The 57,671-nt window shown below is 71.1% G+C and carries 38 protein-coding genes (2 of these 38 cut by a window edge); 28 read left to right on the top strand and 10 right to left on the bottom strand.

What is annotated here, in order from left to right:
* From J2847_RS10915 to J2847_RS10905, 3 genes are all read left to right on the top strand, one after another.
* Positions 1–841 carry the final stretch of a tetratricopeptide repeat protein gene (locus J2847_RS10915; RefSeq protein WP_209779011.1) on the top strand. Its footprint begins 950 nt before the window's first position, so only the last 841 of its 1,791 coding nucleotides appear in the window; its start codon lies beyond the left edge, outside the window; its stop codon occupies positions 839–841.
* Positions 841–2,715, top strand: a complete 1,875-nt coding sequence (locus J2847_RS10910) for an O-linked N-acetylglucosamine transferase, SPINDLY family protein (RefSeq protein ID WP_209779010.1) — start codon at positions 841–843, stop codon at positions 2,713–2,715. Before J2847_RS10915 ends, J2847_RS10910 begins: the two co-directional genes overlap by 1 nt.
* A gap of 499 nt (positions 2,716–3,214) precedes the next feature.
* On the top strand, positions 3,215–17,995 hold the full coding sequence (locus J2847_RS10905; RefSeq protein WP_209779009.1) for an Ig-like domain-containing protein: 14,781 nt from the start codon (positions 3,215–3,217) through the stop codon (positions 17,993–17,995).
* A gap of 101 nt (positions 17,996–18,096) precedes the next feature.
* Here the strand turns inward: J2847_RS10905 and J2847_RS10900 are convergent, their stop codons facing one another.
* Both J2847_RS10900 and J2847_RS10895 read right to left on the bottom strand, forming a co-directional pair.
* Positions 18,097–19,857, bottom strand: a complete 1,761-nt coding sequence (locus tag J2847_RS10900; protein WP_209779008.1) for a tetratricopeptide repeat protein — start codon at positions 19,855–19,857, stop codon at positions 18,097–18,099.
* A 719-nt stretch (positions 19,858–20,576) separates the two neighbouring features.
* Positions 20,577–21,047 carry an Lrp/AsnC family transcriptional regulator gene (locus J2847_RS10895; protein WP_137143125.1) on the bottom strand — a complete coding sequence of 157 codons (471 nt, stop codon included), beginning with the start codon at positions 21,045–21,047 and terminating at the stop codon, positions 20,577–20,579.
* 179 nt (positions 21,048–21,226) lie between these two features.
* Here J2847_RS10895 and J2847_RS10890 point away from each other — a divergent pair, with 179 nt between their 5' ends.
* From J2847_RS10890 to J2847_RS10835, 12 genes are all read left to right on the top strand, one after another.
* Complete coding sequence (locus J2847_RS10890) at positions 21,227–21,607, top strand: Rid family detoxifying hydrolase (protein ID WP_325169371.1); 381 nt, start codon at positions 21,227–21,229, stop codon at positions 21,605–21,607.
* A 7-nt stretch (positions 21,608–21,614) separates the two neighbouring features.
* Entirely contained in the window at positions 21,615–22,766 is a 1,152-nt protein-coding gene (locus J2847_RS10885; protein ID WP_209779007.1) for a PLP-dependent cysteine synthase family protein, read from the top strand.
* Between the two features lie 72 nt (positions 22,767–22,838).
* Positions 22,839–23,336, top strand: coding sequence for an L-2-amino-thiazoline-4-carboxylic acid hydrolase (locus tag J2847_RS10880; protein WP_085557625.1), 498 nt, complete (start codon positions 22,839–22,841; stop codon positions 23,334–23,336).
* 32 nt (positions 23,337–23,368) lie between these two features.
* Positions 23,369–24,493 (top strand): ABC transporter substrate-binding protein, encoded by a 1,125-nt coding sequence (locus J2847_RS10875; RefSeq protein WP_209779006.1) that lies wholly within the window; start codon positions 23,369–23,371, stop codon positions 24,491–24,493.
* A 164-nt stretch (positions 24,494–24,657) separates the two neighbouring features.
* A complete protein-coding gene (locus J2847_RS10870; RefSeq protein ID WP_209779005.1) occupies positions 24,658–25,575 on the top strand; it encodes a branched-chain amino acid ABC transporter permease in 918 nt (305 codons plus the stop codon).
* Positions 25,556–26,623 (top strand): branched-chain amino acid ABC transporter permease, encoded by a 1,068-nt coding sequence (locus J2847_RS10865; protein WP_085557622.1) that lies wholly within the window; start codon positions 25,556–25,558, stop codon positions 26,621–26,623. Before J2847_RS10870 ends, J2847_RS10865 begins: the two co-directional genes overlap by 20 nt.
* A gap of 8 nt (positions 26,624–26,631) precedes the next feature.
* Complete coding sequence (locus J2847_RS10860; protein ID WP_209779004.1) at positions 26,632–27,399, top strand: ABC transporter ATP-binding protein; 768 nt, start codon at positions 26,632–26,634, stop codon at positions 27,397–27,399.
* A complete protein-coding gene (locus J2847_RS10855) occupies positions 27,389–28,138 on the top strand; it encodes an ABC transporter ATP-binding protein (protein ID WP_209779003.1) in 750 nt (249 codons plus the stop codon). Before J2847_RS10860 ends, J2847_RS10855 begins: the two co-directional genes overlap by 11 nt.
* A gap of 19 nt (positions 28,139–28,157) precedes the next feature.
* Complete coding sequence (locus J2847_RS10850; RefSeq protein WP_209779002.1) at positions 28,158–28,727, top strand: L-2-amino-thiazoline-4-carboxylic acid hydrolase; 570 nt, start codon at positions 28,158–28,160, stop codon at positions 28,725–28,727.
* Complete coding sequence (locus tag J2847_RS10845) at positions 28,724–29,923, top strand: M20 aminoacylase family protein (protein WP_209779001.1); 1,200 nt, start codon at positions 28,724–28,726, stop codon at positions 29,921–29,923. Before J2847_RS10850 ends, J2847_RS10845 begins: the two co-directional genes overlap by 4 nt.
* The gene (locus tag J2847_RS10840; protein ID WP_209779000.1) at positions 29,920–31,224 is read left to right on the top strand and encodes an NAD(P)/FAD-dependent oxidoreductase; all 1,305 of its coding nucleotides are present in this window, start codon (positions 29,920–29,922) and stop codon (positions 31,222–31,224) included. Before J2847_RS10845 ends, J2847_RS10840 begins: the two co-directional genes overlap by 4 nt.
* Before the next feature lie 67 nt (positions 31,225–31,291).
* Positions 31,292–31,603, top strand: a complete 312-nt coding sequence (locus J2847_RS10835) for an AAA-associated domain-containing protein (protein WP_325169385.1) — start codon at positions 31,292–31,294, stop codon at positions 31,601–31,603.
* Between the two features lie 37 nt (positions 31,604–31,640).
* On the opposite strand, the gene J2847_RS10830 is transcribed toward J2847_RS10835, so the two are convergent.
* From J2847_RS10830 to J2847_RS10820, 3 genes are all read right to left on the bottom strand, one after another.
* The gene (locus tag J2847_RS10830; protein ID WP_325169370.1) at positions 31,641–32,876 is read right to left on the bottom strand and encodes a benzoate/H(+) symporter BenE family transporter; all 1,236 of its coding nucleotides are present in this window, start codon (positions 32,874–32,876) and stop codon (positions 31,641–31,643) included.
* Positions 32,877–33,176: 300 nt separating this feature from the next.
* A complete protein-coding gene (locus J2847_RS10825; RefSeq protein ID WP_325169369.1) occupies positions 33,177–33,944 on the bottom strand; it encodes a response regulator transcription factor in 768 nt (255 codons plus the stop codon).
* Positions 33,941–36,187, bottom strand: a complete 2,247-nt coding sequence (locus J2847_RS10820; RefSeq protein ID WP_209778998.1) for a sensor histidine kinase — start codon at positions 36,185–36,187, stop codon at positions 33,941–33,943. The genes J2847_RS10825 and J2847_RS10820 overlap by 4 nt, the downstream gene beginning before the upstream one ends.
* Positions 36,188–36,413: 226 nt before the next feature.
* Between J2847_RS10820 and J2847_RS10815 the strand changes: the two genes are divergently transcribed.
* Entirely contained in the window at positions 36,414–38,078 is a 1,665-nt protein-coding gene (locus J2847_RS10815) for an autotransporter outer membrane beta-barrel domain-containing protein (RefSeq protein ID WP_209778997.1), read from the top strand.
* A gap of 110 nt (positions 38,079–38,188) precedes the next feature.
* Positions 38,189–39,034, top strand: coding sequence for an alpha/beta hydrolase family protein (locus J2847_RS10810; RefSeq protein ID WP_209778996.1), 846 nt, complete (start codon positions 38,189–38,191; stop codon positions 39,032–39,034).
* 68 nt (positions 39,035–39,102) lie between these two features.
* On the opposite strand, the gene gntR is transcribed toward J2847_RS10810, so the two are convergent.
* A complete protein-coding gene (gene gntR, locus J2847_RS10805; protein ID WP_325169368.1) occupies positions 39,103–40,191 on the bottom strand; it encodes an HTH-type transcriptional regulator GntR in 1,089 nt (362 codons plus the stop codon).
* Between the two features lie 389 nt (positions 40,192–40,580).
* Between gntR and J2847_RS10800 the strand changes: the two genes are divergently transcribed.
* The 4 genes from J2847_RS10800 to J2847_RS10785 are packed head-to-tail and all read left to right on the top strand — an operon-like array spanning position 40,581 to position 44,052.
* Positions 40,581–41,138 (top strand): gluconokinase, encoded by a 558-nt coding sequence (locus J2847_RS10800; protein ID WP_209778995.1) that lies wholly within the window; start codon positions 40,581–40,583, stop codon positions 41,136–41,138.
* Positions 41,135–41,662 carry a TRAP transporter small permease gene (locus J2847_RS10795; protein WP_209778994.1) on the top strand — a complete coding sequence of 176 codons (528 nt, stop codon included), beginning with the start codon at positions 41,135–41,137 and terminating at the stop codon, positions 41,660–41,662. Before J2847_RS10800 ends, J2847_RS10795 begins: the two co-directional genes overlap by 4 nt.
* A 36-nt stretch (positions 41,663–41,698) precedes the next feature.
* Positions 41,699–42,976, top strand: a complete 1,278-nt coding sequence (locus J2847_RS10790) for a TRAP transporter large permease (RefSeq protein WP_209778993.1) — start codon at positions 41,699–41,701, stop codon at positions 42,974–42,976.
* A 50-nt stretch (positions 42,977–43,026) separates the two neighbouring features.
* A complete protein-coding gene (locus tag J2847_RS10785) occupies positions 43,027–44,052 on the top strand; it encodes a TRAP transporter substrate-binding protein (protein WP_233474436.1) in 1,026 nt (341 codons plus the stop codon).
* A 346-nt stretch (positions 44,053–44,398) separates the two neighbouring features.
* On the opposite strand, the gene J2847_RS10780 is transcribed toward J2847_RS10785, so the two are convergent.
* The 4 genes from J2847_RS10780 to J2847_RS10765 all read right to left on the bottom strand — a co-directional run bounded on the left by J2847_RS10780 (position 44,399) and on the right by J2847_RS10765 (position 52,152).
* Positions 44,399–46,225 carry a putative bifunctional diguanylate cyclase/phosphodiesterase gene (locus tag J2847_RS10780; RefSeq protein WP_209778992.1) on the bottom strand — a complete coding sequence of 609 codons (1,827 nt, stop codon included), beginning with the start codon at positions 46,223–46,225 and terminating at the stop codon, positions 44,399–44,401.
* 89 nt (positions 46,226–46,314) lie between these two features.
* Positions 46,315–47,556 (bottom strand): CynX/NimT family MFS transporter, encoded by a 1,242-nt coding sequence (locus J2847_RS10775; protein ID WP_209778991.1) that lies wholly within the window; start codon positions 47,554–47,556, stop codon positions 46,315–46,317.
* A 212-nt stretch (positions 47,557–47,768) separates the two neighbouring features.
* On the bottom strand, positions 47,769–51,266 hold the full coding sequence (locus tag J2847_RS10770; protein ID WP_209778990.1) for a DEAD/DEAH box helicase: 3,498 nt from the start codon (positions 51,264–51,266) through the stop codon (positions 47,769–47,771).
* A gap of 115 nt (positions 51,267–51,381) precedes the next feature.
* Complete coding sequence (locus J2847_RS10765; protein ID WP_233474435.1) at positions 51,382–52,152, bottom strand: TetR/AcrR family transcriptional regulator; 771 nt, start codon at positions 52,150–52,152, stop codon at positions 51,382–51,384.
* 167 nt (positions 52,153–52,319) lie between these two features.
* Here J2847_RS10765 and J2847_RS10760 point away from each other — a divergent pair, with 167 nt between their 5' ends.
* From J2847_RS10760 to J2847_RS10730, 7 genes are all read left to right on the top strand, one after another.
* On the top strand, positions 52,320–53,087 hold the full coding sequence (locus J2847_RS10760; protein WP_209778989.1) for an SDR family NAD(P)-dependent oxidoreductase: 768 nt from the start codon (positions 52,320–52,322) through the stop codon (positions 53,085–53,087).
* 15 nt (positions 53,088–53,102) lie between these two features.
* The gene (locus J2847_RS10755) at positions 53,103–54,299 is read left to right on the top strand and encodes an acyl-CoA dehydrogenase family protein (protein WP_209778988.1); all 1,197 of its coding nucleotides are present in this window, start codon (positions 53,103–53,105) and stop codon (positions 54,297–54,299) included.
* On the top strand, positions 54,296–55,348 hold the full coding sequence (locus tag J2847_RS10750; protein WP_325169367.1) for a phosphotransferase family protein: 1,053 nt from the start codon (positions 54,296–54,298) through the stop codon (positions 55,346–55,348). The genes J2847_RS10755 and J2847_RS10750 overlap by 4 nt, the downstream gene beginning before the upstream one ends.
* Positions 55,345–55,725 (top strand): DUF6285 domain-containing protein, encoded by a 381-nt coding sequence (locus tag J2847_RS10745; protein WP_209778986.1) that lies wholly within the window; start codon positions 55,345–55,347, stop codon positions 55,723–55,725. The genes J2847_RS10750 and J2847_RS10745 overlap by 4 nt, the downstream gene beginning before the upstream one ends.
* A complete protein-coding gene (locus J2847_RS10740; RefSeq protein ID WP_209778985.1) occupies positions 55,722–56,453 on the top strand; it encodes a histidine phosphatase family protein in 732 nt (243 codons plus the stop codon). Before J2847_RS10745 ends, J2847_RS10740 begins: the two co-directional genes overlap by 4 nt.
* Before the next feature lie 288 nt (positions 56,454–56,741).
* Positions 56,742–57,536: an enoyl-CoA hydratase/isomerase family protein gene (locus J2847_RS10735; protein ID WP_209778984.1), complete on the top strand. Its 795-nt coding sequence runs from the start codon at positions 56,742–56,744 to the stop codon at positions 57,534–57,536.
* 57 nt (positions 57,537–57,593) lie between these two features.
* Positions 57,594–57,671: the 5' portion of an acetyl-CoA C-acyltransferase family protein gene (locus tag J2847_RS10730; RefSeq protein ID WP_209778983.1), read on the top strand. The gene runs 1,104 nt beyond the window's last position; the window shows 78 of its 1,182 coding nt (coding positions 1–78); it begins with the start codon at positions 57,594–57,596; the stop codon falls past the right edge of the window.

The raw sequence follows: 57,671 nt of genomic DNA, 5'->3' as shown, positions 1-57,671 counted from the left end.
GCGCATCCCGCCGGCCTGGCGGCGGATGAGCGAGTCCAGCGACCTGATCGTCGTGCCGACCGAATCCTCGCGCCGCGCCTGGGCGGAGCAGGGCTTCCCCGAGGAGCGCCTGCGCGTCTGTCCGCTCGGCGTCGATCCGGTGCAGCCGGGAGCCGTGCCGGTCCTGGTCGCTCCCGGCGGGCGGCTGGTGTCGAGCTACCGGCATCGCTTCCTCAACGTCTCGGACTTCAACGCCCGCAAGAACATCGACGGGCTGCTGCGGGTCTGGCTGCGCGCCACCGCGCCCACGGACCAGGCCGTGCTCATCCTGAAGCTCGGCCGCAGCCTCGGTCCGGCCGCGCGGGCGCGGCTCGGCGCGCTGGTGCGGGGGGCGGAGCAGGCCGTAGGCCGGCGGCTGGCGGAGGCCGCGCCGGTGGTCCTGGTCGACCGGCTGCTCACCGACGAGGAGATGACGGGGCTCCACCGCGCCGCGACCCATTACTGGAGCCTGTCGCATGGGGAGGGCTGGGACCTGCCGATGGCCAGGGCCGGGGCCATGGGGCTGGGGCTGATCGCGCCCGCCCACTCCGCCTATCTCGACTATCTCGACGAGGGAAGCGCGCGGCTGATCCCCTCCTCCGTCGGTCCGGCCCGCGTGCCGGGGGAAAGCGGCTTCTACCCGCCCTTCCATGGGCTGGACTGGTGGGTGCCGGACGAGGAAGCCGCCACCGCCATCCTGACGGGAATCATCCGGGGCGGGGACCGCCTGCCGTCCGCCCGCGATCGTCTGCTGGAGCGCTTCACCTGGGAGCGCTCGGCCGACCGGCTGCTGGCCATCCTCGACGAGGCGGGTCTGCGCTGATGGGAACGGAGGGGCTCTTCGCCGCCGCGCTGGCTGAGCACGAGGGCGGCCGGCTCGCGGCGGCGGAGGCCGGCTACCGCGCCGTGCTCGCCCAGGAGCCCGCCCATCCGCAGGCCAACAACAACCTGGCCGTCATGCTGCGCCAGTCGCGGCGCTGGGGGGAGGCCGCCGCCTGCCTGCGCACGGCGGTGGCGGGCTGGCCGGAGGACGCGGGCGTACGGAGCAATCTCGCCTGCACGCTTGGCGAGCAGGGGCGCCTCGCCGAGGCGACGGCCGCCCTGCAAGTCGCGCTCGCGCTCAAACCGGACGCTCCCGGTTCCTGGTTCAACCTCGGAAATCTTCTCAAGTCGGCGCGGAGCCCCGAGGGCGCCAGGGCGGCCTACCGGCGCGCGATCCTCCTCGATCCGGAGATGGGCGGGGCGCTGAGCAATCTCGGCGACCTGCTGCGCGAGGAAGGGGCGCTGACGCAAGCGGTGGAGAGCTATCTGGCGGCGATCCGGGCGCAGCCGGATCTGCCGCAGCCCTTCGTCAATCTGGGGGAGGCGCTGAAGGACCAGGGGCGCATCACGGAGGCGATCGGCATTCTCCAGAAGGGGCTGGAGCGTCACCCGGACATGGCGCTGATGCGCTCCAACCTGCTGCTGGCTCTCCATTACTCGCCCTGGATTCCGCCCGAGGTCATCGCGCGCGCGCACGCGCACTGGAACGAGCGCCACGCCCGGCCGCTTCTCGACGGCGCGAGGCGATTCGCCAACGACCGCGATCCGGACCGGCGGCTGCGGGTCGGCTATGTGTCTCCGGATTTCTGCCATCATGCCTGCGCCCATTTCATCGAGCCGCTGCTGCGCGAGCACGATCGCGGCGCGGTGGAGGTCCTCTGCTACGCCACCGGGCGGCGGCGGGACGACATGACCTTGCGGCTGGAGGCCCTGGCCGACGGCTGGCGCTCGCTGGCCGATCTCGACGACGCGGCGGCGGCGGCGCTGGTGGAGCGGGACCGCGTCGACCTGCTGATCGATCTGGCCGGCCACACGGCGGGCGGGCGGCCCCTGCTGTTCGCGCGGCGGCCGGCGCCGGTGCAGGTGACGTGGCTCGGCTATCCCGACACGACCGGCATGCCGGCGGTGGACTGCCGGCTGACCGACGCCATCGCGGACCCGCCGGGCGAAACCGACGGGTGGCACGCCGAGCGGCTGGTGCGGTTGCCGCGCGGCTTCCTCGCCTTTCAGCCGCCCGCCGGCGCCGGCCCGGTCGGAGAAACGCCGGCGGCCGCCAACGGCTTCGTCACCTTCGGCTCCTTCAACAGCCTGGCCAAGCTGACCCCGGAGGTGGTGCGGGTGTGGTCCGCCCTTCTGGCGCGGATGCCGTCGGCCCGGCTGCTGCTGAAGTGCCATGGCCTGGAGGACGCAGCGGTGCGGGACTCCGTCCGCCGGGACTTCGCCCGCCGGGGCGTGCGACCCGAGCGGGTCGAGCTTCTGACGCCGGTGGAGTCCGCCGCCGGGCATCTGCGGGCCTACGACCGGCTGGACGTGGCGCTCGATCCCTTTCCCTACAACGGCACGACCACGACGTGCGAGGCGCTGTGGATGGGGGTTCCGGTCGTCACGCTCGCCGGCCGCCATCATGTGGCGCGGGTGGGCGCCAGCCTGCTGACCCGTTGCGGGCTGGATGAGTTGATCGGACGGGACGAGGCCGGCTATGTCGAGGCGGCGGCGGCGCTGGCCGGCGACCTCGCGCGGCTCTCCGGGCTGCGCCGGGGCATGCGCGCGCGGCTGGAGGGCTCGTCGCTTCTCGACCACCGCGGCTTCGCGCGGTCGGTGGAGGAGGCTTGCCGGGCCATGTGGCGCGGCTGGACGTCGGGCGGTCGCGCCTGAGCGCAGCGTGTCCGGCGCCGGGGCGGCCAGCCCGCCCCAATGCACGGCGGCATCGGACGGCCTGGCGGCGCTTGCGCCACGCGAGCCGGAACGCGTCCTTCCTGCCCGCCTTCCCGCGGCCGAGCGCCGCCGACCGGCCTGTTCTGGCCGCCACCGCCAGCCGCGCACTCAATATTCAGATTCAATGATAAAATTAAAATCCCTTGATGATTTCACCAGAATCCACAATTACCCACGCTTTCTCGCCCTTCCTTTTAATGATCACTTTTTTGTTCTTGATTTGTCATAATTAAAAAAACATTAACAAAGCGCCGTCACAAATCGACCGATTTTATTTTTGGACTTCCTTGAAGGTACCCTCTTAAGTAGCCATGGGCCGCTTTCTTCGAAGCAATCGCTTTCTGGTTGTTTCGATAGGAAGATCTTCGGCATGCGGTGCATGCCCTTGGGCCATGGTCGGCAAGCTTCCTGCTGGGAAGCCTCTTGAGTGGGGATTGGTATGGCTGCCGGTGCGACTCTGACCCTGACCGCAGGTACGGACTACGTTTTCTCCTCGACGGAGACATGGTCCGGCATCAAGGGGTTCGGCACGAGCGGAGTGCGGCTGCCGACGCAGGGACAAACCCTGACGGTCACCAACCTCGAACGCATCACCGGCGGCACATCTGCCACCAGGAAGGACGTCGTCACGCTGGCCGGCGCGGGCGGCAACACCATCACCGTCCAGGCGCTCGAGACGCTGATCGGCAGCAGCGGCACGGACCGGGTCCAAGGGACCTCGACCGGCTCGACCATGGTGGTGGAGTCGGTCGAAACCTTCGTCGGCGCCAGCACCGGCACCACCCTGATCTATCTGACGAGCAGCGCCGGCAACACGATGTCGGTGGCCTATCTGAAATCGCTCGTCGGCAGCGCCGGCAAGGACGTCATCAGCTTCGGTGCCAGCGGCTATGTGGGAACCACCACCGCCATAATGGCCATCGAGACGGTGATCGGCACCTCGGGCCTGGATATGCTCGCGACCATCGGGGGCGGCAGCAACACCGTCCAGGTCAGCAACGTCGAGGTGTTTCTCGGCAACGGCAACGCTGCCTTCAGTGACGTCCTCATGCTCGGCGGCATGGGCAGCACCATTGGCGTGGCCTTCCTCGAGACGGTGATCGGCAGCAGCGCCCGCGACGTCGTCACGATGGCCTTTCAGACCGGCACGGCCAACCTGAAATCGGGCGGCGGCACCACCGCCGTGTCGATGGTCGACGTCATCGTCGGTGGAACCGGCTCCAGAACCACCGCCATCCTGCTCGATGTCGGCACCACCGTCACGGTCGCCAGCCTCAACACGCTGATCGGCGGCAGCGGCAAGGACGTCGTCACCATGACGCTCCTGGATGGGACGCCGATCGTCGGCGAGACTCCCATCGCCTGGGATACGACCGGCTACACCATGCAGGTGCATGCGCTGGAGACGGTGATCGGGACCACCGGCGAAGACGCCCTCGTGTCGCTCTACAACGCCGACAGCACGATGAGCGTCTCGGGGATCGAGACGATCGTCGGAAAGGCCGGCATCGAAACGGTGCTGCTGGGCTCCCGCGGCAGCACGGTCAGGGTCGAGGCGCTGGAAACGCTGATCGGCGGCGCCGGCGTGGACGTCGTGTCCGCGAACAGCGCCAGGGGCATGACCACGATGGTGTCGTCGGTCGAGACGCTGATCGGCGGCGCCGGCAACGACGTGGTGCTGTTCACCGAGTCCGCGGGCACCGTCTACGTGTCCGGGATCGACACCGTCTTCGTGGGCGGCCAGGCCGTCGAGATCGGCGGCACCGATCGGCTGTTCGTCTTCCCGATGGCGCTGTCCGCGCCCTCGGCCCCCACCCTCAGCCCCGGTTCGGACACCGGTATCCTGGGCGATTCCAAGACGAACGCGACCCTGCCGACCCTGACCGGCACGGCCGCGGCGGGCAGCGTCGTCACCCTGTACGGCAACGGCGTCGCGCTGGGCAGCGGGACCGCCGACGGGTCCGGCCAGTGGGCCGTCACGGCGACCACGGCGCTCTCCGACGGCACCTGGACGATGACGGCGAAGACGGTCTCCGCCGGCATGGAGAGCGCGGCGTCGGGCACGCTGCTGCTGACCATCGACACGACCGCGCCGACCGCGCCGACCCTCTCCTACACGCCGGGGTCGGACAGCGGCCGCTCCTCCTCCGACGGCGTCACCAACGTCACGACGCCGACCGTGACGGGCACCGCCGAGGCGGGAAGCACCGTCACCCTGTATCTCGACGGGACGAGCGTCGGAACGACGACCGCCAGCGGCTCCGGCGCCTGGTCGATCACCGCGCCGGCGATCTCCGAGGGGGGGCACACCCTGACCGCCCGCGCGGTGGACACGGCCGGCAACACAAGCGCGGCGGCGGCCGGCCTCGCGCTCACGGTGGACACCACGGTGGCGGCCCCGACGGGCGTGGCGCTGGCGACGGCGAGCGACACCGGAACCCTCGGCGACAACCTCACCGCCGTCACCACCCCGGTCATCGACGGCACGGCGGAAGCCAACGCCGTCGTCAGCCTGTACAAGGATTCCAGCACCCTTCTCGGCAGCGCGACCGCCGACGGGAACGGCGTCTGGCGGATCACGCTGGGCGCGCTGGCCGAAGGCGCGCACACGCTGACCGCGCGCGCGGTCGATCTGGCGGGGAACAGCAGCACCGCCTCGGCCCCGCTCATCCTCACCGTCGACACCACGCCGCCGGTCGCCCCCTCCGCCCCGTCGCTGACGGCGGCGTCGGACAGCGGCAGCTCCTCCTCGGACCGGCTGACGAACGTCAAGACGCCGACCTTCACCGGCACGGCCGAGGCGAACAGCGTCATCGACCTCCTGGTTTCCGGCAGCGTGGTGGGAACGGGCACCGCCGACGGGTCCGGCGCCTGGACCGTGACCGCCGGCAGCCCCCTGGCGGACGGGAGCTGGACCTTCTCCACCCGCTCGCGCGACGCGGCCGGCAACACGCGGGACGGCGTGGGCAGCCTGATCGTCACCATCGACAGCACGGCGGACGCGCCGGGCGGCCTGAAGCTGACCGCCGCCACCGACAGCGGCCGCAGTTCGACCGACGGCCTCACCAACAACCTCTCGCCCACCGTCGCCGGCACGGCGGCGGCCGGCAGCGTGGTGACGCTCTACGACGGCGCCGTGGCGCTCGGCACGGCGACGGCCAACGGCCAGGGCAACTGGGAAATCGCCACCAGCGGCCTCTCCGTCGGCGCGCACACGCTGACGGCCAAGGCCATCGATGCGGCGGGCAACACCAGCCTTCCCTCCGCCGCCTTCACGGTCACGGTGGACACGAGCGCTTCCGCCCCGACCGGGCTGGCCCTGGCGGCGGCGTCGGACAGCGGCGTCACGGGGGATTCGCGGACGAACCTCGCCACCCCCTCGGTCACGGGAACGGCCGAAGCCTCCAGCATCGTCCTTCTCTACGAAGGCTCGACGCTGCTCGGCCAGACCACGGCGGGGAGCGACGGCAACTGGACGGTCACCTCCAGCGCGCTGACCGGCGCCGCCCACTCGCTGACGGCCAAGGCCGTCGATCTGGCCGGCAACACCTCCGTGGCGAGCGGCGGCCTCGTCGTCACCATCGACCTGACGGCGCCGGACGCGCCGGGCGCGCTCGTGCTGGCTTCGGACAGCGGCACGCCGAACGACAACCGGACCCGCGTGGGAACCCCGGTGATCACGGGCACGGCCGAGGCCGGCAGCACCGTGCGGCTGTACGAGGGCGCCACCCTGCTGGGGACGGGCACGGCCGACGCCTCCACGGGCGTCTGGACGATCCCCTCCTCCAGCCTGGGGGAAGGCGCCCACACGCTGACCGTGCGGGCGGTGGACACCGCCGGCAACACGGGCGCCGCCTCCGCCGGCCTTGTCATCACGATCGACCAGACCTCGGCGACTCCGGGCGCCCTGGCGCTGAGCAGCGCCACGAACAGCGGCAGCACGGCCGACCTCCTGACCAACGCGCTGGCCCCGACGATCACGGGCACGGCCGAGGCCGGCGCCACGATCACCCTGTACGGCGGCGGCTCGACCGCCACCGCGACGGCCGACGGTTCGGGCCACTGGTCCGCCACGATCACCGGGCTCGGGGAAGGCAACCACACCCTGACCGCCTCCGCCGTGGACATCGCCGGCAACACCAGCCAGATGTCCGCCGGGCTGGTCATCAGCATCGACCGGACCGGTCCGGGACTGTCGGCGCCGACGGCGGACACGGCCGGGCCTTCGGGCCAGTTCACCCCGATCCTTTCGGGGACCGCCGAGGCCAACAGCGTCGTGACGCTGTACGACGGCTCCTCCGTCGGGGCGACGGTGCTCGGGGTCGCGACCGTCGACAACACCGGCCTGTGGTCGATCACCACGACCGAACTCGGCGGCGGCACCTACACGATGACCGCGCGCGCGCTGGACGCGGCCGGCAACGAAACCGTCACGTCCACGTCGCTCACCGTGACCGGGCGCATCGGCGTGCCCGGCGGCCTGCAACTCGTCTCCGATTCCGGCGTGGCCGGCGACGGGATCACCAACGTGGTCTCGCCGACCCTGACGGGAACCGCGCTCGCGGGTGCCACGGTCTCCCTCTACAGCGGGCTGACGCTGATGGGCACCGGCACGGCCGATGGCGGCGGCCTCTGGACCATCGTCTCGACCGGCACGCTGGCGACCGACGGCATCCACACGCTCCAGGCCAAGATCGACGCCTACGGGACGGTCCTCACCTCCTCGGGGCTGACGGTCACCATCGACACGACGGCTCCCGACCAGCCGGGGGCGCTGGCGCTGCAAGCCGGATCGGACAGCGGCTCGGTCGGCAACGACCGCATCACCAACCTTGAGGCGGTCACCGTCACCGGCACCGCCGAGGCGCGGAGCGTCGTCACGCTGTATGGCGACAACGGGGCCACGGCGCTGGGCACCGTGACCGCCTCCGACAGCGGGACATGGGCGCTCGGCACCGGTTCGCTGGCGGCCGGCGTCCACACGCTTGTCGCCCGGACCGTCGACGTCGCCGGCAACACCAGCGCCGCGTCCGGCGGCCTCGTCGTCACCATCGACCGCACGGCCGACGCGCCGACCGGCCTCGCCCTGGCCAGCGGCTCCGACACGGGGCTGGCGGGCGACGCGATCACCAGCGTCCTCGCCCCGACCATCACGGGAACGGCGGAGGCCGGCGGCGTCGTCTCGCTGTACAACGGCTCCAACCTCGTCGGCACCGCCACCGTGGCCGGCGACGGAAGCTGGTCGGTGACCACCTCCGCGCTGGGCAGCGGCACGCACAGCCTGACCGCGCGCCTCGTGGACATCGTCGGCAACACCAGCAACGCCTCCTCGGTCTTCGCGCTCACCATCGACGCCGCCGCGCCCGACGCGCCGGGCGGCCTGTCGATCGACCCGGCCGACGACAGCGGCGTCCGCGACAACGTCACCAACGTCGTGGCGCAGACCGTCACCGGAACGGCGGAAGCCGGCGCCACCGTCGTCCTGTACGACGGCTCCACCGCCCTGGGCACGCAGGTGGCGACCGGCGGGTTCTGGACGATCGCAACGGGACCGCTGGCCGAGGGCGGGCACACGCTGACGGCCCGGGCCATCGACGTGGCCGGCAACACCGGCGCCGCGTCCGGCGGGCTCGTCGTCACCATCGACCTGTCCACGCCGGCGCCGAGCGCCATGGCCCTGACCACGGCGTCGGACACCGGCTACAGCGCCACGGACCGCCTCACCAATTCCACGACGCTGTCGCTGACCGGCTCCGCCGAGGCGAACAGCTCCGTCACCCTCTACGACAACAACGGCGGCAGCCTGACGCCGCTGGCGACCCTGGTCGCGGACGGCGCCGGCCTGTGGTCCTACACCGGAAGCGGCTTCGCCGAGGGCGTGCACACCCTCACCGCCACCGCGGTGGATCCGAGCGGCAACACGTCGAGCGGTGCCGGCACGCTGGTGGTGACGGTCGATCTGACCGTGGAGGCGCCCGGCGCGCCGGTCCTGGCCACCGCGTCGGACACCGGCGTGCAGGGCGACGGGCTGACCCGGCTGCTCGCGCCCACCTTCACCGGCACGGTGGAGAGCGGCGCCGTGGTGTCGCTCTACGACGGCGGCAATTTCGTCGGGATGGGCACGGCCGACGGCGCGGGCGTCTACAGCATCGAGACACCGCTGAGCAACGGGCTGCACACGCTGACGGCGCGCGTCGTCGACGCCGCCGGCAACGCCACGGCCGCCGCCTCGGCCCCGCTCATCATCACCATCGACGCCGTGGCGCCCGACGCGCCGTCCACCCCGGTGCTGGATCCGGGCTCCGACAGCGGCGCGGCGGGCGACAACCTCACCTCCAACGCCACGCCGACCGTGACGGGCACGGCCGAGGCGCTCAGCACCGTCCACCTCTACAAGGGCGGCGTCAGCGTCGGAACCGCGACCGCCGACGGGGCGGGCGCCTGGACCATCACCTCCGGCAGCCTGTCCGACGGCGTGAACACGCTGACCGTCCGGGCCGTGGACGCCGCGGGCAACACCAGCAGCGCCTCGGGCCAGCTTCTGCTGACCATCGACACCACGCCCCCGATTCCGGGCGGCTTCGCCCTGACGGCGGCGACGGACAGCGGCCGAATCAGCAACGACGCCGTCACGGCGGTGACGGCGCCGGTCATCACCGGCACCGCCCAGGCCGGCAGCGTCGTCACGCTCTACTACCCCGACGGGACCACCGTCCTGGGCGACGCGACGGCGGACAGCCTCGGCAAGTGGTCGGTCGCCAGCCCGACGCTGGGCGAGGGGCTGTACACGCTGTCGGCCCATGCCGTGGATCCGGCCGGCAACACGGCGGTCGTGGCGGCGGCCCTCATCCTCAACATCGACCTCACCGTGCTGCCCTCGTCGGCGCCCAGCCTGACCGCCGGCTCCGACAGCGGCCTGGCCGGCGACCAGCTCACCAGAATCACCACGCCCACGGTGAGCGGAAGCGCCGAGGCCCACAGCGTCATCACGCTCTACGCCGGCGCCACGCTCGTCGGCACGGGAACCGCCGACGGTTCGGGGAACTGGTCGGTCACCACCGGCACGCTGATCAACGGCACCCACACGCTGGTCGCCCACGTCACCGATCTGGCCGGCAACAACACCGCCGCGGCCTCCGCCCCGCTGATCGTCACCATCGACACCGAGAACCTCATCCTGTCGGATCTGGCCCTCGCAGCCGGGGACGACACCGGGGTGTCCGCCAGCGACAGGCTGACCAAGCTCGCCACGCCGACGATCGTCGGCACGGCGGAGAGCTTCAGCGTCGTCACCCTGTATGAGGGAAACACCAGCGTCGGCACGGCGACGGCCGGCGCGAACGGCGCCTTCTCGCTGACCACGAACGCCCTGTCGCAGGGCGAGCATTCCCTGACAGCGCTCAGCGTCGACCGGGCCGGCAACACCTCCACGGTGTCGAGCAGCATCGTCCTGTCGATCGACCTGACCACCCCGCAGCCCAGCCTGCTGATGGCCGTCGCGTCCGACAGCGGCGTCTCGAACAGCGATCGCCTCACCAACCACCAGATCCTGCCGCTGAGCGGCACGGCCGAGGCGGGCAGCACCGTGGTCCTCTACGACGGTGCGACCGCGTTCGGCACCGTCATGGCGGACAGCCTGGGCGGCTGGTCGCTGCTGTCCCCCTCGCTGGCGCCGGGCAGCCACAGCCTGACCGCCGAGGCGACCGACCGCGCCGGGAACCGCTCGACCTCCGCCGCCCTCGTCGTCACGATCGACATCGTCGCCGACGTGCCCTCGCTGGAGCTGTCGGCCGCGAGCGACACCGGGGTCACCGGCGACCGCATGACGAACGTCTCCACGCCCGACATCGTGGGCACGACGGAGGCCGGCGGGTTCGTCTCGCTCTACGAAGGCAGCACGCTGCGTGGAACGGCGACCGCCGACGGCGCCGGCCTGTGGACCATCACCAGCAGCCAGATGGGCAACGGCGCGCACACGCTGACCGCCCGCGGCACGGACGCGGCCGGCAACACCAGCGCCCTGTCCTCGACGCTGACGATCACCATCGACACGGCCGCGCCGACCGCGCCGACCGGCGTCACGCTCGCGTCCGCTTCCGACAGCGGGGTGTCGAACACCGACCGGGTCACCAACGTCACGACCCCGACCCTGACCGGCACGGCCGAGGCCAACAGCAGGGTCACGCTCTACAGCGGCGCCACGGCCGTCGGCACGGCGACCGCCAGCGGCACGGGTGCCTGGACCATCACCGCCACGTCGCTGGCCGACGGCGTCAGCACGCTCACGGCAAGGGCGGTCGACGCCGCCGGCAACACCGGCGCCGCCAGCTCGCCGCTGACCGTCACCATCGACACCGTCCAGGCCGCGCCCGGCGCGCCGGTCCTGGGCGCCGCCTACGACAGCGGCAGCTCCAGCACGGACGGCATCACCAACATCGTCAACCCGACGATCACCGGCACGGGCGAGGCGGGCAGCGTCGTCACCCTCTACGACGGCGGAACGAGCTTCGGCTCCACCACCGTGAACGGGCTGGGCGTCTGGTCGATCGCGACCGGAACCCTGCTTCCGGGCACCCGGACCCTCACCGCCCGCGCGGTCGATTCCGCCGGCAACAGTTCGGTGGCCTCGGCCGGGCTGGTCATCACCATCGACACCTCCGCGGCGGCGCCGGGAACCCCGTCGCTCGCCGTCGACAGCGGCGTCTCCAACACGGACCGGCTGATCAACACCGGTTCGCCGACCCTCGTCGGCACGGCCGAGGCGAACGGCCTCGTCCGGCTCTACAACGGCTCCAGCCTCGTCGGTTCCGGCACGGCCGACGGGTCGGGCGCCTGGACGATCACCGCCAGCGGGCTGGGTGCCGGCGCGCACACCCTGTCGGCCCGCATGGTCGACGCCGCCGGCAACACCAGCGTCTCGTCCTCGGCGCTGACGATCACCGTGGACACCACGGCGCCCAGCGCGCCGGGAACGCCGTCGCTCAGCGCCGGTTCGAACAGCGGATCCACGGCCGACAGCATCACCTCGGTCTTCGCGCCGACCATCACCGGCACGGCCGAGGCGAACAGCCTGGTCACGCTGTACGACGGCACGACGAATCTCGGCACCGTGACCGCCAACGGCAGCGGCGCCTGGTCGATGACCACGCCGTCGCTGGCCGATGGCGCGCACACGCTGTCGGCGGTCGCGCTCGATCCGGCCGGCAACACCAGCGCCGCCTCCGCGCCGCTGACGGTCACGATCGACACCACGGCGGCGGCCCCGACGGGCCTCGCCCTGGCCACCGTCTCCGACACCGGGCTCGTCGGCGACAACCTGACCTCCGTCACCACCCCGACGATCACCGGCCGGGCGGAAGCGGGAAGCACCGTCACCCTGCTGGAGGGATCGACGGTGCTCGGCACCGCCACCGCCGACAGCGCGGGCGTCTGGTCGATCACCAGTTCCGTCCTGACGGGCGGCACCGGAACGGCGCATTCGCTGATCGCCACGATGGTCGACCTGGCGGGCAACACCAGCGGCGCGTCCGCCGCGCTGACCTTCACCATCGACACCGTGCCGGACGATGTGTCGATCGAGCTTGCCCAGGCTTCGGACACCGGCTCCTCCAACAGCGACCGGATCACTTCCGACACCCGGCCGACGCTCACCGGCACGGTGGGCACGGTGAGCGCGGGTGCCGGCCAAACCGTCATCATCACGAGCGCGTTCAACGGTGGAACCGCCGAAGCCTTCGGAACGGTGGTGGCGGACGCCGCCACCGGCGCCTGGAGCTTCACGCCGTCGGGCTCCCTCGCCGCGGGCGTCTACAATTTCGGGATCACCTCCTTCGACAACGCGGGGAATCCCGGCGTCGGCGGCGTCACGGTGACCATCGACCTCACCGCCGACGCGCCCGGCGGGCTCGATCTCGCCACCGCGTCGGACAGCGGCCGGGACACGGCCGACGACAAGACAAACGTCACGACGCCGGTCATCACCGGCACCGCCGAAGCCGGCAGCACCGTCACGCTCTACGACAACGGCGGCTCCATCGGAACGGTCACGGCGAACGGCCTGGGCGCCTGGTCCTTCACGACGCCGACGCTGGCCGCCGGCACCCACACCCTCACGGCCAGGGCCGTGGACGTCGTTTACAACACCAGCGGCCTCTCCGCCGCGCTGGTCGTCACCATCGCCACGCAGGCCGACGCGCCGGGCAATCTGGAGCTGGCGACCGATTCCGGCAGCAGCGCGACCGACCGCCTGACCAACGTCGCGTCGCCGACGATCCGCGGCACGGCCGGGGCCTCCAACACCGTCATGCTGTACGACGGCTCGGCCCTGGTCGGCATGTCGACGGCGGGCCTCGACGGCAACTGGACGGTCCAGGCGATCGGTCTTGCCGATGGCGAGCGCACCCTGACGGCGACGACCATCGACCTGTTCGGCAACACCAGCGCCGCCTCGGCCGCCCTGCTCGTCACCATCGACACCGCCGCGCCCCAGCCCTCGTCGCTCGTCCTGACGGCGGGCTCCAACAGCGGCTCGACCGGCGATCTGGTGACCAACGACGCGACGCCGGTCCTGACCGGCACGGCGGAGGCGGGCAGCGTGGTCACGCTGTACGACGGCGCGACGCTCCTCAACACGACGACGTCCGACGGTTCCGGCGCCTGGACGATGAGTTCGCCGTCGCTGAGCGAGGGCGCGCACAGCCTGACCGTCATCGCGCGGGACGCGGCGGGCAACACCGGCGCGGCCTCGGCTCCGCTCGTCATCACCATCGACCTCACCTCGGCGACGCCCTCCGGATTGGGGCTGGGCACCGGCTCCGACAGCGGCGCGCTGGCCAGCGACCGCGTCACGAACGTCGTCACCCCCACCGTCCTCGGCGTGGCGGAGGCGAACAGCGTCGTCACGCTGCACGACGACGTGAGCGGCCTGAACGTCGGCACCGCCACCGCCGACGGATCCGGAATCTGGTCCATCGGCGTCGGCTCGACCCTCGCCGACGGCACTCATTCGCTCACGGCGACCGCCGTCGACGTCGCGGGCAACACCAGCGCCGCCAGTGTGCTCGTCGTCACCATCGACACGGTGGCGGCCGCGCCGACCGCGCTGGAGCTGACGCCGGACTCCGACCTCGGCCGTTCGAACAGCGACCGGCTGACCTCCGACAGCACGCCGACGGTGCGCGGAAGCGCCGAGGCCAACAGCGTCATCACGCTGTACGACGGCGACGTCTTCGTCGGGGTCGGAACCGCCGGCGGCGACGGCCGCTGGTCGGTGACGTCCGGCGCCCTGACGGAGGGCGTGCACACGCTCACCGCGCGGGCGACCGACGTGGCCGGGAACACCAGCGGGGTTTCCAGCGGTCTGGTCGTGACCATCGACCTGACGACGGCCGTCCGCTCGATCATGCGGGCGAGCGGAAGCGCCGGGGCCAACAGCGTCGTCAACCTCTACGAGGGTGTGAATCCCGCCGGCGAGGGCATAAACTTCTTCGGGTCGGCAACGGCCGACGGCAACGGCCTGTGGACCCTGACGGTAAGCGACCTGGGCGTGGGCGACCTCACGCTGACGGCCGTGGCGCCCGGTGCCTACAGCGGCACCGCAAGCCCGTCGAGTGGGCCGCTCGTGACCATCGACCTCGTGACACCCGTCCGCTCGATGCTGCTGGCGCGGGAGTCCGATACGGGCGCCGAGCGCGACGACCTGCTCACCAACGACACCACGCCGACGCTCATCGGCATGGTCGAGGCGGACAGCGTGGTCACGCTGTACGACGGCAACCTCGCGGTGGGCACCACGACGGCCGATGCCAACGGCGCCTGGACGATCACGTCGGCGACGCTGAGCACCGGCCTGCGTCAGCTCTCGGTCACCACGGTCGACCGGGCGGGGAACACGGCCACCTCCGCTTCGGGGCTGGCGGTGACGATCGACACAACCGCCCCGCTGGCGCCCGCGACCCCGACGCTCGATTCGGACAGCAACAGCGGCCGTCTCGACAACCTCGTGACGAACGTCCGGCAGCCGGTGCTGAACGGCAGCGCCGAGGCGAACGCGCACATCCTGCTGTTCGCCAACGGCGTGCTGGTCGGGGAGACGGATGCGGACGCGTCCGGGAACTGGTCGGGAGGCACCTCGACGCTGAGCCTCGGTGCCCAGGCCATGACCGTCAGGGCCGTGGACGCGGCCGGCAACACGTCGTCCGCGAGCGGCAGCCTGACGCTGACCATCACGCCGGAAAGCACCGCTCCGACGGGCATGGGACTGGCTCCGGCGTCCGACAGCGGCGTCGCGGGCGACCGGCTGACCAACCTCCGGACCCCGACCATCACCGGATCGGCGGTGGCGCACAGCGTGGTGACGCTGTACGACTTCATCACCGTCGTCGGGACCGGGACGGCGGACGGCAACGGCCTCTGGTCGATCACGACCGGAAGCCTGACCGGATCGAGCTACACCTTCACCGCCACGGCCCTGGACCCCGACGGGGTCGAATCGCCGCGGTCGTCGTCCTTCATCTTCAACATCGACACCACGGCGCCCACTGCGCCGACCGGCCTCGATCTCGCCAACGACGACGACACCCTGACGAACAACGCCAGGCCGCCGATCACCGGCACCGCGGAGGCCGGCAGCACGGTGCAGCTGTACGACGGTGGCACCCTCGTCGGCTCGGCCACGGTCGACGGCAGCGGCTTGTGGACGGTCAGCCCGTCCTCGGCCTTGTCCGACGCGGTCCACAGCCTGACGGTCCGCGCGGTCGACGCGGCCGGCAACACCTCGGCGGCGTCCAGCCTGCTGATCGTGACCGTCGACACCGTCGCGACGGCGCCCGGCGCCCTCGACCTGACGACGGACAGCGGCGCCAGCGGCACCGACAACCTGACCAACATCGCCACGCCGACCATCGTCGGCACGGCGGACGCCGGGGACAGGGTCGTGCTGTACGCCGGCGCCACCGCCGTGGGAACGGCCGTGGCCGGGGGCGGCGGACTCTGGACCATCGCGGCCTCCACCCTGTCCGACGCGGTGCACACGCTCACCGCCATGGCCTTCGACGCCGCCGGAAACACCTCGGCGGTCTCGGCGGGGCTGGTCGTCACCATCGACACGGTCGCGGCGCCCCCGACCGGCCTCGGCCTTGCCAATGAGGCGGGCACGCGGACCCGCAACACCACCCCGACGGTCACCGGCACCGCGGAGGCGGGCAGCACCGTCGTGCTGTACGAGGGAGCCGTCTCCCTCGGCACGGTGACGGCGGACTCGACGACCGGCGCCTGGAGCCTCTCGGCGGGCCTGCTGAGCGAGGGAGCCCACACGCTGGGCGCGACAGCCCTCGATCTGGCCGGCAACAGCTCCGCGTCCAGCCCGCTCATCGTGACCGTCGACACCGTGGCGCCGACGTTGCTGGCGACGTCCTCCGTCAACGGAAACCGGCTGACCCTGACCTTTGCCGAGGCGATGAGCCTCGCGGCCTCTCCCCACCGGACCACCGGCATGAGCGTCATGGTCGATGGCGTGCCCCTCGGCATCATCGCAGCCTTCGGCACGGGCACCAGCACCGTGACCCTGACGCTGGCGTCGGCCGTCTCCGTCGGGCAGGTGGTGACCTTCAGCTACGATCCGACACTCACCGGCAGCGCCCTGTCCGACGAGGCGGGCAACGAGATGGCCAGCCTCGTCGGGCAGGCGATCGTCAACGCCACGCCCGCGCCGCCGTCTCCCCCTCCGCCGCCGCCGCCGGCACCGACGACGGTGGTGGACGGCGCGCAGTTGACGGTGACGACGGGCACGGACAGCGTGGGCCGCCCCACGGAGTCCGTGGTGATCGCTCCGATCACGGAGAACCGGACCGACACGGACGCCAAGACCGGCCTGGCGGATGTGCCGCTCGCCGGAACCACCGCCAACCCCCTGCTGGAGGCCAGCTTGCCCGTGGGCGTGGGCCTGACCGCCAGCGGCGCCACCTCCGGCCTGACGCTGGGCGAGCTGGCCGGGACCTTCTCCAACCTGCTGGGCGCCACCCCGCTGGCGGGTTCGACCGTGTCCAGCGCCGGCCTCACCCAGGTGCTGCCCTCCAACGCCCCGGTGACGCTGCGCAGCATCACGCCCACGGTGGCTTCGGGCGTGGCGCCGGCCGTGCCGATCACCATCACCGGCCTAGCTCCGGCCGGCCAGGCCTCCGCCATTCTGCTGGACGCGCGCCATCTTCCGGCCGGCACGGTGGTGAACCTGCAAAACGTGGACTACGCCCTCATCACCGGTGCGGTCACGGTGGGCGGCGGCGCCGGCTCCAACGTGGCGATCGGCGACGACGCCAGCCAGACCATCATCCTGGGCGCCGAAGACGACACGCTGCGTGGCGGCGGCGGCAACGACATCATCGGCAGCCGGGAAGGCCGCGACCTGCTGTACGGCGACGACGGCGACGACCTCGTGTTCGGCGGACTCGGCTACGACCGGCTCCAGGGCGGCGCGGGCAACGACACGCTGCTTGGCGGTTCGGGGGTGGACGTCGCCCGCATCGAGGCGAACTTCGCCGACGTGGTTCTCACCCGCGGGCCCTATGGGGCGCTGACCATGACCAGCGCGACGCTCGGCGTGGACATACTGGAGGAGATGGAGCTGCTGCGCTTCGACGACCGGGTGGAACTGGTCAACGCGCCGACCTCCCCGATCACGAAATCCGGGGCCGGGCTGTTCTTTGAGAGGAATTATCTCGCCGACAACCCCGACGTGGCGCAGGCCGTCGCCCAGGGCACCTTCACCAGCGGCCTGCAACATTACCAGGCCTACGGCGCCGCCGAGGGGAGGCTGGGGACCGTATCCCTGGACGAGCGGTTCTACCTTGCCCAGAACCAGGACGTCGCCGCTGCGGTGGAGCAGGGCATCTTCGCCAGCGGCCTGCAACACTACCTGGCTTACGGCGCCGCGGAAGGACGCGACCCGAACGTGTTGTTCGACGAGGAATGGTACCGTCAGAACAACGCCGACGTCGCGGCGGCCTTGCAGGCCGGCACCTTCGAAAGCGGCTACGAGCACTACGAGGCGTTCGGCTGGAAGGAGGGGCGCCGGCCGTCCAGCTGGATGGACACCACCACCTATCTGGCGGAAAACCAGGACGTTGCGATGGCCGGCGTCAATCCGTTGTCGCACTTCCTGGATTACGGCGCCCGCGAGGGCCGCGTCATCAAGGCGGCCGACAGCGGTCTCTGGCTAAGCTGACGCCGGCCGGGGCGGGAAAAGGGAAGGGGCCGCTCCGGCGACGGACGGCCCCTTCCCTTTTCCCGCCCGGACCGGGGGCGCCGCCCCCCTCGTCGCGACGTTCAGCCCACCAGCGTGCGCAGGGCGTCCGCGACACGCCGGCCCACGCTGCTCCAGTCCCCCGACATGGTCTGGCGGAAGAGCCGCATCGTCGGGTACCAGGGCGTGTCGTCGCGGTCCTGGAGCCAACGCCAGCAGCCGTCATAGCGCGACAAGACCCAGACCGGCTTGCCGAGCGCCCCGACGAGATGGGCGACCGAGGTGTCCACGGTGATCACGAGATCCAGCCGCAGAACCAGCGCCGCCGTGTCCGCGAAATCGGTGACGGCTCCCATCGGGTCGTGGATGTCCATTCCCGCCGGCGGATCGGCGAGCTGCGCCGCCGGACCGCCCATTTGCAGGTTCACGAAGCGCAGGTTCGGCACCTCGGCCAGCGGCGCCAGATCGCGCAGGGTCATGCTGCGCCGACGGTCGGTCAGGTTCGCGCGCAGCAGGCCCGGCCGGGGATCGCCCGACCACACCAGCCCGACCCGCAGCCCGGCGCCCGGCAGGGGCTGGCCCAGCCATTTGTCGATCGCCTCGGCCGGCGGGTGAAGATAGGGAGTGCCGCCGGGGATCGTGCCCAGTTCGGTGCCGAGCAGCCGCGGCAGGCTCATCAGCGGGCAGTGGAAGTCCGGAACCGGGAAGGCCTCGGTCAGCGCATGGACCGCGGCCACGCCGGGCATGCCGGCGACCAGCCGCTTCAGCGCCGGCTGGACCGCCAGCACCACGCGCCCGCCCTGCGCCGCGACCAACGGTGCGTAGCGGACGAAATGCAGGGTGTCGCCATGCCCCTGTTCGGCGTGCAGCAGGATGGTGGCGCCGTTCAGCGGCTCGCCACGCCACGCCCGCAGCTGCGCGTTCACCGCCGGGAGCTGACCCGTTTCCCAGCGGGCCTCGTAGAAATCCCAGCCCTCCTTGAGGCGGCCGGCCTTGAGCAGCGCCAGCGACAGGTTGAAACGCGCATCGGGATGCGTTGGTTCGGCCTCCAGCGTGCGGCGGAACAGGCGCTCCGCCTCGTCCAGCCGGCCGAGATCGAGGTTGACGATGCCGAGATTGTTCAGCGCCGAGATATGCGACGGCTTGAGCCGCAGGGCTCTCCGGCACAGCGTCGCCGCCTCGGTGAAATCGTCGCCGTTCCGGGCTTGCGACCGCTGGATGTAGCCGAGGTTGGCGTAGGGATCGGGATGGTCCGGTTTGAGCGCCACGGAACGGCGGCAGAAGCCGGTGGCGCCCGGGCCGTCGTTCAACTCCCACACCGCGCTGGCGAGGTTGTTCCAGGCTCCGGGATGATCGGGGGACAGGCACAAGGCCCGGCGGTAGGCCCCGGCAGCCTGGGCGTGGTTCTTTTCCCGGGAGGCGGTCGCGCCGAGATTGACGTAGGCCTGCACCGTCGCCGGCTCCAGCGCGACCGCCGCCCGGTAGGCGAGCCTGGCGTCGGCCAGCCGTCCCGAGAGCAAGCGGGAGTCGGCGACCACCAGGATCTCGCTCGCCGCCGCCAGGCGAAGCCGGCAGAAGCGTTCCAGCAGGGCCGGCGCGTTGTCGTCCGGCCGGGGGTGCCTGAGAAGGTTGGCGAGCGCTTCCGGGTAGGCCGGACTGAGCGTGAGGGCCAGGCGGTACTGATCCCGCGCCTCGTCCGGCCGGCCGAGCGCGCGCAAAGCCTCCCCAAGGCTGTTGCGATAATAGGCCTGCGTCCTGTCGACCGTGAGCGCCCGGCGCAGCCAACGGCTGGCCATCTCCGCCGCCCCGGCCTGAAGCGCCGTCACGCCAAGCAGGTGGAGCACATCCCCATGCGACGGTTCGGCCGAAAGAATGGCCCGGTACAAGTCACCCGCCGCCGCATCCCCCGCTTTGTGCCGGGCCACCGCAGAGGCAAGCATCGACCTTACGTCGAGCCGCGCGGCCCCTGCATGCTCCCCGCCCCCAGGCTTGAAGGCCTGCTGGCCCATGTCCTCACCCCGTCTCTGCTGCGCCAGGAAATCCATTGAAACACATATCACTTTCCATGACGTCGGTGTGGAATTCGGCCTGAGGACGCGGAACGGCGCGCAGCTGGGATCCCGCGGTGCCGGTGGTGGAGCGGTTTCCTTGCGCAAGGCCTCCGGTCGACGAGTGTCGGTCGGAGGCGGGAGCCGATCGAGGCGAAGCGCCTCGCCCGACGATCCGGCGGCAATGCGCGTTGGTTTCGATCCGCCGATCCCGCGTCCACGGGACAGGCCAGGAGCGAGCCTGTCCGGGAAACGCGAATCCTCTCAGGCCCTGGGCGGGAAGCCGTGCCGGGACGCCCAGGCGCCCGCTCCACATCAAGCCCTCAGCCACGGAAGAATCTTGTGTGAAATGAATGATAAGAGAAAAAATTTTCTATGCATGGACGCGTCCTCAGCCAAAAAAGTGAAAAAATCTCACGGGAACCATGACATATTGATGATCACTACAGTGACTTCGGGAAATCGGCAAAAACTCGAGTCCATAAAGAAAATTAACAAGTAAAGACTTTGAAAACCTAAGTCTTTACGTAAGACAGGGGGACTTCCGTTGTTGATTTCATTTCCTCCATGGCGAACATTGACGAGACATCCTGAAGCTCGATGCGCTCGATGAGCTTTCGATAAAAGGCGTCATAGGCCTTGATGTCCGGGATGACCACCCGAAGCAGATAATCGATTTCGCCGCTCAAGCGGTAGAGATCGACAACCTCCGGTATGTCGGCCACCACGCGGCGGAACTCCTCCAGCCATTCCGCCGAATGCTTGCTGGTTCGGACGGCCACGAAGACGGTCACGTCGACGTTCAGCTTCGCCCGATCCAACAGCGCCACGCGGCGACGGACATAGCCTTCCTGTTCAAGGCGTTGCACACGGCGCCAGCAGGGGGTGGCGGACAGGCCGACCTGCTTGCCGAGGTCGGCGAGCGACAGCGTCGCGTCAGCCTGGAGGGCGGCCAGGATCTTCCGGTCGGTGGCGTCGATGGTCATCGGGTCTGCTCGGGGCCTTCACGGTTGGGGTGGATGATTTTGCTCACTTGGCCGGGTTGGAGGAAAGCTTTTTTGCTTTGAGGATTTCGCGCGCACCCGCATGCCGCCATCGCGGGCAGACCGCCCGGCCGTTGGGCAGGCGGGAATCGCCACCACAGGACCCAGACAGGAAAGACCAGATGATGACCGACACCATCGCCACGGACAAAGCCCCGGCCGCCGTCGGCCCCTACGCTCAGGCCCGCATCGCCGGGGGGCTGCTGTTCGTGTCCGGCCAGTTGCCGATCGACCCGGCCACCGGGGCCTTCGCCGGCCCGGACGCGCCCACCCAGGCGGCGCGCAGCCTGACCAACATCGCGGCGATCGCCGAAGCCGCCGGAACCAGCCTGTCGAAGGCGGTGAAGACGACCGTCTACGTGACCGACCTCGGCCAGTTCAAGGCGGTGAACGAGGTCTACGCCGGCTTCTTCCAGGCGCCGTTCCCGGCCCGCTCGACCGTCGAGGTGTCGGCGCTGCCGCTCGGCGCGTCGGTCGAAATCGACGCCGTCATCGCGCTTTGAGGGTGACATGACCGCTTCCGCGCAGACCGTGCCGCTTCAACCCGGCGCCGGTTCGATCCGACAGCCGTTCCGCCTCGACTTCACCGCGCTGCCCGAGTCCGGCGGCCGTGATTGGACCCGGCGCGCGATCGAGCGGCTGGAGACCGAGGCGGCGCGGTCGCCCGACACGCCGCTGCTGACGCTCGACGTTCCGGAGCTGTCCGGGATCGACATCTACCTGAAGGACGAATCGACCCACCCCACCGGCAGCCTGAAGCACCGCGTCGCGCGGTCGCTGCTGCTGTTCGCCATCTGCAACGGGCGGATCGGCGAGGGGACTCCGGTGATCGAGGCGTCGTCGGGGTCCACCGCCGTGTCGGAAGCCTATTTCGCCCGGCTGCTGGATCTGCCGTTCCACGCGGTGATGCCGCGCGGCACCTCGGACGAGAAGATCGCGGCCATCGAACTCCATGGCGGACGCTGCCATTTCGTCGAATCGCCCAAGGCCATCTACGCCGAGGCGGCGGGGCTGGCGGCCCGGCTGGGCGGCGTCTACCTCGACCAGTTCACCTACGCCGAGCGGGCGACCGACTGGCGGACCGACAACATCGCCCAGTCGATCCTCGGCCAGATGCGCGGCGAGCGCCATCCGGTGCCGGACTGGATCGTGATGAGCGCCGGCACCGGCGGCACCGCGGCCACCATCGGGCGCCACATCCGCTACCGCCACCTGCCCACCCGGCTGTGCGTTCCGGACGCCGAGCATTCGGTCTTCTACGACAGCTTCGTCCACCGCGACGCCGCCATCACCTGCGAGCGCGGGTCGCGGATCGAGGGCATCGGGCGCCCCCGCGTCGAACCGTCCTTCATCCCCGAGGTCGTCGACCAGATGATCAAGGTGCCCGACGTGGCGTCGCTGGCGGCGATGCGGGTGCTGTCGCGGCGGCTGGGCCGGATGGTCGGCGGGTCCACCGGGACCAACTTCTTCGGGCTGTGCTGGATCGCCGGACGGATGCGCGACGCCGGGCGGGCCGGTTCGCTGGTGACGCTGATCTGCGACTCCGGCGAGCGCTACCGCAACACCTACCACGACGACGCCTGGATGGGGCGGGCCGGTTTCGACACCGCCGCCGACGAGGCGCGGATCGAGGCCTTTCTTCGGGGCGGCCCGTCGCTCTGAATCAAAAAAAAGCCGTTGAAAACAAAAAAATCGCCACCGCAAGACACTTGGCAAGAACAGGAGCAATCACCGATGGACGAGTTTCGCACACTTCTGCGCAACGCGATGAAGAGCCGCGCGATGGTCTATGAAGCGGCCTTCGACGAAATGCGCAAGGAGATCGGCGAGGAGAAGGCCAGGGAGATCATGGCGCGCACCATCTATCGCCGGGGTGCGGCCATCGCCCACAACTTCGCGCCCCACGCCCCGTCCGATCTGGCCGGCCTGCGGGACTCCTTCCTGAAATTCATCCCCGACGCCGAGGTCCAGTTCGGCCCGGAGGTCGTGCGCTGCACCGACGAGGTTCTGGAGATCCGCTTCCACACCTGCCCCCTCAAGGAAGCCTGGCTGGAGGCCAACCTGCCGGCGGAGACGGTGGAGACGCTCTGCGAACTCGCCGGCGCGGTCGACAAGGGCACCTTCGAGACCGCCGGCTTCGAGATCGAGGTCGACACCTGGAAGCCGGGCCGCAGCACCTGCTGCCACCTGACGATCACGCCGGGCGCCGCCGCCCCGGCCGCCGCGAACTGACCGTCCAGCCTCGCCGACAGGGGAATCGAATCATGAGGAAGCACGCCGTTCTCGGCGCCGTTCTGGGCGCCATGCTGGCCACCATCGCCACCGCCCAGGCCGCCGACCGCGAGATCGTCATCGGCTACCAGGCGCCGCTCAGCGGCGACCGCAGCCAGTATGGCGAGATGTTCCGCAACGCCGCCCAGATCAAGCTGGAGGCGTTCAACGCCTCGGGCAAGCTGGCCGGCGCCAAGGTCGCCATCACCTTTGAGGACAGCAAGGACGATCCCAAGGAGGCGCGCAACATCGCGCACAAGTTCCTCGACAATTCCAAGGTCGTCGGGGTGATCGGCGATTTCTCCTCCACCGTGTCGATGGCGGCGGGCGAGATCTACGCGGCGGAAAAGATGCCGCAGCTCTCCCAGACCGCCTCGCACCCCGATTTCACCAAGCTCAGCCCCTGGCAGTTCCGCAACATCACCACCCAGGCCTTCGAAGGCCCGTACAACGCCGACTGGATCCTGGCGGCGGGCAAGAAGACGGCGGCGGTCATCTACATCCAGAACGACTGGGGCATCTCGGCGCTCGACGGCTTCGTCGGCGGCTTCAAGGCCAAGGGCGGCACGATCACCGCCACCGAGGCGTTCAACCCCGGCAACCGCGATTTCCGCTCCATCCTGACCAAGGTCGCCCGGCAGAAGCCGGACGTGATCTACCTCGCCATGTTCTACGAGGAGGGGGCCGCCTTCGCCCAGCAGCGCGAGCAGCTCGGCATCAAGATCCCGCTCTACGGCACCAGCTCCCTCTATTCGCCCAAGCTGATCGAGCTGGGGCGTGAATCGGTCGAGGGGCTGCACCTCGCCACCACCTTCACGCCCGACAACCCCGACCCGGCGGTGCAGACCTTCGTGAAGGAGTACGCCGCGCGCTTCAAGTCCGAGCCCGGCATGTTCGCCGCCCAGGCCTACGACGCGGTCGGCATCATGCTGGACGCCATCGCCAAGGCCGGCCCGTCGGTGACGCGCGAGAGCCTGCGCGACGCGCTGGCCGCGACCACCGGCTATCCCGGCGTGACCGGCGCCACCAGCTTCGACCCCGTCACCCGCGAGCCGGCGAAGGCGCTGGCCAGGATGACGGTGAAGGACGGCCGCTTCCAGGTGGTCACCGGCCCCTGACCGGCCCCTGACCGGCCGCTGGCCGGCGGCGCCCCGGAAAGCCCCGGCACGCTCCGGGGCCTTCCGCCCGATCCGCCTTCTCCGATCCGCTTTTCGGTGACACACGCCGTGGTGCGCGCTCCGCCGGAACCGGCGGGCGCGCTCCCCGAAGCCTGGAGCACGCCATGGTCTTCGATGTCTTCTTCCTTCAGCAGGTCATCAACGGCCTGTCCATCGGGTGCGTCTATGCCCTGATGGCGATCGGCTTCACGCTGATCTTCGGTGTCCTGAACGTCGTCAACTTCGCCCATGGCGAGGTCTACACCATCGGCGCCTTCGTCGGCCTGATGGTCATCACCGCGCTGGCCCCGCCGCTGCTGGCGGTGGTGCCGCTGGTGCTGGCGGTGGGCGCCGCCTCCGGCGTCGGGCTGGAGCGCATCGCCTTCCGCCCCTTCCGCCGCTTCACCGACGAGGCCAGCCAGAAATCCCGCGCCATGCGCGAGGCGACGCTGCTCTCCTCCCTCGCCGTGTCGATCGTCGCGCGCGAGATCATGATGCACATCTTCGGCGGCGACATGCAGGGCATCCCGTCCGGCTACCTTCTGCAACAGCCGGTCGCCATCGGGCCGATCATGGTCGCCAGCGGCAGCCTGGTCATCTTCGCCACCTCCGCCGTCATGCTGGGCGCGTTGCAGTTCCTGCTCTACCGCACCCAGACCGGCCTCGGCATCCGCGCCGTGTCCAACAACCAGCTCGGCGCGCGCTACGTCGGCATCAACACCGACCGCACCATCGTCACCACCTTCGCCGTCGGCTCGATGCTGGGCGCCACGGCGGGGATCCTGGTCGGACTCTACGACGGCGCGATCTCGCCGCACATGGGCTTCGCGCCGGGCGTGAAGGCCTTCGTCGCCATGGTGATGGGCGGCCTGTCGAGCATTCCGGGGGCGGTCGCCTGCGCGCTGCTGCTCGGCGTGTCGGAAAGCATCGCGACCGAGTTCCTGTCGAGCGGCTGGAAGGATCTGATCACCTACAGCCTTCTGGTCATCACGCTGGTCTTCTTCCCGCAAGGATTGTTCGGACATGGACGTGAACGTGCCTGACGCCCGGCTGATGCCGGACACCCTCGCGCCGCCCGCCGCGTTTTCCGGGCGGGGCCGGCGGTTCGCCTGGACGCTGCTTCTGCTGGCGGTCGCCTTCGGCGCCGTGCCCGCCGCGATCGTCGGGACCGGGTCCAGCTACCTCGCCCAGATCGCCATCACGACGATGATCTTCGTGATCCTGTCGGCCAGCCTGAACCATGTGACGGGCACCGCCGGGCTGCTGTCGATCGGCCACGCCGCCTTCTACGGCATCGGCGCCTACGCGGCGGCGCTGCTGTCCACCCGGCTCGGCCTGCCCTTCATCGTCACGCTGCCGGCGGCCGGGCTGATCGCCGCGCTGTTCGGCTTCCTGGTGGCGCTGCCGACCATGCGGCTGGTCAGCATCTATTTCGCCGTCGCCACGCTGGGCATCGGCGAGATGATCTACGTGATCCTGCTGAACTGGATCGATCTCACCCGCGGCCCGATGGGCATCCGCGGCATCCCGCCGATCGGGCTGCTCGGCTGGCAGGCCGACACGCTGCTCAGCCGCTATCTGGCGGTCGCGGTCATCGCCGTCGCCTGCGTCTGGGTGCTGCACCGGCTGACCCACTCCTACTACGGCAACGCGCTGCGGGCGCTGCGCGAGGACGACCAGTGCGCCGACAGCATGGGCATCAACGTGGAGCGGCTGAAGATCGAGTCCTTCGTCGTCGCCACCTTCTTCGCCGGCGTCGCCGGGGCGCTGCTGGCCCACACCTCCGCCTACATCGCGCCGGACAATTTCCGCTTCATGGAATCGATCCTGATCCTGGCGATGGTGGTGGTCGGCGGGCTGGGCAGCCTTCCCGGCGCCGTCGTCGGCGCCCTGTTCATGATCGTCCTGCCGGAGGCGCTGCGCGACATCGGCGATTACCGCATGATCGCCGTCGGGGCGACCATGTTCCTGTCCATCCTGCTGCTGCCCAAGGGCATGCTGGCCGAAGGCACCGCGCTGGGCTTCGTCCGCCGCTCCTTCTCCCGCGGCTGGGCCACCATCGCCGGCGGCACGCCCGTCGGCTGGAAGTGAGGCGGATCATGAGCAACACGCTTCTGTCCATCCAGGGGCTGACCCGGCGCTTCGGCGGCCTGCTGGCGGTCAGCGACGTCAGCGCCACCATCGCCAAGGGCGAGCTGGTCGGGCTGATCGGCCCCAACGGCGCCGGCAAGACCACCCTGTTCAACCTGATCACCGGCTTCACCCCGCCGTCGGACGGCACCGTGACCTTCGACGGGCAGGACGTCACGGGCCGCAAGCCCTGGCGGATCGCCCGCATGGGCATGGGCCGCACCTTCCAGAACCTGCGCGTCTTCCCGAACATGACGGTGTTCGACAACGTGTCGGTCGGGGCGGTCGGCGCCTTCGGCCAGTCGCCCTGGCGGGCGCTGTTCAACGGCGGCGCCCACAGCCGCGCGGTCAGCGAGCGCAGCTGGGAGGCGCTGGAGCGCGTCGGGCTGACCGCCCAGGCGGGGGACATCGCCGCCAACCTGTCCTACGGCAAGCGCAAGTATCTGGAGATCGCCCGCGCCCTGGCGACCTCCCCCCGGCTGCTGATCCTCGACGAGCCGGCGGCGGGCCTGAACGACACCGAGACGGCGGAGCTGGCCGACTTCATCCGCCGCCTGCACGCGGGCGGCGTCACCGTGCTTCTGGTCGAGCACGACATGGGGCTGGTGATGGGCAGTTGCAGCCGCGTCATCGTCCTGGCCTCCGGCCGCAAGATCGCCGACGGCACGCCCGAGGCGGTGCAGCGCGACCCCGCCGTCCTCGAAGCCTATCTGGGAGTGGAAGACGATGCCGCTTGACGGAGCACAGCCCGCCGCCACCGCCGTCGCCGGGCGCCGCATCCTGGAGGTCCGCGACCTCACGGTGCGCATGGGGCCGCAGGAGATCCTGCGCGGCGTCTCGCTCGACGTCGCCGAGGGGGCCATCGTCGCCGTGCTGGGCGCCAACGGCGTGGGAAAGACCACGCTGATGCGCGCCTTGTCGGGCATCTACCGGACCAGCGGCGGCGCCACCGTCTTCGACGGCCGGGACATGACCGGCAGCCCCAGCCACGAGGTGGTGCGGCGGGGCCTCGCCCAGGCGCCGGAGGGGCGGCAGATCTTCGGCACCATGACGGTGCGGGAGAACCTGCTGCTGGGCGGGCGGACGCTGCGCCACGACCGCGCCGCCCGGATGGAGCGGATGCTGGAGCTGTTCCCCCGCCTGCGCGAGCGGCTGGTCCAGAAGGCGGGATCGCTGTCGGGCGGCGAGCAGCAGATGCTGTGCATCGCCCGCGCCCTGATGTCGAAGCCCCGGCTGCTGCTGCTGGACGAGCCGTCGCTCGGCCTCGCGCCGATGGTGGTGAAGCAGATCTTCGACCTGCTGGTCCAGATCCGCGGCGAGGGCACCTCGATCCTGCTGGTGGAGCAGAACGCCCGCGCCGCGCTGCGCGTCGCCGATCACGCCTATGTCATGGAGGCGGGGAGGGTGACATTGTCGGGCAACGCCGCCGATCTGGCCGCCGACCCGCGCGTGCGGGCGGCCTATCTCGGCGGCTGACGGAGAAAGGACCGCAGCGATGACCACCGAGACCGACCACACCACCGGCACCACCGCCGCCGACACCGCCGGCACCGGAAACAGCCCGGCCGCCGCTCCCCTTCCCATCCTGGAGCGGCGGCGCATCGAGGCGGCCTTCGCCAAGGCGCTCTACGACCAGCTCCTGCCCGAGATCGGGCGGGAGCGGGCGCGCGCCGTGCTCGCCCGCGCCATCGAGGCGATGGCCCGCGAGGCCGGCGCCGCCATGGCCGCGGAGGACCGCGCCACCCGTGGCACCGCCGACCTCGCCACCTTCCACGAACGGCTGGCCCTGTGGACCGCCGGGGACGCCCTGCGGCTGGAGGTGATCGAGAGCGCGCCCGACCGGCTGGGCTTCAACGTCACCCGCTGCCGCTACGCCGAAAGCTACCGCGCCATGGGCGTGGAGGAGATCGGCGACATCCTGTCCTGCAACCGGGACGGCGAGTTCATGTGCGGCTACCGGCCCGACGTCCGCTTCACCCGCACCCAGACCATCATGCAGGGCGCCAGCCACTGCGACTTCCGCTACAGCCTGCCGGCGGGCGGATCCCAGGAGTCTCCGGAATGACCATCCCCGCGAACGTCCGCCCGCATCCCGCCGCCGAGGCCCTGGCCCCGGAGATGCGGCAATGGCGGCATCATCTGCACGCCCATCCCGAAACCGCCTTCGAGGAACACGAAACCGCCGCCTTCGTCGCGGACAGGCTGCGCGCCTTCGGGCTGGAGGTGGCGACGGGGCTGGGGCGCACCGGCGTGGTCGGCACGCTGAGGGGCCGACGCCCCGGCGGCCGCGCCATCGCGCTGCGCGCCGACATGGACGCCCTGCACATCCACGAGACCAACGGCTTCGCCCACCGCTCGGTCAATCCGGGCCGGATGCACGCCTGCGGCCATGACGGCCACACCGCCATGCTGCTGGGGGCCGCGAAAATCCTGGCCGACGATCCCGACTTCGCCGGGACGCTGCACGTCATCTTCCAGCCGGCGGAGGAGAACGAGGGCGGCGCCCGCGAGATGATCGCCGAGGGGCTGTTCGAGCGGTTCCCGGTGGAGGGCGTCTACGGCATGCACAACTGGCCGGGCCTGCCGCTGGGGCGGATCGCGCTCCGGCCCGGTCCGATGATGGGCAGCTACGACATCTTCGAGGTGATCGTCCGCGGCAAGGGCAGCCACGCCGCCATGCCGCATCTGGGCCACGACCCGATGACCGCCGCCGGCCATCTTCTGACCACCCTGCAAACCATTCCGGGCCGCAGCCTGCACCCGCTGGACAGCGCGGTGGTCTCCACCACCTGGATCACCGGCGGCGACACCTGGAACGTCATCCCGGCGGAGGTCACGCTGCGCGGCACCGTCCGCGCCTTCAAGGAGGAGGTGCAGGACGTGGTCGAGGCGCGGCTGCGCGCGCTGGCCGAGCACACCGCCGCCGCCTTCGGCTGCACCGCCGGCGTGCGCTACGAGCGGCGCTACCCGGCGACCGTCAACAGCGCCGCCGAGACCGCGCTGTGCGCCCGCGTCGCCGCCGGGCTGGTCGGGGAGGAGAACATCGACCACGACCCGATGCCCTCCATGGGCGCGGAGGATTTCGCCTTCATGCTGAAGGAGCGGCCCGGCTGCTATGTCTGGCTCGGCAACGGGCCGACGGACGGCGGCTGCCTGCTGCACAACCCGAGCTACGACTTCAACGACGCCAACCTGGCCATCGGCGCCAGCTATTGGGTGGCGCTGGCGAAGACGCTGCTGGTGGAGGAGGGGACGCGATGAGCGCGCTTCCCAAACCGCCGCCGGATGCCCCGATGCCGGAGTCCCACTGGGCGGCGAGCGCCGTCGCCGGCCCGGAAACCGGCCCGCTGGACGGGGCGCTGCGGGTGGATGTGGCGGTGGTCGGGGCGGGCGTCACCGGCCTGTCCACGGCGATCCATCTGGCGGGGCAGGGCGTCCGCACGGCGGTGCTGGAGGCGCGCGAGCCGGGCTTCGGCGGGTCGGGCCGCAACAACGGCCAGATCATCCCGACGCTGTCGCGGCTCGACCCCGTCAACCTGACGGCAGCCTACGGCGAGGCGAAGGGGGCGGCGCTGGCCCGCATGGTCGGCGGATCGGCGGCGCTGGTCTTCGACCTCATCGAGCGCCACCAGATGCGGTGCGACGGCGTGCGGAAGGGCTGGATTCAGCCGGCCCACCGGCCAAGCCGCATGGCGGCGGCGGAGCGGCGGGTCGCCCAGTGGCGGGCGCTGGGGGCGGAGGTCGCCCTGCTCGACGCGGCGCAGACGGAACGGGCGCTGGGCACGCGATTCTGGCACGGCGCCATGGTGGCGCCGACCGGCGGGCATGTGAATCCGCTGTCGCTGGCCCGCGAGATGGCGCGGGCCGCCATCGGGCTGGGCGTCGCCATCCACAGCGACACCCCCGTCGCCGCCATCGACCGCGCCGGGACCGCCTGGCGGCTGACCACGCCGCGGGGCTGCGTGACCGCCGACCGCGTCGTCCTGGCGACCAACGCCTACACCGACGATCTGTGGCCGGGGCTGCGCCGCTCCATCGTGCCGGTGCTGAACTTCCAAATGGTGACGGAGCCTCTGCCCGCCGCCCTGCGCGCCAGCGTGCTGCCCTCCGACATGGCGTGCAGCGACACCCGTGGCGACCTGCATTTCTTCCGCTGGACCGCCGACAACCGGCTGGTCTCCGGCTGCACGGTGGTGCGGTCGGCGGATGCCGAACGGCGCGCGCGGGAGCGGACGCGCGCGCGCATCCGACGCGTCTTCCCCCAGGCCGGCGATCCGGCCATCGCGCGGAGCTGGAGCGGGCATCTGGCGATGACCGCCGATTTCCGGCCCCATTTCCACGAGCTGGCGCCGGGCGTGGCCGGGGCGGTGGGCTACAACGGCCGCGGCATGGCGCTGGGCACCGCCGTGGGGCGGGAGCTGGCGCGTCACGCCATGGGGACGGCCGCGCCGGATCTGGCCTTGCCCTTCACCCCGGTGAGGCCGCTGCCGGTCCATGATCTGGTGACGCGCTTCGCCCGGCTCTACATGCTGCATCTGCGCCGGCTGGACCGGACGGATTGAGGACAGGCGGCGGACAGGCCGGGCCTGTCCGCCGCGCCGGGTTCATGGTTCGTGACGCTTGATCCCGGTGCTGGACGTTCGACGACCTGTTCCCGATCGCCGAGGCGTTGCAGAGGCTGGGATTCGCCGATGTGGCGGAGGGCGGCATCCATCCGTGCCGCCGGCCGCCCGCATCCACGGGCTGCCGAAGGAGTCGCCGGTCCGGTGGATTCCGGCGGCGCGCGTCCGGACGGAACTGCAAGCCTTCATGAGCGAAGCCCACGCCGGCGAGACCCTGAAGGCCGTCACCGGCTGGGCACGCTATGCCAGGCTGTTCACCGACGACGACGAAACCGAAGCCTTCGCCTTCGATGAGGCGGGGCGATCGCCGTCCCCGTGAAGAGCATGGACGAGGACGCTACGGGAAGCCCGCCGCCTCACCTTGCGGGCTCCCCGCTCACGGACAGAGCACCGCGCTCGCGGCGCGGCAGCCGCCCGTTGAGGACGAGGGAGGCGACCAGGCCGATCAGGAGGCCCCAGAACGCCCCGCCGATGCCGAGCAGCGTGATGTTCGCGGCGGACGCCAGGAAGGTGATCAGCGACGCCTCGCGGGTGGCCGGGTCGGCCATCGCCCCCGCGAGGCTGCCGCCGATGGTGCCAAGCAGCGCCAGACCGGCGAGCGTGGTGATGAAGGTCGCGGGAAACGCCATGAAGACGGCGGCCAGCGTCACGCCGAACAGGCCGACCAGCACATAGAAGCAGCCCGCCGCAACCCCGGCGATCCAGCGCTTGGACGGGTCCTCGTGCGCCTCCTTGCCGGTGGCGATCGCCGCCGTGATGGCGGCGATGTTGAAGGCATGGGAACCGAACGGGGCCATGACGAGCGAGCCGAGTCCCGTCACGGTCACGATGGGGTTGGCGCTGGTCGTGAAGCCGTCGTTCCGCAGGACCAGCATTCCCGGCATGTACTGGCCGGTCAGCGTGATCAGGAACAGCGGCAGCGCCACGGACAGCAGCGCGTTCAGCGAAAATTCCGGCATGGTGGGGACCGGGGCCGCGAACTCCAGCCTCAGCCCCGACAGATCGACGCGGCCCTGCGTCAGCAGGAAGGCAAGCCCGAGCACCAGGATGCCGACGATCGCGTAGCGGGCGGAGAAGCGCTTCAGCGCGACGTAGGCGACGATCAGCAAGCCGACCAGCAGCGGATCGACACTCGCGCCGCCGAAGGCGCCGATGCCGAACTGGAGCAGGATGCCGGCGAGAAGGCCCGAGGCGATGCCGGGGGGGATCAGCCGGATGACCTTCTCGAAACACCCGGACAGGCCCAGCGCGACGAAGGCGGCCGCCGAGATCATGTAGGCGCCGACCGCCTCCGCATAGGGAGTCGTCGCGAGCGCGGTGACGAGGAACGCCGCCGCCGGGGTGGACCAGGCGGTGATGATCGGCTCGCGCTGGCGCCAGCTCAGGAACAGTCCCGTCAGCCCCACGCCGATGGACACCGACCAGACCCAGGAGGCCGTGAGCTCGGGGCTCAGGCCCGCGACCTTCGCCGCCTGGAAGACCAGGATGAAGGTGCCGCCGTAATTGACGATGACGGAGATCAGGCCCGCCACGATGGGATGCGTGAGATCGCGGGGACGGATGGAGCATGATCCGGGAAGCATGGTCGTCATGGCACTCCTTGAGGGTTTGGACGGCGAGAGCGATGGGTCGCCTTGACAATTAGCCAATGAATGGCCTGATGCGCCCATCCAATCCCGCAAGGTGATCCAGACCATTCCCCCGGGCACGCACGGGCGACGCCCGTCGTCACGGCGCCTCCCGCATGACGCGGGCGGTCTCGATGACGACGGCTTGTCGTGGGGGGAGCGCGTGGCGATCGTACGGTTGGCCTCCCACCGCACAGCCGCCCACACCCGGGCGCTCTTTCGAAGGAGGTCGGCGGCGGGGTCGGAACGCCGCGTGGGCCGATATCAGGCCAGCCCTCGGTTGCGGGCTTCGAGCGCCGCCTCGGCGCGGGAGGAGATGTTGAGCTTGCTGTAGATGGACTTCACATGGCTGGCGACCGTGTGCTCGCTGAGTTTCAGCACCCCCGCCACCTCGCCGGAGCGCAGGCCGCGCCCGAGCAGCGCCAGCACGTCGCGTTCCCGTGGCGTCAGCGTGTCCGTCGGGGGAAGGGGTGGGGAAGGGGGGGCCGGCGGCGACGGGGGCGGGGCAGGGGCCCGCCGGCGGAAATGCTCCAGAATCCGGCGGGACAGCGAGGGGGACAGCGGTGGCTCGCCGGCCCGGATCCGCCGCAGGTATTCCACCATCACCGTGGCGCTGCAATCCTTCAGAAGATAGCCGGCGGCCCCGGCGGCGATGGCGTCGAACAGATGCGTGTCGTCGTCGTAGATGGAAGTCACCACCGGCACCGCCGCCCAGCCATCCCGGCGGGCGCCGCCTTGGGCGCTTCCCTGGGTGCCGTCGGCCAGCAGCCGGATGATCTCGATCCCCGACCCGTCGGGCAGGCCGAGGTCGATCAGCGCGATCAGGCAGCCGCCCGGCTCGGCATTCGCCCATCCGGCCAGCCATGCCCGGGCCGAGGCCAGGTCGGCGGCGGTGGCGACGGGAATGTCGCCGAAGGCGTCGCGCAGGCAATCGACCAGCCACGGACGGGTGCCGGCGTCGTCCTCCACCACCAGGCCGGTCAGGGGCGGCGCCGGCCCGTCGGCGAAAAAGGGTGTTGCGGACAGGCTCACGGAACGCCGCCGGTCCCCTCGGCCGCCACAGTTTGCGGCAGCGGCAGCGAAAGCTCCATGCGCGTCCCCTTTCCGGTCGCGGCGATGTCCAGGCGCCCGCCCAGCTCGGCGGCGCGGGCCGCCATGTTCCCCAGCCCGAACCCCCGCCCCGAGCCGGCGGCGCGGGCCGGGTCGAACCCTGTTCCGTCATCGGCGACCGCCACCGCCAGGGTGCCCCCGGCGACGCCGACGGAGACGGCCAGCGAGGTGGCGCCCGCGTGACGGATGGCGTTGCTCACCGCCTCCCGCAGCGTGGCGGTCAGGGTGCGGCAGAGGGCGTAATCCACCGGGATGTCCTCCGCCGGGTCCGCCTCGGCGGCAACCGGCCAGTGCAGCGCGATGCCCGTGCCCTCCAGCCGCTGCGCCGTCTCGTGGCGCAGGTCGCCCAGCACCTGGCCCAGCGGCTGCCGCTCCCCGCTCAGGCCGCGGACGATGGTGCGGACGTCGGCCATCGCCTCGCGCACCATGCCGTGGGACCGGTCGAGGTCGGACTGGTGCATGGCCGACAGCAGCCGCGCGCCCAGATCGTCGTGCAGGTCGCGGGCGATCCGCTGCCGCTCGGCGGCGGCCCCCCGGACATAGGCCTCGCGTCCGCTTTCCGCGCGCGCCATCAGCTCGCACAGCCGCGTGGCCGTCGAAAGCTGCGCCGGGGTGAACAGCCCGCGCCCGCCCCACGGGTAGCGCAGCCGCAGGCCCGGCGCCCCGGCGGTGGGCGGCAGCTCCAGCATCAGACCGTCCTGCCCGACCGAGGGGCGGGACGGGGGGGCACCGGACGGCTCCATCTCCAGGGGATCGAACAGGCGGCGCAGCAGCCCGGTCCAGGCGGCGGCGCGCTGTTCGGCGGTGGCGGTGAAGGCGACCTCCATCACCGCGTCGAACAGCTCGTCGTCGGGGATGGTGCGCCGGCCGACCAGCCGCCGCATCAGCAGGTCGCGCAGAGGCAGATAGAGGAAGCCGACCGCCAGCAGCGACAGGCCGAGCGCCAGATTCTGGTCGAACTGCAACGTCGCCACCAGCGCCATGTCCAGCAGCAGCAGCGCCACCAGCCCCAGCGCGGCCAGCATCACCCGGAACGCCCAGTCACCCAGTTCGAACAGCCGGTAGCGCCGCAGCCCCAGAGTCAGGCCGGCGTGGATCAGCAGGAAGAAGCCGAACGCATAGCCCTGGGGGATCGGCGCCGTCAGCCCGGTCAGCAGCGGCACCGACATCAGCGTGACGAAGGCCCCGGCCCCCACCGTCACCGACAGGCCGAGCCAGGACAGCGCCGCGCGGCCCACCGGATCGCGGCGGGTCGCCCACCATTGCGCCCCGATGGCGCCGACGATGCACAGCATCTCCAGCAGGGTCGGCAGATGCGCGCCGTCGCCGTGCCCCTCGGGCAGCCGCAGCAGGTGGGCCAGCAGCCACGCGCCGAACACCGCGAAGGGCAGCGCCACCCCCGCCGGCCCGGCGATGCGGCGCGGGTAGCTGAGGAAGACGCCGATCATCGCCGCGCCGAAGGTCATGGCCCCGGCGGCGTTGAGGTCCGACAGCACACGGAACAGGCTTCCGTCCAGCGCCAGCTCGCGGGTGCTGTAGACGGCGGCGGGCAGGGTGAAGCCCAGCATGGACAGCCCCACCAGCGCGAACAGCCGGGCCCCCCGGTCGTTCGGCCGCAGCGCCCACACCCAGCAGCTCATCAGCAGGCCGATCACGCCCACCGCCGCCTGGAACCAGAAGACGGCGGGAAGATCGCCCGGGTCGCGCTGCTCCTCAGGCGTCATCACCACTTGGCGTTCGGCGCCCGTCCCGTCGCGCAGCAGCAGGACCACCGGCCCCCGCCGCAGCAGGGCGGCGTAGACGCTCTGCCGGCCGAAGAAATCGGCGAGGACCGCGTAGGTGGGAAGGGCGTCCGGTTCCGGGATCAGGTCGTCGGCGGTCAGGGGATGCAGCGGCCCGGCGCCCGCGCCGCCGTCCGCCGGGGCAGGGCCGATGGCCAGCAGCCGCAGCGGTGCCGGCGGTTCCCGGCCGAAGGCGGCGGCGACCGCCGCCGAGCCGCGGCCCGGCGCCGGATCGAGGATCACGCCGCCGTCGTCGCCGGCGTGCAGCGACAGCCCCAGCGACGGCTGGAGGATGGCGAGGCCCGTGGCGGATGCCGCGCACAGCAGGGCGAACAGGGTTGCCGCGACCATCATGGCAACCGGGCTGCCCCAAAGGCGGACCATCCTCGCTCCTCGCGTGTTGGTTAAAACTTTCTATGCCAAAGGATACCGCATCGCATCACTTCTCCATCACGAAATCGCCTTGCCCATTGCTACATCTTGCCGCTTTGACGCAAGGGGCATCCCCTGTTCCGGGGATACAGCCACTGGTGGTTGCCATGATAAGCCCGGCCCAATGGATCAACGCAAAGGGACGGCGCCACCGCCGTCGCCTGGGGGAGTATTGGGCATGGCATCATTGTTGCGCAGCGGTCTGATGGCGGGTGTGTTCCTGACCGCGGTGGCGAACGGGTCGGACGCGCTGGCGCAGACCTCGGCCACCGTCACCCGCCCGGACGGCACGAAGATCGAGACCGCGATCTTCGGCCCCACCTCGATGCGCATCACCGTCAGCGGCGGCCCGGACTTCGCGCAACCGATGGTGGTCAACTACACCAACATCTCCTATTCCGCGACGGAGATCGTGTATGAGGGCACCTACAGCTTCCGCGGCGCGACGGAAGCGGTGACCTGCCGCGTCAACCTGACGACCAAGGCGGTGACCGGCACCGGCGCGTGCCAGAACGCGCTGGGCGGCACGCCCACCAGCACGCCGTCGACCGGCACGACGACCGGAACCACGACGACCACGGGCACGACCGGCACCGGCACCACCACGACGACCACGACCACCACCGGAACGACCGTCACCCAGACGACCACGCTGCCGGACAACACGGTGACCACCGTGACCGTCAAGCCCCTGACAGCGGCGGAACAGACGCGGGCCTGGGTCCGGTCGGGTGCGCTGTCGGCGCTGCTGCCGGGCGAGGGCGTCGCGCTCGCCATGCAGAATCTCGCCGCCACCGCCTCCACCGATCTCGACGCGATGTTCGACGCGCTGTCGTCGCTGGCCAGCGCCGCCGACCGCGCCGCCGCGGCCCAGCAGCTCCAGCCCGCCAACCCGTCGGCCACCGCCACCAACGCCGTCGCCACCGCCAAGGCGGTCGCCACCACCGTCCTGGGCCGCGCCCTGTCGGTGCGCGGCGGGGCCGGCGTGTCCACCGGCGACCTGACCGACGGGCTCGGGCTGTGGGTGCAGCCCTTCGGCTACGGCGCCCGCCAGGACCGCCGCGACGGGCAGGACGGCTACCTCGACCGCACGCTGGGCGTGGCGCTGGGCGCCGACGCGCGGGTGGCCGACCAGACCCGCGTCGGCGTCGCCCTGACCTACATCACCTCGCACATCGACGGGCGGGATTCCTCCAGCGGCGACCGCACCAGCGTGAAGGGCGGCAACCTCAGCCTCTACGCCCAGTACGAAGGCAAGCCCTTCTACGTGGTCGGCCAAGTGAACGCCGGCATCAGCGGGTATGATTCCCGCCGGTACATCGGCCTGACCGGGCAGGCCGCCGACGCCGACTATCGCGGCTGGCAGCTCGGCGCGCGGGTGGACGCCGGGATGCCGCTGGCGCTCGGCGGCGGATGGCAGGCGACGCCGATGGCCGGGCTGGCCTATGTCCACAGCCGGGTCAACGGCTACACCGAGAGCGGCGCCGGGGCGCTGAACCTGTCGGTGGACGATTCCCGCAACAACGCCCTGACCGGCAGCCTCGGTGCCCGCGTGTCCTACGACCACACCGCCGACGGCCTGACCTGGACCCCCTATCTCCAGGCGGTCGCCAACTACGACTTCACCGGCGAGCGGCCGGAGACCACCGCCCGCTTCCTGCCGGTGGGCAGCCCGGCCTTCGTCACCCAGGGGGCGGACCCCGCCCGCTTCGGCGGCGATTTCACCGCCGGCCTCGACCTTGCCACCGCCAGCAACGTGACGGTCAATCTGGCCTACACCTACGGGCTGCGCGAGGATTACCAGGCCCATGGCGGCGGGGTGCGCGTCCGCATCCAATACTGACCGCCGCAAGCCGGCCGTCGGGAGGAACAGGCGCCATGGCAAGGGCAGCGGAGCGTCACGGGGTTCGCCCTCACGGGGTTCGCGCTTGTCCGTGGGGCGGACGGGGTGCGGTGCTGCTGACGACCCTTGCCCTGACGCCCCTCCTGGTGGCCTGTGCCGGGCCGTCCGCCCGGCGGGACGGTGCCGATGCCCTGGCGGCCACGGCGGGGCTGATGCCAGGAACGGTCCCGGCCGGACCGTTCGCGCTGGCCGTCTGGCAGCGGACGGCGAAGGCATCGGCGCTGTCCCTCTACATCGAAGGCGACGGGCTGGCCTGGCTGGACCGGTCCCGCCCGTCCCCCGACCCCACCCCGGTGGAGCCGGTGGCGTTGCGGCTGGCGGCGCTGGACCCGACCCCGGCGGTGGCGGTCCTGGCCCGTCCCTGCCAGTACCGCCGGGCGGCGCCCCAGCCGCAGCCCCTGTGCGACGATCCGCGCTGGTGGACGGAACGGCGCTTCACCCCGGCGACGCTGGCCGCCCTGGAGCAGGCCGTGGACGTCCTGAAGGAACGGGCGGGGGCCGAGCGCCTGCATCTGATCGGCTTTTCCGGCGGCGGCGCCCTGGCCACCCTGCTGGCCGCCCGCCGGTCCGACGTGGCCAGCCTGCGCACCGTGGCCGGCAATCTGGAGCCGGCCTGGATCGACCGCCTGCACGGGGTGGACACCCCCTCAGGCACCCTGTCCCCCCTGGCCGGGGCGGAGCGGCTTTCCCAGGTGCCGCAAATCCATTTCTCCGGCCTCCGGGACCGGGTGGTGCCGCCGGAGATCGCCGAGCGGTTCACCGAGGCGGTCGGCCGGCCGGGCCGCTCCACCGCCTGCATCCGCCACGAGCGGACGGCCGCCGGGCACACCGACGGTTGGGCCCAGGCGTGGCCGGCGCTTCTGGCGCGGCCGCTGCCGGCCTGCGACGCCGGCTGAGGTGGCCCGGACAAGACGGCCGGGACAAGGCGGCCGGGGAGGGGGCGGCCGGGGAGGGGGCGGACCTTTCAGGTGCTCTCGCGGGCGATGAAGGTCAGCCCCAGATCCAGCCGGCGCGTCGCCGGCTCGCGCCCCTCCATCAGGTCGAGCAGCATGGCGGCCGACTGCCGGCCGATGCCGTAGCGCGGCGTCGCCACCGTGGTCAGGGTCGGCGTCGTCCAGGCCGAGGCGGCGAGGTCGTTGAAGCCGGCGATGGCGAGCTGCTCCGGCACCCGGATGCCCCGGCGCTGGCACTGGAACAGCGCGCCCTGCGCCAGATCGTCGTTGCAGAAGAACACCGCGTCGCAGTCCGACCTTTCGTCGACGATGCGGTCGAGCATGGCGGCGCCGAGGCTGAGCGAGGACGGCTCCGTCCGGTGCCATTCGCGCGCCGGGTCGTACAGCCCGGCCTCGCGCAGCGCCTGCCGGTAGCCCTCCAGCCGGGCCAGCGTGCGGGGGTCGAGCTGCACGGCGACGAAGCCGATGCGGCGGTAGCCGCGCTCCAGCAGATGGCGGGTCATCAGGTGCCCGCCCTCGAACTGCGAAAAGCCGACGCTGTGGCTGCCGGGATCGTCGAGCAGTTCCATCATGTGGACGGTCGGGCGGCGCAGCGCCGCCAGATAGGTCAGCGTCGCCGCCGTGTGGTCGTTGCCGGTCAGCAGGATCCCGTCGGGCTGGAACTGGAGGTAGGTGCGCAGCAGCCGCTCCTCCTCGACCGGGGAATAGTGCGAGACGCCGATCAGGATCTGGTAGCCGCGCGGGTGCAGCACCTCGTGGATGCCGGCCAGCGTCTCGACGAACACCGTGTTGGTCATCGACGGGATCATCACCGCCACCGTCATCGAGCGCGCCGAGGCCAGCGCGCTCGCCGCCTGGTTGGGGACGTAGCCCATGGCCTGCGCCTCGCCCAGGATGCGCTCGCGCAGCTCCGGAGCGACCAGCTCGGGCCGCTTGAAAGCGCGCGACACGGTGATGGCGCTGACGCCGACCCGTTCGGCGACGTCGGCCATGGTGGCGCGCCCGGTGCGCGAGGAGCGCCGCTTGCGCGTCCTCACCCCGCCGTCCCGCGCCTCGGCGTCCCGCGTCTCGCCATCCCGACCGTTACCGCGAGCCGCCACGAACCCCTCCCTTGCGCTGCCGCCCGGCGCGGGCCGTCCGTCCGGGGGCGGGATGATGGGCGGGGGCGGTCCCCGCTGGCAAGGCGGATCGCCGTCCACGGCATCCGCTGGTGCTTTTCGTCACATCCGGCCTCCCCGGCGCCGGCCCGGATGCCTCGGCATCCGTCCGCACCGTCTGTTGGTTCGCAATCCAAACAAAAGGCTTTACGGCGTTCGAAGTTAGCGCTAACAGTATCGACACCTCGCCGCAGCGTCGTCTCCGTCCGCCGGTTCCTTGTTCAGGATGCCCGGCCGTGGGTCTTGACGCGACGCCGTGATGGTAGCGCTAACATAAGGTCCGGGCAAGGCGAAATCGAACGCCGTCCGGACCCGACCGGGAATGAGGGGTCATGATCGGACCGCCGATTGTCGTCGTGATGGGGGTTGCCGGCTGCGGAAAATCCAGCGTCGGACAGGGTCTGGCCGACGCGCTGGGCTGCGCCTTCATCGAGGGCGACCAGCACCACCCCGCCGCCAACATCGCCAAGATGTCCTCCGGCATCCCGCTGACCGACGCCGACCGCGTGGGCTGGCTGGCGGTGCTGGCCGGCTTCATCGCCGACGCGGACCGCGAGGGCCGGATGCTGGTGGTCGCCTGCTCGGCGCTGAAGCGGCGCTACCGCGACCAGCTGCGCGGCGACAGCCGGCGGGTGGTCTTCCTGCATCTGCGCGGCGACAAGGCGCTGATCGCGTCGCGCATGGGCGCTCGCACCGCGCATTTCATGCCGACCGCGCTGATCGACAGCCAGTTCGCCGACCTGGAGCCGCCGGGCGTGGACGAGGCCTCGCTGACCTACGACATCACCCTGACCGCGCGGGAGATCGTGGCCGACGCCCGCCTTCGCCTCGCGGCCCTCTACGACCTGAAGCCTGACGAGAGCGGCGCGGCCGCCGGGGAGGACGCATGAAGCGCGTGGCGGATCTGCTGGAGCGGATCACCGAATGGATCATGGCGGCGATGCTGGCCGTGATGGTGGGGCTGGTCTTCGGCAACGTGGTGCTGCGGTACGTGTTCAACAGCGGCATCGTCGCGGCGGAGGAGATCGCGCGGCTGATGTTCGTCTGGCTGGTCTTCCTCGGCGCCACGGTGGCGCTGCGCCACCAGCAGCATCTCGGGCTGGAGATCCTCCAGGCCCGGCTGCCGGCGAAGCTCCGCCGCGCCTGCGCCGTGGTCGCCCATCTGCTGATGCTCTACGCGCTGTGGCTGTTCATCGAGGGAAGCTGGTTGCAGCTCCTGATCGGGCTGGAGACGCGCTCCACCGTGCTGCGCTTCCCGATGGCCTTCTACGCGGCGGCGGGCTTCTTCCCGGCGCTGGCGATGACGCTGACCGTGCTGGTCAATCTCTGGAAGATCGTCTGCGGCGCGCCCGAGGCGCGCATCGCCGGCGATCCCCACGCCGCGCCGGGCGCCGCCGCCCTCGCCGAACATTGATTTCCGAACATTGATTCCGCGGACGGAGACGCCGCCATGACCCTGACGATCTTCCTCGGCTCGCTGTTCGGCTTCATGCTGCTCGGCATGCCCATCGCCTTCGCGCTGATGCTGACCGGCGTCGCGCTGATGGTGCACCTGGATTTCTTCGACGCCCAGCTCGTCGCCCAGAACATGCTGAGCGGCGCCGACAACTACCCGCTGATGGCGGTGCCCTTCTTCATCCTGGCCGGCGAGCTGATGAACGCCGGCGGCATCTCGCAACGCATCATCAATCTCGCGGTCAGCCTCGTCGGCCACATCAAGGGCGGACTCGGTTACGTCACCATCGGCGCCTCGGTGATGCTGGCCAGCCTGTCCGGCTCGGCCATCGCCGACACCGCCGCGCTGGCCACCCTGCTGATCCCGATGATGCGCGACCACGGCTATCCGGTGCCGCGCTCGGCAGGGCTGATCGCGTCGGGCGGCATCATCGCCCCGATCATCCCGCCCAGCATGCCCTTCATCATCTTCGGCGTGACCACCAACACCTCGATCAGCGCCCTGTTCATGGCCGGCATCGTGCCCGGCCTGCTGATGGGCATCGGGCTGGTCTGCGCCTGGATGTTCGTCGTCCGCGACATGACGGTGAAGCTCCAGCCCAAGGCCAGCGGCCGCGAGCGGATCAAGGCGGTGGTGGACGGCGTCTGGGCGCTGGCCCTGCCGGTCATCATCATCGGCGGCCTGCGCGGCGGGTTGTTCACCCCCACCGAGGCCGCCGTCGTCGCCGCCGTCTACTCCCTGTTCGTCGCGCTGTTCGTCTACCGCCAGGTGACGCTGGCGCAGATCGTGCCGCTGCTGGTCCAGGCGGCGCGCACCACCAGCACGGTGATGTTCCTGTGCGCGGCGGCGCTGGTGTCCTCCTACATGGTGACGCTGGCCGACCTGCCGCAGCAGATGACCGAGTTGCTGCACCCGCTGATGGGCGAGCCGCGCCTGCTGATGCTGGCCATCGCGCTGCTGCTGCTGGCGGTCGGCACGGTGATGGACCTGACCCCGACCATCCTGGTGCTCGGCCCCGTGCTGACGCCGCTGGCGGTGGCGGCGGGCATCGACCCGACCTATTTCGGCGTGATGTTCGTGCTGATCGGCACGCTGGGCCTGATCCACCCGCCGGTCTGCACGGTGCTGAACGTGGTCTGCGGGGTCGCGAAGATCTCGCTGGAGAGCGCCACCCGCGGCATCTGGCCGTTCCTGCTGACCTACCTCGCCCTGACCGGCCTGCTGATCGCCGTGCCGGAGATCATCACCGTCCCGCTGCACCTGTTCCGCTGACACCGCTTTAAGAACCGACCCACGAAGCCTACGAAAAGGGAGACGACACCATGAAGCTGTTCCGCACCCTGCTGCTGGCGACCGGCCTTGCCGCCGCCGCGCTGGCTCCCGCCCTGATCCCCACCGCCGCCGCCGCGCAGGACATCAAGCCGCGCATCATCCGCTTCGGCTACGGCCTCTCGGAGAGCAGCAACCAGGGCCGCGCCGTCAAATTCTTCGCCGAGGAGATGTCCAAGCGCTCCGGCGGCAAGCTGAAGGTGAAGGGCTTCGGCGACGCCAGCCTGGGCAACGACATCCAGATGCAGAACGCCCTGATCGGCGGCGCGCAGGAGATGATGGTCGGCTCGACCGCGACGCTGGTCGGCATCGTCAAGGATTTCGGCGTCTACGACCTGCCCTTCCTGTTCAACGACGAGAAGGAGGCCGACGCCGTCCTCGACGGCCCGTTCGGCCAGAAGCTGATCAACTCCCTGAACGAGAAGGGGCTCGTCGGGCTGGTCTATTGGGAGAACGGATTCCGCAACCTGACCAACAGCAAGCGCCCGATCACCAAGGCGGAGGATCTGGGCGGCGTCAAGCTGCGCGTCATGCAGAACCCGGTCTACATCGACATGTTCAACCGCTTCGGCGCCAACGCGGTGCCGCTGGCCTTCTCCGAGCTGTTCACGGCGCTGGAGACCGGCACGGTGGACGGCCAGGAGAACCCGGTGACGACCATCCAGTCGTCGAAGTTCTACGAGGTGCAGAAGTACCTGACCATCTCCAAGCACGTCTACAGCCCGTGGATTCTGCTGGCCAGCAAGCGCTGGTACGACGGGCTGTCGGCCGACGAGAAGAAGATCGTCCAGGAGTCCGCCATCGCCTCGCGCGACTTCGAGCGCAAGGACAGCCGCGAGGCCTCGACCCAGAGCATCGCCTATCTCAAGGAGAAGGGCATGCAGATCAACGAGCTGAGCGCCGCCGAGCTGGACCGCATGCGCGAGCTGGTCAAGCCGGCCTTCGACAAGTACGCCGCCGAGGGCGGCGCCGATCTGCTGAAGGATCTCCAGGCCGAGATCACGAAGGTCCGCAAGTAAGGGCGGGTGGCCGGCGGACGGGCTCGACGGTCGGCTTTGCCGTGCCACGGGACCCGGCGGGGCAGGGGCTCCCCGGCCTTCGGGTCGGGCTGGCCGCTGCGCCGCTTCCACGCCCGCTGCTTTCCCTGGCTGTTCGCGGGCGGCGGAGTCCGCCGGACGGAAGCGGCGGCGTGGACCCATCCCACAATCCACGCCGCCGGTCCCGAGGCCGGGCCGGCGTTGCGAGCGCCATCGGCCACGACGGCCGGAGAGCCCGAGAAGGGCGCATCTTTCACCGTCGCGAAAGAGAAAATACTCCATTAATCCTATTGTTCAAGTAGATTTTGAGTGACGCCGTGATTTCCCTTTATATCACATAGTCGCCGAGTTCTTCCGATGCGGAGGCGCGCAACCGCTCCAGCGCCTGCAAGCTCTCCGCCATCTCCTCGGCGGGGACCGGCCGGCCGGGCAAGTAGCCCTGAAGCAGGTCGCAGCCGTTGCGGACCAGCCAATCGCGCTGCGCCGGGGTTTCCACCCCTTCGGCGACCAGGATCATGTCCAGGCTGCGCGCCAGCGCGATGATCGCCCGCGCGATGGCCTGCCCGCCGGCGTTCTCCCCGGCGCCGTCGCTGAGGCTGCGGGTGAAGGACCCGTCCATCTTCAGGATGTCGAAGGGCAGGTTGTTGAGATAGCTGAGGCTGGAGTAGCCGGTGCCGAAATCGTCGAGCGCCAGCCGGATGCCCAGCCGCTTCAGCGCCGTCAGCACCCGGCGGCTGAGCGCCATGTCCTCGATGAGCAGCCCCTCGGTGATCTCCAGCACGAGTTGCGCGGGGGCCAACCCGGTGCGCTCCAGCACACCGCGCACATGGTCGAGAAGCTCGGGGTCGCGGAGCTGGCGGGGCGACAGGTTGACGGCGATCTCGACCGGCGGATGCCCCGCCTCCTGCCAGGCGCGGACCTGCCGGCAGGCGGTCTCCAGCACCCAGCGGCCGATGCGGACGATCAGCCCGGTTTCCTCGCTCAACGGGATGAACTTGGCGGGGGAGACGAGGCCGAAGGCCTCGCTGCGCCAGCGCAGCAGCGCCTCCACCCCGACCGGGCGGCCGGTCGCCGCCTCGACGAGCGGCTGGTAGTGCAGGAAGAACTGGCCGCGCTCCAGCGCCTGGGCCAGCGCCGTCTTCATCGCCAGCCGCTCCGCCGCCACAGCCGTCATCGCGGGATCGTAGAACTGGACGTTGTTCCGGCCCTGCTCCTTGGCGTGGTACATCGCCATGTCGGCCTTGCGCAGCAGGTCGTCGATGGCCTCGCTGTCGTCGGGAAACAGCACGCCGCCGATGCTGGCCGACAGGCCGTAGACGTTGCCGGCCAGCGGGAAGGGCTCGGCCAGCGCCTCCCGCACCCGTTCCGCCACCGCCGCCACGGCGGAACGACGTTCGGCGTCCTCGACGATCACGGTGAACTCGTCGCCGCCCAGTCGCGACACGAACAGCGACGGTCCCAGGCTGCCGGTGATGCGGCGCGCGATGGCGACCAGCAGTTCGTCGCCCAGCTCATGCCCCAGCGTGTCGTTGATCTCCTTGAACTTGTCGAAATCGAGGAACAACACGGCCAGCCGCCGCCCGGCGGCCCGCGCCCCGGCCATCGCCCGGTCGAGCCGCTGGCGGAACTGGAAGCGGTTGGGCAGGCCGGTCAGCGAATCGAACTGCGCCAGATAGGCCATGCGGTCTTCGGTGGACTTGATGTGGGTGATGTCGCGGAAGACCAGCACGCCGCCGACGATCCGCCCGTCCGGCTCCAGCAGCGGGCGGGCGTTCAGCCGGATCCAGGTGCCGCGCCGCGCCTCCCCATCGGCGGTGGCGGCGCCCTCGATGAACAGGCTCTGGCGCTCGATGCTGTCGCCGCGGATGGCGCGGGTCATCGGCCGCAGGGCGGGCGGGCAGGGGGTGACCCGGTCGTCCAGCCGGAAGCCCGGCCCGAAGCGCTCGTCGAAGACCACCGCGTGCAGCGGACCGAACACCGCCTCGGCCGCCGGGTTGGCGGTGATGATGCGCCCGTCCAGATCGGCGACGCAGACGCCCTCCGCCATGTTGTCCAGCACGAGTTGCAGGATCTGCGCGTGGCTGCCGCCCTGGATGGGCTGCGGAAGATCGGACGGCGGAAGGACGGCGGCGAGGCGCGGGTGGGCGTGAGGCATGTGGACTTCCCAATCCAGTGTCACCGGATAGGGAAATGTTATCGCGCCTGTGTATATTTTTTATATCACAAATTTATTGCGCCAATACATCACAGCCGGATCTGCCGGGGCCGGCCGGCGAGGATGCCGAACACGGTCGCCAACACCGCCACGACGACGAACAGAAGAGCCGAGCCGTGCCAGTCGCCGCTCCAGCCATGCAGCAGACCGACGGCGAAGGGGCCGGTCGAGGCGAGCGTGTAGCCGACGCTCTGCGACATACCCGACAGATGCGCCGCGACCCGGCTGTCGGGCGAGCGCAGCACGATCAGCGTCAGCGCCACGGCGAAGACGCCGCCCTGGCCGATCCCGAGGATCACCGCCCACAGCCCGATGGTGGCGAGCGGCGCGTAGAGGCAGCCCATCATGCCGACGAGGCTGCAACCGAGCATGGCGGCGGCGGCGAGGCTCTGGCCCGGCGTGCGCGTCGCCAGCATCGGGGCGAACAGCGCCGACACCACCTGGGTCATGACCGAACCGGAGACCACCAGCCCCGCCATCGCCGGATCGAGCCCGCGGTCACGCAGCATCGGCGCCATCCAGCCGAGCACGATGTAGGCGAGCGACGATTGCAGCCCCATGAACAGCGTGATCTGCCACGCCAGCCCGTTCCTCCACAGGCCGCGCACCGACGCCCCGCCCTGTCCGGCGTCGCTCGGGCGCCCGCGCATCTGCGGCAGCCAAGCCACGGCGGCCACCACCGCCGGCAGCGCCCAGAAGGCCAGCGCCCCGGTCCACTGCCCGAGGGCGCGCTCCAGCGGCACGGTCAGGCCGGCGGCCGTCGCCGCTCCGGCGCAGAGCGCCATCGTGTAGACCCCCATCATCAGGCTGATCTTCTTTGGGAAGTCGCGCTTCACCACGGCGGGCAGCAGCACGCCGATGATGCCGATCCCGGCCCCCGCCAGCGTCGCCCCGGCGAACAGCGCCGGGAAGTTGCCCACCCCGCGCAGGGCGACGCCGGCCCCCAGCATCAGCAGCACGAAGAAGATCGTCCGCTCGGTGCCGAAACGCTGGGCCAGACGCGGGGCGACCACCCCGAACAGGCCGAGGCACAGCACCGGCGAGGTGGTCAGCAGCCCGGCCTGCCCGGCGGACATGCCCGTGTCGCGCACCACGTCCCCCATGACCGGCGCGAGGCTGGACAATGCCGGCCGCAGGTTCAGCGCCACCAGCACGAGGCTGGCGGCGAGCAGCAGCGGATGCCCCAGGGACAGGCGATCCGCCCGGCCGGCCGCCGGGCTGCCGCTGCGGGATTCGGCGGCGGAGGGGCCGGAGGCGCTGTCGATGCTCATGGAGGGCAATCCGTGGGGAGAATTTGTTGGCAAGACCACGCAATCGACCACCGGCGGCCCGAACGGTCAAGCCGCCGCGGTTGCAACCCACCCCAGCGGCAGGTTCCGGCATCCTTTTCCCAAGACGACCGTTTCCACGAGGATGGGTTATATTTTCCATAAGCTTTATTATGAGTTTTTTGGATCCCCCCGAACCGCCCGAAGCCGGCTCCCTACTCCCCGATGGGTGCCAGCAGCGCATCCAGGTCGTCGGCGGTCAGCAGGTCGGCTTCGGTGGCCGCTCGGTCGTAGACGGCCTCGCCCAGGCGACGCTTGCGCTCTTGAAGCTCGACCATGCGTTCCTCCACCGTTCCGGCGGTCACCAGCTTGTAGACGAACACCGGCTTGTCCTGGCCGATGCGGTGGGCGCGGTCGGTCGCCTGGTCCTCGACCGCCGGGTTCCACCAGGGATCGTAATGGATCACCGTGTCGGCCGCCGTCAGGTTCAGGCCGGTGCCGCCGGCCTTCAGGCTGATCAGGAACAGCGGCACCCGCCCGGACTGGAACCGGCCGACCGGCGTCTCGCGGTCCCGCGTGTCGCCGCTCAGCCGGACGAAGGGAATGCCGAGCCTGTCCAGCTCCGGCTCGATCAGGTCGAGCATCGAGGTGAACTGCGAGAACAGCAGGATGCGGCGCCCGTCCGCCAGCAGTTCGGGCAGCAGCTCCAGCAGCCGTTCCAGCTTGGCCGAGGCCGCTCCCTTCGCCACCCGCTTGCGGGCGCTCTCCAGCTTCACCAGACGCGGGTCGCAGCAGACCTGCCGCAGCTTCAGCAGCGCGTCGAGGATGGTGATGCGGCTGCGGGCCAGCCCCTTGCGGGCGATCTCCTCGCGCACCCGCGCGTCCATCGCCAGACGGATCGTCTCGTACAGGTCGCGCTGGCCGGGCTGGGGATCGACCGTCTCCTGGATCTCGGTCTTCGCCGGCAGCTCGCCCGCCACCTCGTCCTTGGTGCGGCGCAGCAGGAAGAGGCGGACGCGACGGGCCAGCACGCGCTGGCGGTCGGCGTCGGCGTGCTTCTCGATCGGGGTGCGGAACTGGCGGCGGAAGCCGGCGCGGTCGCCGAACAGCGACGGCACGGCGACCGAGAACAGCGACCACAGCTCGTCCAGGCTGTTCTCCACCGGCGTGCCGGTCAGGCACAGACGCTGCCGGGCCTCCAGCGCGACGGCCGCCTTGGTCGCCTGCGAGGTGGGGTTCTTCAGGTATTGCGCCTCGTCGAAGAGGGCGAGGTGCCAGGGCTGCGCCTCCAGCACCGCGCGGTCGCGCGGCAGCAGCGCGTAGGAGGTGACGACCAGATCGAAATCGCCCAGCGCGCCGTGCGCCGCCTTGCGCTGCGGCCCATGCAGCACCAAGGTCCGCAGGCCGGGGGCGAAGCGCTCGGCCTCGCGCCGCCAGTTGCCGAGCACGCTGGTCGGCGCCACCAGCAGGCAGGGGCGGTCGAGCCGCCCGGCCTCCTTCTCGGCCAGCAGATGGGCCAGCGCCTGCACCGTCTTGCCCAGCCCCATGTCGTCGGCCAGGATGCCGCCGAAGCCGTGCGCCGCCAGGAATTGCAGCCAGTCCAGCCCCGCCTGCTGGTAGGGGCGCAGGGTGGCGCCTAGCCCGGCCGGGGCCGGCACGGCGGGCACCCCGCCGGCCGCGCGCAGCGTCCGCGCCATGCGGCGGACGTCGTCGGCGCCGAGAAGCGGGATGCCGGCGGCTTCGGCCGCCGCCTCCAGCGCCGCGAGGTCGCCGAGATGGGCGCGGCCGATGCGCAGTTCCCCCTCCCCCGCCCCGTCCGGCTGGAGGCCGAACAGCTCCATCAGCACGCCGACGATCGGCCGCAGCCGCTCGACGTCCAGCGGCAGGAAGCGTCCCTCGCCGACCGGCGCGAAGAGGACGCCCTCGGGGGCCAGCGCGTCGAGCGCCCGGTCGATGATGCCCCCGCGCGGCGGTGTGGCGCCCTCCCCGTCCCTCTCCGGGGCGTCGTGGGCGTCGAGGAATTCCTCGTCGGTCATCAGGTCGGCCGGATCGACGCTGTCCAGCACGGCGATCACGGAGCGCAGGACCGGCAGCAGGTCGATCCGCTCGCCGCCGACCTCGATGCCCAGCGACAGGCCGAACCAGTCGAGGCCCGAGCCGTCGCCGATCTCGAAGGTCCAGCCCTGCGGCGTGTCCAGCAGTTGGAAGGGGAAGTCGGGATCGACCTCGACCGCCCAGCCCTCGGCCCGCAGCGCCGGCAGCTCCCCATGGCAGAAATGCAGCCAGTCCAGGGATTCGTCGAAGCCGCCGGCGGAGCCGGGAAAGACGAACAGCTCCCGCCGCGCCAGCCGCCCGCGCCCGACCGCCAGCGGCGTCTCGTTGAGGATCAGCCCGGCGGCGTCGAGCCGGGCGGCAACCCTTTCCTCCTCCGGCCACAGCCGCTCCGCCGTGACCAGCGCGCCGTCCTCCATCCACTGGAGCGGCGCCGGGGCGGCGTTGTGGGCGACGCGCCGGCCGGCGTAGTCGAAGGCGAGGGACGCGGCCGGAACGGTCGGCGCCATCGCCGATTCGAACCCGTGGCCGACGAAGCGGTGGGCGCCGTAGGGCGTGGCGGCGAGTTGCAGCCGCAGGACCGGGCGCGGCACGACCCGCCGAGTCTCCGTCCGCGCCGGCGGCTCGGGCAGCGCCGGCAACAGGTGGGCGAAACGCCCGGCCTCCCTGCGGAAGGCGGCGACGTCGGCGGGCGGCAGCGGCGGGGCGCCGAGCAGGGCGGCGGCGATGTTGGGCGGGACGTCGGCCTCGACGGTGCCGCATTCCCAGCGCTCGCGGTCGATGTAGAGCGGCGGCGCCGTCGGCAGCGGCAGCGCCGCCGGGCTGTCGAGCGCGAGGACGAAGCGCTGGCGGCCGAGCGCGTCGGCCCGCCAGACCCCGCGCCCGGCGCGCGCGGGGCCGGGCCGCAGCGGCGGGTTGGCGCGGAAATCGTCCCAGTAGAGCCGTCCGGTCTTCAGCATCCGCTCGACCAGCCCGGCCGCCCAGTCCCCGCGCAGCACCCAGCCGTCGCCCTGCCGCGCGCCGGCCAGCCGGCTCTGCGCCATCATCGACAGGATGGCCCGGTCGGAGGGCGTGACGAATTTCCCCGGCGCCGCGTTGCGGCCCGGTTCGTGGCGGTAGGGCCTGTCGTCCGCCCCGAAGCCGCCGTCCTTGCGCAGCGAGACCGACAGGACGCGCAGCACCGCCTCGGCGCCGTTCGGCCCGTCGTCGAGCCGCAGCGCGTAGATCAGGCGCTTGCGCACCGTGTCGGGGTAGCTGTCCCTGGCGTCGGCCGCCGCCGCCTCGTCCAGCCGCGACAGCAGGCTGGTCAGCGCGGCGGAAGGCTGCGGCCCGGAGGGTGGGGGCGGCCGTGGCGCCTCCGCCGGGCGCGATTCGCGCAGCGCCCAGTCGATGACCGCGGCGGCGACGTGCTTGCAGTTGAAGCCGACCGGGCAGTCGCATTCGCCCTCGATCGCCGTCACCGCGTCGCCACGCTGGCGCAGCAGGATGACCTGGGCGTAAGGCATGCGCTGCGACCCCCGCACCGTCGCGGCCAGACGCACCCCGCCGCCCGGCCCCTGGTGCGCGTGCAGGGTCCTGACGCGGCCCTCGCGCTGGTAACGCTCGCCCCGCCCGTAGGAGCCGGGATCGAAATGACGGCGCAGGGACGACAGCACGCTCACCCGGACTCCTTTCCCGTTTCCCCCAGGCCGAGGCCCGGCGCAGGCCCGCAAGCTGGCCGGTTTTCGCCGCAAGCGCAATGGCAGCGGGGGGAAGACCGTCCGGCGTCCGGCCCGGTCAGGCGGCGGAGGCGTTCTCCCCCGTCCCAACCGTCGGTTTTTCCACCGTCCGCCCCAGGCCGATGGCGGATTCGACGAAGCCGATCACCGCCTCGACGTAGCGCTCCGGCGTAACCCCGCGCTTCCGGTGCTTGGCCCGCTTGACGTACCAGTCCTGCAACAGGGGCTTGATCAGCCCGGCCGTCATCTCCACGTCGGACACCGCGAACAGCCCGCCGCGCACCCCGTCCTCGAGCGCCCCGGCGAACAGCCGCTCGGTCGCCAGTTCGTTGGCCACCGCGAGGTCGCGGCCCTCCTTGGAGAAGGCCTTGGCCTCCATGTAGGCGAAGACGAACCAGGGGTGCATCGTCTCGGTCAGGTAGAGGTGCGCCGCCAGCAGCCAGCGCAGCCGCCCGACCGGATCGCCGGCGAGATCCTCGGGCGGATGGCCCAGCACCTCCTCGACCGCGCCGACGACCTGGCCCAGGATCATCATCAGCAGCGTGTCCTTGCCGTCGAAATAGGCGTAGAGCGCGCCCATGCTCAGCCCCGACTGCTCGGCCAGCTCGCGCAGGCTCATCGAATGGAAGCCCTTGCGGTTGGCCAGCGTCAGGGTGGTCTCGACGATGCGGGCCAGATTGGCGACGGCGACCGCCGGCTTCTTCACGCGGATGGTGGCGGCGTGGCGGTCGAGGATGCGGGCGCACAGCGCCTCCATCGACAGGTCGAACCGCGCCTGAAACTCCCGCAAGCTGTCCATCCGCTTCCCACCCGTACGCGCCAGAGTCATCCCGGCGCCTCCGCCCTTACCATGAAACAGGTTGCCGGCGAAGGGCAAGCGCTGTATAAAACGAGCGCTCGCTCGTTTTTTGGCCATCGTTGCTTTTGGCTGTCATCGTTTCAAGCCGCGCCAAGCGGCACCGTTTCCCCCAGGATTCCGCCAAGGGAGGACGACGCATGGGCGTCAGCTTCGATCTCACCGGGCGCACCGCGCTCGTCACCGGGGCGTCCAGCGGCCTCGGCCGCCATTTCGCCGGCGTGCTGGCGCGGGCCGGCGCCCGCGTGGCCATCGCCGCCCGACGCGCCGACGCGCTGGCGGACACCCGCGCCGCCATCGAGGCGGCCGGCGGCAGCGCCGCCGCCGTCGCGATGGACGTCACCGACCCGGAGTCGGTGCGCCGCGCGGTGGCCGAGGCGTCGGACGCGCTCGGCGGCATCGACATCCTCATCAACAACGCCGGCATCACCGCCAGCCGCCCCTTCCTCGACATGGAGGAGGAGGAGTGGGACCGCGTCCTCGACACCAACCTGACCGGCTGCGCGCGGGTGGCGCGCGAGGTCGGGCGGCGGATGCGCGACAAGGGCACCGGTGGGTCGATCGTCAACATCGCCTCGATCCTCGGCCTCCGCGTCGCCGGACAGCTCTCCTCCTACATCGCCTCCAAGGCCGGGGTGGTGCATCTGACCAAGGCGATGGCGCTGGAGCTGGCGCGCCACGGCATCCGGGTCAACGCGCTGTGCCCCGGCTATCTCGAAACCGAGATGAACGCCGACTTCTTCGCCTCCCCCGCCGGGCAGACGCTGATCAAGCGCATTCCGCAGCGCCGCCTCGGCCGGCTGGAGGAGCTGGACGGGCCGCTGCTGCTGCTGGCGTCGGACGCCGGCTCCTACATGACCGGATCGGTGATCGCCGCCGACGGCGGCCATCTGGTCTCCTCGCTCTAGAAGGACAGGCTCATCATGGACTTCACGCTGCCGCCCGCCATCGAGGACTACCGCCGCCGCGTCCGCGCCTTCGTCGAGGAGGAGATCCTGCCCGTCGAGGCCGACCGCGCCAACTGGGACGAGCACGAGAACATCGCCGAGGCGCCGCTGGAGGCGCTGCGCGCCAAGGCCAAGGCCGCCGGGCTGTGGACGCTGCAACTGCCCAGGGAGGTCGGCGGCCAGGGGCTGCCGATGATCGGCGTCGCCGCCTGCTACGAGGAGATGAACCGCTCCATCTTCGGGCCGGTCTGCTTCAACGGCTCGGCGCCCGACGACGGCAACATGCGCCTCCTCAGCATGGTCGGCACCCCGGCGCAAAAGGAGCGCTGGCTGGCGCCGCTCGTCGCGGGCAAGGTCCGCAGCTCCTTCGTGATGACCGAGCCGCACCCCGGCGGCGGCTCCGACCCGTCGATGATGAAGACGACGGCGGAGCGCAAGGGCGACCGCTGGGTGATCAACGGCCGCAAATGGTTCACCACCGGGGCCGACGGGGCGCGGCACTTCATCCTGATCGCCCGCACCTCCGACGACCCGCGCAAGGGGCTGACCGCCTTCCTGTTCGACAAGGACCAGCCGGGCTGGCGCATCGACCGCCGCATCCCGATCATGGGGCCGGAGGAGCATGGCGGCCATTGCGAGCTGACCTTCGACGGGCTGGAGATCCCCGACGAGAACGTGCTGATGAAGGTCGGCGACGGGCTGAAGGCGACGCAGATTCGCCTCGGCCCGGCGCGCCTGACCCACTGCATGCGCTGGACCGGGCTGGCCAAGCGCTGCCTGGAGATCGCGGGATCTTATGTGAAGGAGCGCGAGAGCTTCGGCATCCCGCTGGCCGAGCATGAGGGCGTGCAGTGGATGCTGGGCGAGGCGGCGATGCAGATCGAGATCGGCCGGCTGCTGACCATGAAGGCCGCCGCCGCGCTGGACAGCGGCAGCTTCGCCCGCAAGGAGGTGTCGATGGCCAAGGTGCAGGTCGCCGACACGCTGCACAAGGCGGCCGACACGGCGATCCAGCTCTGCGGCGCGCGCGGCTATTCCCGCGACACCGTGCTGGAATGGATCTACCGCTACGCCCGTCAGGCCCGGCTGGTCGACGGCGCCTCCGAGGTCCACAAGATGGTGCTGAGCCGCAGCTATCTGGCCGAGGGCGACGATTTCTGGAGCTGGTCGTGAGCGGCGCCCCCTTCCTCGACGACGCCCGCAAGGCCGCGCTGGAGCCCTGGCTGGCGGCGCAGGCCGGGGCGCGGCGGGTCTCCGTCACCGACGAGGGCCGGCTGAGCGGCGGTGCGATCTCCCTCAACCTCGCGGTGACGCTGGAGATCGACGGGGGCCCGCTGACCGGGCGCCACGCCTGCGTGCTGCGCACCGGCTCGGCGTCGGGCGTCTCGGCCAGCCTCGACAAGGCGGAGGAGGCGGCGGTGCTCAAGCTCGCCTTCGCCACCGGGGCGACGGTACCGGAGCCGCTGTTCGTCGGCGCCGACCCGGCCCTGCTCGGCGCGCCCTTCTACATCATGACCCGCGCGCGCGGCGTCGCCGCCGGTTTCCGCGTGGTCAAGACCGCCGAGCCGCAGCGGGAGCTGGCGCGCGAGCTTGGCCGCCAGCTCGGCCGCATCCATCGGGTAAGGCCGGGCGCGCCGGGGCTGGAGTTCCTGCCCCTGCCCGCCCCGAGCCCGGCGCTGCAATGCGTCGCCGACTACCGGCGCTGGATGGGCCGTTTCGCCGAAACGGACCCGGTGCTGGCCCTCGGGCTGCGCTGGCTGACCGTCAACGCGCCGGAACCGGGCGAGCTGGTGCTGTGCCACCGCGACTACCGCACCGGCAACTACATGGTCGAGGATGGCCGGCTCACCGCCATCATCGACTGGGAGTTCGCCGGCTGGTCGGATCCGATGGAGGATCTGGCCTGGTTCTGCGCCGCCTGCTGGCGCTTCGGCCGCTACGACCGCGAGGCCGGCGGCATCGCAGACCGCGCCGACCTCTACGCCGGCTACGAGGAGACCGCCGAACGCCGGGTCGACGAGCGCGCCGTCGCTTATTGGGAAACGGCCGCCTACCTGCGCTGGGCCACCGTGGCGCTCCAGCAGGGGATGCGCCACAGCTCCGGCACCGAGCCGTCGCTGGAGCTGGCGCTGACCGGCCGCATGCTGCCGGAGATCGAGCTGGATCTGCTACGGCACCTGGACTCCATCGCCGCCGACTGGACGGGAGTGGGAAAGCCATGATCAACGACGAACCCGACGCCCGCGACCTCGTCGCCATCGCGCTCAGCAGCTTCCGGGATTCAATCCTGCCGCTGGTCCCGGCCGAGCAGCGCTTCACCGCCCTGATGATCGCCAACGCGCTGGCGACGGCGGAGCGCGAGCTTGCCGCCGGCGATAAGGCCGAACCGGCGCTGGCCGCCGCCGTCGGCGGGCTGATCGGCGAGGAGGGCGCTTTGTCGGTGCCCCTGGCGGTGCTGGTTCCCCGCCTGTGCGCCGCCATCGCCGACGGGCGCTTCGACGCCGCCGGGCCGCAGGCGGCGCTGCGCCGCGTGCTGTTCGACCTGACGCGGGCGCGGCTGGCGGTGTCCAACCCCAAGCTGCTGGCGGCCGGGCGATGAGCGCCGCTCCCCCGTCCCTGTTTCCGCCGCTCGCCGGCACCGCCGCCCGTCGGCGTGTCTATTTCATGCGGCACGGCCACGTCGCCTATTACGACGCCGAGGGCCGGCCGCTGAACCCGAAGCTGGCGCCGCTGACCGAGCGCGGCCGGGAGGAGGCGCGGGCGGCCGGTGCCCTGCTGGCGGCGGTGCCGCTCGACCGCGTGGTCTGCTCCGGCCTGCCGCGCACCCGCCAGACCGCCGAACTGGCGGTCGAGGGGCGCGGCCTGACGGTGGAGGAGGATGCGTCCTTCCTGGAAATCCGCGCCGGCCGGCTGACCGGCGTCCCCCGCGAGAATCGGGAGGCCGCCTATGTCTACGGCTTCGAGAACGCCGCGCTGGAGGATGCCGGATTCGCCGGTGGCGACAATTTCGCGGCGGTCTACGGGCGGGTCGTCGCCGGTTTCGAGCGTCTGCTGCTGGAGCCGGGCTGGACGACTCTGGCCCTGTTCGCCCATGATGGGGTGAACCGCATGCTGCTGTCCTGGGCCTGCGGCGCGGGCCTGGGCGGGCTGTGCGCCTTCGAGCAGGATTACGGCTGCGTCAACGTCCTCGACGTGGATGTGGTGGACGGCCGCATCCGCCGCCGCCTGATCCGCGCCACCAACCTGACCCCCGGCAACCCGGCCAAGCTCGGCCTCCACGAGACCAGCCTGGAGATCGCCTTCCGCCCGGTGCTGGCGCTGGAGTGAACGGGACTTGGCCTGTTTTAGACACGGATGAACACGGATATCCACGGATGAACACGGATGTGTCGTCCTCTTGGTCCGTGTCCATCCGTGGGCCGGCGCAGCCGGCATCCGTGTTCATCCGTGTCAAAATCTCCAATCGCCACTCTGTGACCATGGCCTGATGTCGCCACCCGGACTGTTCGTCCCACCCATTGACGACAATCGCGGATCGCCATAGGCTACTTTCAAGTAACCTACGTTCCGGAAGGTAGGAGCCATCCGGATGCCCCCTTGCCTGGAGAGTCCGTGATGACCGAAGCCGCAGCGCCGGTGCTCCTGTCCCGCGAGGGCGCCGTGTCCTGGATCCGCCTGAACCGCCCGGCCGTGCTGAACGCGCTGGACGAGGAGATGGCCGCCGCCTTCCTCGACGCCTGCCGGGCGGTGGCGGAGGATTCCGAGGCCCGCGTGCTGGTCGTCGCCGGCAACGGGCGCGGCTTCATGGCCGGCGGCGACCTCGCCCGCTTCAACGCCGATCCGGCCAGGGCCCCGGAGGTCGCCGGCGCGATCATCGATTCCCTGCACGCCGCCCTGCGGATCCTCGACGGGCTGAAGCTGCCGGTGCTGGCCTCGGTGCATGGGCCGGTCGCCGGGGCGGGGATGAGCGTCGCCTGCGCCGCCGACCTCTGCATCGCCGCCGACGACGCCGCCTTCAACCTCGCCTACGCCCGCATCGGCGCCACGCCGGACGGCTCCGGCACCTATCATCTGCCGCGTCTGGTCGGCTTGCGCCGGGCGATGGAACTGGCCATGCTGTCCGACAGCGTCGACGCCGCCGAGGCGCTGCGGCTCGGCCTCGTCAACAAGGTGGTGCCGGCCGCGTCGCTGGCGGAGGAGACCGCCAAGCTGGCCGCCCGTCTGGCCGCCGGCCCGACCGTCTCCTACGCCGGCATCCGCCGGCTGATGCGCCAGTCCTGGACCAGCACGCTGGACCGCCAGCTCGACGACGAGGGGGAGACCTTCCGCGCCACCGCCGCCAGCGAGGATTTCCGCGAGGGCATCGCCGCCTTCCTGGCCAAGCGCAAGCCGGTGTTCCGCGGCCGCTGAGCGACACGGGCCATGGCGTAAGGGCTTGAAAGAACCAACCGGAGAAGCAGGACCATCATGCAGAACGACATCGTCATCGTCGGCGCCGCCCGCACCGCTATCGGCGGCTTCGGCGGCAGCCTGAAGGACGTGCCC

The organism is Azospirillum agricola, assembly GCF_017876095.1.
GTDB lineage: Bacteria > Pseudomonadota > Alphaproteobacteria > Azospirillales > Azospirillaceae > Azospirillum > Azospirillum agricola.
Note: the sequence above shows the minus strand (reverse complement) of the source record. Positions and strands in the feature narration are given on the sequence as shown.

Coding starts and splice junctions, on each gene's coding strand:
- J2847_RS10785 (WP_233474436.1), top strand. CDS start 43,027: ATGAAGCTGTTCCGCACCCTGCTGCTGGCGACCGGCCTTGCCGCCGCC.
- J2847_RS10885 (WP_209779007.1), top strand. CDS start 21,615: ATGACCGCTTCCGCGCAGACCGTGCCGCTTCAACCCGGCGCCGGTTCG.
- J2847_RS10760 (WP_209778989.1), top strand. CDS start 52,320: ATGGGCGTCAGCTTCGATCTCACCGGGCGCACCGCGCTCGTCACCGGG.
- J2847_RS10830 (WP_325169370.1), bottom strand. CDS start 32,876: ATGACGACCATGCTTCCCGGATCATGCTCCATCCGTCCCCGCGATCTC.
- J2847_RS10910 (WP_209779010.1), top strand. CDS start 841: ATGGGAACGGAGGGGCTCTTCGCCGCCGCGCTGGCTGAGCACGAGGGC.
- J2847_RS10850 (WP_209779002.1), top strand. CDS start 28,158: ATGACCACCGAGACCGACCACACCACCGGCACCACCGCCGCCGACACC.
- J2847_RS10740 (WP_209778985.1), top strand. CDS start 55,722: ATGAGCGCCGCTCCCCCGTCCCTGTTTCCGCCGCTCGCCGGCACCGCC.
- J2847_RS10845 (WP_209779001.1), top strand. CDS start 28,724: ATGACCATCCCCGCGAACGTCCGCCCGCATCCCGCCGCCGAGGCCCTG.
- J2847_RS10820 (WP_209778998.1), bottom strand. CDS start 36,187: ATGGTCCGCCTTTGGGGCAGCCCGGTTGCCATGATGGTCGCGGCAACC.
- J2847_RS10840 (WP_209779000.1), top strand. CDS start 29,920: ATGAGCGCGCTTCCCAAACCGCCGCCGGATGCCCCGATGCCGGAGTCC.
- J2847_RS10755 (WP_209778988.1), top strand. CDS start 53,103: ATGGACTTCACGCTGCCGCCCGCCATCGAGGACTACCGCCGCCGCGTC.
- J2847_RS10790 (WP_209778993.1), top strand. CDS start 41,699: ATGACCCTGACGATCTTCCTCGGCTCGCTGTTCGGCTTCATGCTGCTC.
- J2847_RS10905 (WP_209779009.1), top strand. CDS start 3,215: ATGGCTGCCGGTGCGACTCTGACCCTGACCGCAGGTACGGACTACGTT.
- J2847_RS10735 (WP_209778984.1), top strand. CDS start 56,742: ATGACCGAAGCCGCAGCGCCGGTGCTCCTGTCCCGCGAGGGCGCCGTG.
- J2847_RS10800 (WP_209778995.1), top strand. CDS start 40,581: ATGATCGGACCGCCGATTGTCGTCGTGATGGGGGTTGCCGGCTGCGGA.
- J2847_RS10870 (WP_209779005.1), top strand. CDS start 24,658: ATGGTCTTCGATGTCTTCTTCCTTCAGCAGGTCATCAACGGCCTGTCC.
- J2847_RS10795 (WP_209778994.1), top strand. CDS start 41,135: ATGAAGCGCGTGGCGGATCTGCTGGAGCGGATCACCGAATGGATCATG.
- J2847_RS10780 (WP_209778992.1), bottom strand. CDS start 46,225: ATGCCTCACGCCCACCCGCGCCTCGCCGCCGTCCTTCCGCCGTCCGAT.
- J2847_RS10880 (WP_085557625.1), top strand. CDS start 22,839: ATGGACGAGTTTCGCACACTTCTGCGCAACGCGATGAAGAGCCGCGCG.
- J2847_RS10775 (WP_209778991.1), bottom strand. CDS start 47,556: ATGAGCATCGACAGCGCCTCCGGCCCCTCCGCCGCCGAATCCCGCAGC.
- J2847_RS10815 (WP_209778997.1), top strand. CDS start 36,414: ATGGCATCATTGTTGCGCAGCGGTCTGATGGCGGGTGTGTTCCTGACC.
- J2847_RS10890 (WP_325169371.1), top strand. CDS start 21,227: ATGATGACCGACACCATCGCCACGGACAAAGCCCCGGCCGCCGTCGGC.
- J2847_RS10860 (WP_209779004.1), top strand. CDS start 26,632: ATGAGCAACACGCTTCTGTCCATCCAGGGGCTGACCCGGCGCTTCGGC.
- J2847_RS10895 (WP_137143125.1), bottom strand. CDS start 21,047: ATGACCATCGACGCCACCGACCGGAAGATCCTGGCCGCCCTCCAGGCT.
- J2847_RS10875 (WP_209779006.1), top strand. CDS start 23,369: ATGAGGAAGCACGCCGTTCTCGGCGCCGTTCTGGGCGCCATGCTGGCC.
- J2847_RS10855 (WP_209779003.1), top strand. CDS start 27,389: ATGCCGCTTGACGGAGCACAGCCCGCCGCCACCGCCGTCGCCGGGCGC.
- J2847_RS10765 (WP_233474435.1), bottom strand. CDS start 52,152: ATGACTCTGGCGCGTACGGGTGGGAAGCGGATGGACAGCTTGCGGGAG.
- J2847_RS10745 (WP_209778986.1), top strand. CDS start 55,345: ATGATCAACGACGAACCCGACGCCCGCGACCTCGTCGCCATCGCGCTC.
- J2847_RS10865 (WP_085557622.1), top strand. CDS start 25,556: ATGGACGTGAACGTGCCTGACGCCCGGCTGATGCCGGACACCCTCGCG.